The sequence below is a fragment of the Shewanella surugensis genome (assembly GCF_023284005.1).
Taxonomy (GTDB): Bacteria; Pseudomonadota; Gammaproteobacteria; order Enterobacterales; family Shewanellaceae; genus Shewanella; species Shewanella surugensis.
On sequence record NZ_JAKIKS010000030.1, the window covers coordinates 1 to 52,167 of the forward strand.

Annotated in this window: 48 protein-coding genes and 7 pseudogenes; 18 read left to right on the forward strand and 37 right to left on the reverse strand. The window is 41.0% G+C overall.

What is annotated here, in order from left to right; translation table 11 throughout:
* Positions 1–223 (forward strand): transposase (locus L2764_RS09600; RefSeq protein WP_248940005.1); only part of this gene is annotated, 223 nt, incomplete at its 5' end.
* 699 nt (positions 224–922) lie between these two features.
* On the opposite strand, the gene L2764_RS09605 is transcribed toward L2764_RS09600, so the two are convergent.
* The gene (locus L2764_RS09605; RefSeq protein ID WP_248940006.1) at positions 923–1,861 is read right to left on the reverse strand and encodes a carbon-nitrogen hydrolase family protein; all 939 of its coding nucleotides are present in this window, start codon (positions 1,859–1,861) and stop codon (positions 923–925) included.
* Between the two features lie 297 nt (positions 1,862–2,158).
* Here L2764_RS09605 and L2764_RS09610 point away from each other — a divergent pair.
* The 7 genes and pseudogenes from L2764_RS09610 to L2764_RS09640 all read left to right on the forward strand — a co-directional run.
* Positions 2,159–2,920: pseudogene (locus tag L2764_RS09610) on the forward strand (IS3 family transposase); the annotation flags it as partial.
* Entirely contained in the window at positions 2,917–3,165 is a 249-nt protein-coding gene (locus tag L2764_RS09615) for a hypothetical protein (protein WP_283106973.1), read from the forward strand. The pseudogene L2764_RS09610 and the gene L2764_RS09615, both read left to right, overlap by 4 nt.
* A 919-nt stretch (positions 3,166–4,084) precedes the next feature.
* Positions 4,085–5,011 (forward strand): porphobilinogen synthase, encoded by a 927-nt coding sequence (locus L2764_RS09620; protein ID WP_248940007.1) that lies wholly within the window; start codon positions 4,085–4,087, stop codon positions 5,009–5,011.
* Between the two features lie 8 nt (positions 5,012–5,019).
* Positions 5,020–6,150 carry an FAD-dependent oxidoreductase gene (locus L2764_RS09625; RefSeq protein ID WP_248940008.1) on the forward strand — a complete coding sequence of 377 codons (1,131 nt, stop codon included), beginning with the start codon at positions 5,020–5,022 and terminating at the stop codon, positions 6,148–6,150.
* A gap of 19 nt (positions 6,151–6,169) precedes the next feature.
* Complete coding sequence (locus tag L2764_RS09630) at positions 6,170–6,925, forward strand: maleate cis-trans isomerase family protein (RefSeq protein ID WP_248940009.1); 756 nt, start codon at positions 6,170–6,172, stop codon at positions 6,923–6,925.
* On the forward strand, positions 6,912–8,234 hold the full coding sequence (locus L2764_RS09635; protein ID WP_248940010.1) for an MmgE/PrpD family protein: 1,323 nt from the start codon (positions 6,912–6,914) through the stop codon (positions 8,232–8,234). Before L2764_RS09630 ends, L2764_RS09635 begins: the two co-directional genes overlap by 14 nt.
* A 154-nt stretch (positions 8,235–8,388) precedes the next feature.
* Positions 8,389–9,374 (forward strand): annotated as a pseudogene (locus tag L2764_RS09640) (IS4 family transposase); the annotation flags it as partial.
* A 112-nt stretch (positions 9,375–9,486) separates the two neighbouring features.
* Here L2764_RS09640 and L2764_RS09645 read toward each other — a convergent pair.
* The 8 genes and pseudogenes from L2764_RS09645 to L2764_RS09675 all read right to left on the reverse strand — a co-directional run bounded on the left by L2764_RS09645 (position 9,487) and on the right by L2764_RS09675 (position 14,197).
* A complete protein-coding gene (locus L2764_RS09645) occupies positions 9,487–10,128 on the reverse strand; it encodes a hypothetical protein (protein ID WP_248940011.1) in 642 nt (213 codons plus the stop codon).
* Positions 10,129–10,394: 266 nt separating this feature from the next.
* A pseudogene (locus L2764_RS09650) lies at positions 10,395–10,505 on the reverse strand (IS3 family transposase); the annotation flags it as partial.
* Between the two features lie 4 nt (positions 10,506–10,509).
* Entirely contained in the window at positions 10,510–10,707 is a 198-nt protein-coding gene (locus L2764_RS28200) for a hypothetical protein (protein ID WP_376708399.1), read from the reverse strand.
* 26 nt (positions 10,708–10,733) lie between these two features.
* Positions 10,734–11,088 (reverse strand): annotated as a pseudogene (locus L2764_RS28205) (ISAs1 family transposase).
* A 1,079-nt stretch (positions 11,089–12,167) separates the two neighbouring features.
* A complete protein-coding gene (locus L2764_RS09660) occupies positions 12,168–12,908 on the reverse strand; it encodes a DUF4937 domain-containing protein (RefSeq protein ID WP_248940012.1) in 741 nt (246 codons plus the stop codon).
* Between the two features lie 134 nt (positions 12,909–13,042).
* Complete coding sequence (locus L2764_RS09665; protein ID WP_248940013.1) at positions 13,043–13,165, reverse strand: DUF952 domain-containing protein; 123 nt, start codon at positions 13,163–13,165, stop codon at positions 13,043–13,045.
* Positions 13,166–13,218: 53 nt separating this feature from the next.
* A complete protein-coding gene (locus L2764_RS09670) occupies positions 13,219–13,671 on the reverse strand; it encodes a cupin domain-containing protein (RefSeq protein ID WP_248940014.1) in 453 nt (150 codons plus the stop codon).
* Between the two features lie 82 nt (positions 13,672–13,753).
* Positions 13,754–14,197: a GNAT family N-acetyltransferase gene (locus L2764_RS09675; protein ID WP_248940015.1), complete on the reverse strand. Its 444-nt coding sequence runs from the start codon at positions 14,195–14,197 to the stop codon at positions 13,754–13,756.
* Between the two features lie 409 nt (positions 14,198–14,606).
* Here L2764_RS09675 and L2764_RS09680 point away from each other — a divergent pair.
* Positions 14,607–16,157: pseudogene (locus L2764_RS09680) on the forward strand (alkaline phosphatase family protein).
* Between the two features lie 60 nt (positions 16,158–16,217).
* On the opposite strand, the gene L2764_RS09685 reads toward L2764_RS09680, so the two are convergent.
* From L2764_RS09685 to L2764_RS09740, 12 genes and pseudogenes are all read right to left on the reverse strand, one after another.
* Positions 16,218–16,832: a LysE family translocator gene (locus L2764_RS09685; protein WP_248940016.1), complete on the reverse strand. Its 615-nt coding sequence runs from the start codon at positions 16,830–16,832 to the stop codon at positions 16,218–16,220.
* 91 nt (positions 16,833–16,923) lie between these two features.
* On the reverse strand, positions 16,924–17,319 hold the full coding sequence (locus tag L2764_RS09690; protein ID WP_248940017.1) for a GNAT family N-acetyltransferase: 396 nt from the start codon (positions 17,317–17,319) through the stop codon (positions 16,924–16,926).
* 100 nt (positions 17,320–17,419) lie between these two features.
* Positions 17,420–18,289: a PhzF family protein gene (locus tag L2764_RS09695; RefSeq protein ID WP_248940018.1), complete on the reverse strand. Its 870-nt coding sequence runs from the start codon at positions 18,287–18,289 to the stop codon at positions 17,420–17,422.
* A 52-nt stretch (positions 18,290–18,341) separates the two neighbouring features.
* Positions 18,342–18,782, reverse strand: a complete 441-nt coding sequence (locus L2764_RS09700) for a PaaI family thioesterase (protein WP_248940019.1) — start codon at positions 18,780–18,782, stop codon at positions 18,342–18,344.
* A 175-nt stretch (positions 18,783–18,957) separates the two neighbouring features.
* Positions 18,958–20,238 carry a DEAD/DEAH box helicase gene (locus tag L2764_RS09705; protein ID WP_248940020.1) on the reverse strand — a complete coding sequence of 427 codons (1,281 nt, stop codon included), beginning with the start codon at positions 20,236–20,238 and terminating at the stop codon, positions 18,958–18,960.
* Between the two features lie 107 nt (positions 20,239–20,345).
* A complete protein-coding gene (locus tag L2764_RS09710) occupies positions 20,346–20,690 on the reverse strand; it encodes a GFA family protein (protein ID WP_248940021.1) in 345 nt (114 codons plus the stop codon).
* A 681-nt stretch (positions 20,691–21,371) separates the two neighbouring features.
* Positions 21,372–21,665 (reverse strand): annotated as a pseudogene (locus L2764_RS09720) (GFA family protein); the annotation flags it as partial.
* Positions 21,666–21,732: 67 nt separating this feature from the next.
* Positions 21,733–21,825, reverse strand: a pseudogene (locus tag L2764_RS09725) (VOC family protein); the annotation flags it as partial.
* A gap of 59 nt (positions 21,826–21,884) precedes the next feature.
* A complete protein-coding gene (locus L2764_RS09730) occupies positions 21,885–22,265 on the reverse strand; it encodes an RBBP9/YdeN family alpha/beta hydrolase (protein WP_312018349.1) in 381 nt (126 codons plus the stop codon).
* A complete protein-coding gene (locus L2764_RS27735; RefSeq protein WP_283106975.1) occupies positions 22,207–22,449 on the reverse strand; it encodes an alpha/beta hydrolase in 243 nt (80 codons plus the stop codon). The genes L2764_RS09730 and L2764_RS27735 overlap by 59 nt, the downstream gene beginning before the upstream one ends.
* A gap of 117 nt (positions 22,450–22,566) precedes the next feature.
* Entirely contained in the window at positions 22,567–22,971 is a 405-nt protein-coding gene (locus L2764_RS09735) for a hypothetical protein (protein WP_248940022.1), read from the reverse strand.
* A 510-nt stretch (positions 22,972–23,481) separates the two neighbouring features.
* The gene (locus tag L2764_RS09740; RefSeq protein WP_248940023.1) at positions 23,482–24,762 is read right to left on the reverse strand and encodes an amidase family protein; all 1,281 of its coding nucleotides are present in this window, start codon (positions 24,760–24,762) and stop codon (positions 23,482–23,484) included.
* Between the two features lie 291 nt (positions 24,763–25,053).
* Between L2764_RS09740 and L2764_RS09745 the strand changes: the two genes are divergently transcribed.
* Positions 25,054–27,609: a phosphoethanolamine transferase gene (locus L2764_RS09745; RefSeq protein WP_248940024.1), complete on the forward strand. Its 2,556-nt coding sequence runs from the start codon at positions 25,054–25,056 to the stop codon at positions 27,607–27,609.
* A 213-nt stretch (positions 27,610–27,822) separates the two neighbouring features.
* Here the strand turns inward: L2764_RS09745 and L2764_RS09750 are convergent, their stop codons facing one another.
* From L2764_RS09750 to L2764_RS09820, 15 genes are all read right to left on the reverse strand, one after another.
* Positions 27,823–28,368 (reverse strand): hypothetical protein, encoded by a 546-nt coding sequence (locus L2764_RS09750; RefSeq protein WP_248940025.1) that lies wholly within the window; start codon positions 28,366–28,368, stop codon positions 27,823–27,825.
* Positions 28,369–28,791: 423 nt separating this feature from the next.
* Positions 28,792–29,274 carry a GNAT family N-acetyltransferase gene (locus tag L2764_RS09755; protein WP_248940026.1) on the reverse strand — a complete coding sequence of 161 codons (483 nt, stop codon included), beginning with the start codon at positions 29,272–29,274 and terminating at the stop codon, positions 28,792–28,794.
* A 155-nt stretch (positions 29,275–29,429) separates the two neighbouring features.
* Positions 29,430–29,591, reverse strand: coding sequence for a hypothetical protein (locus tag L2764_RS09760; RefSeq protein WP_248940027.1), 162 nt, complete (start codon positions 29,589–29,591; stop codon positions 29,430–29,432).
* Between the two features lie 636 nt (positions 29,592–30,227).
* Entirely contained in the window at positions 30,228–31,448 is a 1,221-nt protein-coding gene (locus L2764_RS09765) for an aryl-sulfate sulfotransferase (protein WP_248940028.1), read from the reverse strand.
* A 199-nt stretch (positions 31,449–31,647) separates the two neighbouring features.
* Positions 31,648–32,778, reverse strand: coding sequence for a hypothetical protein (locus L2764_RS09770; RefSeq protein ID WP_248940029.1), 1,131 nt, complete (start codon positions 32,776–32,778; stop codon positions 31,648–31,650).
* 49 nt (positions 32,779–32,827) lie between these two features.
* A complete protein-coding gene (locus L2764_RS09775) occupies positions 32,828–33,505 on the reverse strand; it encodes an alpha/beta fold hydrolase (protein ID WP_248940030.1) in 678 nt (225 codons plus the stop codon).
* A gap of 503 nt (positions 33,506–34,008) precedes the next feature.
* The gene (locus tag L2764_RS09780; RefSeq protein ID WP_248940031.1) at positions 34,009–34,233 is read right to left on the reverse strand and encodes a hypothetical protein; all 225 of its coding nucleotides are present in this window, start codon (positions 34,231–34,233) and stop codon (positions 34,009–34,011) included.
* The gene (locus L2764_RS09785) at positions 34,230–34,532 is read right to left on the reverse strand and encodes a hypothetical protein (protein ID WP_248940032.1); all 303 of its coding nucleotides are present in this window, start codon (positions 34,530–34,532) and stop codon (positions 34,230–34,232) included. Before L2764_RS09785 ends, L2764_RS09780 begins: the two co-directional genes overlap by 4 nt.
* A gap of 32 nt (positions 34,533–34,564) precedes the next feature.
* Complete coding sequence (locus tag L2764_RS09790) at positions 34,565–34,876, reverse strand: hypothetical protein (protein WP_248940033.1); 312 nt, start codon at positions 34,874–34,876, stop codon at positions 34,565–34,567.
* A gap of 241 nt (positions 34,877–35,117) precedes the next feature.
* A complete protein-coding gene (gene ruvB / locus L2764_RS09795) occupies positions 35,118–36,122 on the reverse strand; it encodes a Holliday junction branch migration DNA helicase RuvB (RefSeq protein ID WP_248940046.1) in 1,005 nt (334 codons plus the stop codon).
* Positions 36,123–36,233: 111 nt separating this feature from the next.
* Positions 36,234–36,848, reverse strand: coding sequence for a Holliday junction branch migration protein RuvA (ruvA, locus tag L2764_RS09800; RefSeq protein ID WP_248940034.1), 615 nt, complete (start codon positions 36,846–36,848; stop codon positions 36,234–36,236).
* 115 nt (positions 36,849–36,963) lie between these two features.
* On the reverse strand, positions 36,964–37,485 hold the full coding sequence (gene ruvC, locus L2764_RS09805; RefSeq protein WP_248940047.1) for a crossover junction endodeoxyribonuclease RuvC: 522 nt from the start codon (positions 37,483–37,485) through the stop codon (positions 36,964–36,966).
* A gap of 158 nt (positions 37,486–37,643) precedes the next feature.
* Positions 37,644–38,390, reverse strand: coding sequence for a YebC/PmpR family DNA-binding transcriptional regulator (locus tag L2764_RS09810; RefSeq protein ID WP_248940035.1), 747 nt, complete (start codon positions 38,388–38,390; stop codon positions 37,644–37,646).
* Positions 38,391–38,489: 99 nt separating this feature from the next.
* Positions 38,490–40,271 carry an aspartate--tRNA ligase gene (gene aspS / locus L2764_RS09815; protein WP_248940036.1) on the reverse strand — a complete coding sequence of 594 codons (1,782 nt, stop codon included), beginning with the start codon at positions 40,269–40,271 and terminating at the stop codon, positions 38,490–38,492.
* A 193-nt stretch (positions 40,272–40,464) separates the two neighbouring features.
* On the reverse strand, positions 40,465–42,762 hold the full coding sequence (locus tag L2764_RS09820) for a transporter substrate-binding domain-containing protein (protein WP_248940037.1): 2,298 nt from the start codon (positions 42,760–42,762) through the stop codon (positions 40,465–40,467).
* 149 nt (positions 42,763–42,911) lie between these two features.
* On the opposite strand from L2764_RS09820, the gene cmoA reads away from it, so the two are divergent.
* The 7 genes from cmoA (at position 42,912) to L2764_RS09855 (ending at position 50,739) form a co-directional block, all read left to right on the forward strand.
* Positions 42,912–43,643 (forward strand): carboxy-S-adenosyl-L-methionine synthase CmoA, encoded by a 732-nt coding sequence (gene cmoA / locus L2764_RS09825; protein WP_248940048.1) that lies wholly within the window; start codon positions 42,912–42,914, stop codon positions 43,641–43,643.
* A gap of 99 nt (positions 43,644–43,742) precedes the next feature.
* Positions 43,743–44,738, forward strand: a complete 996-nt coding sequence (gene cmoB, locus L2764_RS09830; RefSeq protein ID WP_248940038.1) for a tRNA 5-methoxyuridine(34)/uridine 5-oxyacetic acid(34) synthase CmoB — start codon at positions 43,743–43,745, stop codon at positions 44,736–44,738.
* 19 nt (positions 44,739–44,757) lie between these two features.
* Positions 44,758–45,534 carry an ATP-dependent zinc protease family protein gene (locus L2764_RS09835; protein ID WP_248940039.1) on the forward strand — a complete coding sequence of 259 codons (777 nt, stop codon included), beginning with the start codon at positions 44,758–44,760 and terminating at the stop codon, positions 45,532–45,534.
* A gap of 12 nt (positions 45,535–45,546) precedes the next feature.
* Positions 45,547–47,055, forward strand: a complete 1,509-nt coding sequence (locus tag L2764_RS09840) for an inactive transglutaminase family protein (protein WP_248940040.1) — start codon at positions 45,547–45,549, stop codon at positions 47,053–47,055.
* 2 nt (positions 47,056–47,057) lie between these two features.
* Complete coding sequence (locus tag L2764_RS09845; protein ID WP_248940041.1) at positions 47,058–48,002, forward strand: alpha-L-glutamate ligase-like protein; 945 nt, start codon at positions 47,058–47,060, stop codon at positions 48,000–48,002.
* Positions 48,003–48,045: 43 nt separating this feature from the next.
* Complete coding sequence (locus tag L2764_RS09850; protein WP_248940042.1) at positions 48,046–49,785, forward strand: M3 family metallopeptidase; 1,740 nt, start codon at positions 48,046–48,048, stop codon at positions 49,783–49,785.
* A 66-nt stretch (positions 49,786–49,851) separates the two neighbouring features.
* Positions 49,852–50,739 (forward strand): LysR family transcriptional regulator, encoded by an 888-nt coding sequence (locus tag L2764_RS09855; protein ID WP_248940043.1) that lies wholly within the window; start codon positions 49,852–49,854, stop codon positions 50,737–50,739.
* 9 nt (positions 50,740–50,748) lie between these two features.
* Here L2764_RS09855 and L2764_RS09860 read toward each other — a convergent pair whose 3' ends face one another.
* Complete coding sequence (locus L2764_RS09860) at positions 50,749–51,171, reverse strand: GNAT family N-acetyltransferase (protein WP_248940044.1); 423 nt, start codon at positions 51,169–51,171, stop codon at positions 50,749–50,751.
* A gap of 189 nt (positions 51,172–51,360) precedes the next feature.
* Between L2764_RS09860 and L2764_RS09865 the strand changes: the two genes are divergently transcribed.
* A complete protein-coding gene (locus L2764_RS09865) occupies positions 51,361–51,987 on the forward strand; it encodes a queuosine precursor transporter (RefSeq protein WP_248940045.1) in 627 nt (208 codons plus the stop codon).
* The last annotated feature ends 180 nt before the right edge of the window (positions 51,988–52,167 follow it).

Sequence of the window (52,167 nt, forward strand, 5' to 3'; positions counted from 1 at the left end):
TAAGCGTTTTCAAGAAAAGTGTCATGAATGGCTGTTAAAAGGCTTAGTTGTGATGTACTTACCCGCTTACTCTCCTGAACTCAATATCATTGAAATACTGTGGAAAAAGATCAAATATGAATGGTTATCTTGCCATGATTTTATCACTTTTGATGCACTCAAAGAGAGTGTAAAAAACATTATGGACAACTATCCATCAAAATACACGATAACTTTTAGTTAAGTACTTACTTACTCACTCTCACAAGAAAAACGATGTTCTTGATCAGTGGGTTACCCAATTAAAAGCGCGAGTAGGTTTTAATAAAGCCTCTGTTGCTACGGCTCATAAGCTTGCTAGACTCATGTGGGTCTTACTGAAAAAACAAACACACTATGTGCCTCAAATCGAAAAGAATAGAGCACAATAACATGACAATATTATTCTCAACTATCAAGTTAAGCTCGGTCAAGACAAGGGTATATCTTAACCCGAGTGGGTGTAATGAGCGCTTGATAGTCACCTCTTAGATAAGTGATGAAATTGATGACAAAAGACTCAGTTCATCCTGCATAACCCCGTAAAAGACAAGAGTTACCAACTCGACTGGGTGCCATTAATTTTTTGGATGTGTAGGTACGGAATTCATCAGGGGCGAAAGCACAAGCTTGTTAAGCCCGTATATATGTCAGCACTATCGCTTAAAGCGAAAAGAGTCGCTCAATAAACATCGAACTAAGAGACAATAATATTAAAATGCCAAGACAAAAAAGTCTTAGCAGGGAGACTAATGGCTTGACTCAACGGAAGCGTCCATATATGTCTTGGTTCTGCTGATGAGTTCACTGCTCTGGAACGCCAGAATTATGAGGGGATCCGCCAACCGGCGCAGCTTTTCTGCGTCCGGTGCCGAAGGCGCGCAGTTGATAGACTTGTTAACTTTTATTTTTTAAAGCGCACTGGTGATTGTCGAGACCTATCGACTTGCAGCTTAAATACATCTGGCCTTGAATAGTGCCCAGCAACATCTAAAGCACGCTTTGAGCTTGAGGCTAGTTCAACATCAATATCCAATATAATATAACCCTTTTCTTTAGATAATGGCCCTGCCACGATTTCGCCTTTTGGTGATACAACAAGCGAGCTTCCTGGGTTAATCCATTCTTCATCAGCTGGGTAGAGTTCATCTATATTTGGAAAATCTTTAGGTAAATCTTTTCTTTCTAAAGCAACTCCACAAGACAAAACCCAACACTTACCTTCCCTAGCAATGTGCTGCATGGTGCCAATCCACTCTTCACCGCTATCGTAGGTTGGTGCAATATATATTTCTATCCCTTGCGAATAAAGAGCATACCTTGCCAGAGGCATATAATTTTCCCAGCATATTAGGCAACCAATTCTTCCAACAGGAGTATCAATAACGTTTAAACCATGCCCATCTCCAAAGCCCCATACCATTCGCTCTGGATTGGTGGGCATAAGTTTACGATGATGATTGACAATTTGACCTTTGGTATTAATTGTTATTGCTGAGTTATAAATTGTAGATTGGCTATTCGCATTATCTCGCTCGTTAATCCCACAGACTACGGTAACGCCATTTTCTTTGGCAGCTTCTAGCATTGGTTCGAGATCATCTGATGATAGATCAATTGAATTTCTAAGCAGCCGAACATGAAGCTCTTCACTGACTCCCCAGTCACCGCCAGGTCTTAGCCGCCATATCCAAGCAGGGTACCCCGGAATAAATGCTTCTGGAAAAACAATAAGTTCCGCTCCTTGCTCTGATACGGAATCAATAATCTCTACAGCTTTCTTTATGGTATTTTTTTTATCAAGAATATAAGGGGCTTCTTGAACAATTGCTATCTTCTTCATAGTTGGTTCCCTTGCGATGAAAAATAGAGAGTTAACGCCCCAATAAGAGGCTAAAAATTGTTGACTAAAATTAGCGAGGAACAAGCAAAAGCCAACTATTTTTTGTCCGTTTAAGCAACTTGTTATAAAGCTATTTCAGCCCTATTGATTGTAACCACATTGGTTAATTTTGGCATTTTAATATCAGGAACTTTTTCCAATATATTTATATCGGTATGTTCGCTAACACTGTTCTGATCTAATCCCATCGGACACTTAATTTTGAGACAGTATTGTTTAATAAATTAAGAAGTCTATATGAGTTTGAAAAAATCACACAAGAGTTATCCGCAGGCATTTAAAGATGAAGCTATCTTGATGATCTTAGAGCAAGGCTACAGTGTTGCAGATGCCGCAACTTCGCTTGGAGTGGGTACTAACCTGCTTTACAACTGGAATCCAAGCAGTAAGGATTCACTTTGGAAGAGTCTGAGCGTGATAAACTCAAACGATTGCGTAAAGAAAACAAAGCATTACGTATAGAAAAAGAAATAAAGTAAAATACCACTTCGTTAAAAAGCAATCTAACCCGTTCCCTATAGCGCTGTTATGCCGTGTTATGAGTGTCAGTAAATCTGGCTATCAAGTTGGCCGCTATTTAGTTCGTAAAATAATGCGACGTTTACGACTCAAGGTCACTCAACGGCAAGCCTATAAGGAGACAACAAAGCGAAAACACAGCAATGCCGTAGTAGATAACCTGCTAAACATGAACTTTAGTCCAACTTCTGCTAATCAAGTTTGGGCTAGTGACGTGACTTATTTGAAGACGGGTGAAGGCTGGATGTATTTAGCGTAGTGATGGATTTATATTCACGTCGGATAGTGGGATGGCACATAGAAAAACGCATGACGACAGACTTGATATCTAAGGCATTAATGAAAGCTTACAATCTTCGGCAACCGCCTAAAGACCTAGTATTTCACAGTGACAGAGGTTCACAGTATACCAGTAAGCAATTCGGTAAGCTGTTATCGAGTTATGGGATCCGTGCCAGCATGGGGGATGTGGGCGCGTGTTAACCATACCCAATCAGTCATCTATTGCCAAAGCCTATCAAGCCTTTAATGAAGACGGTAGCTTGAAAGACTCACCCTTTCGCGATCGCATTGTCGATGTCATGGAAGAGCTAATGCGCTTCACGCATTTGACCCGCGATCATAGCGATTTTTTAGTGGACCGTTACAGTGAACGTAAAAAAGCCGTACTCGATGAAGCAACGCGCAAAGCCGAGGAGCAGACCTTCACCCGCGCAGTGGGATAGCGTCACGAAAACCACCGCGCACTTCTCTGATATGCTTTGATTAAAAGAACCGTAAGAGAAGTGCGGGAATATAAACGGACACATCGATTTTAATAATGCTATTTCGGCAGGAACAAACCTCCATAATACATTAGGCCTTTTTGCCATCAATATATGACCACGCTTGCTTCAAGCCGAGTGCGTATGTCATACCCATTAATAAGCAAATTATTGAGCTAACAAGCCAAAACGTTAAACTATTACCGGGGAACAAAAACATAATGAGATAGTTATTTTTCGCGTCCATACGAGAACCTTTTTTAAAAAGACCTTAAAACATCAACACATATGCATTCCTAATGCACTGTATCTTATAATTTTTTAACTTTATCACCTTCTTGTTAAATATACCATTGCATTTCTAGTCATGAAAACACAATCCGTAAAAAATCACCGCGCCTCTATTACTTACTTAACTGCTTTGCTTTGCTTTGCTTTTTGAACAATATCGATAAAACAAGAATGTAGGTAGCTATTTAGGTGGTAAGCGGGAGAGACATTGCTCCACTCATTCTTGCTTGATAACTATCCTGACACAGGCGGGATTGACGCCACCAGCAAGAGATTGTCACTCTAGCTTACCACCAGAGTATTTTTAATAAACTATTTTTTCAATAAGTTACATAGTAGTAACTATGAGTGTTTTGGTTAATTTGTTAATCCCACCAAATCGCCACCAGAAAAAATTGCCATTTTATGGATCAATAAGTTATTACTAGATAATAATGGCTGCCTTGGTTGTTAGATATTTTTCACAGCGTTATCACTGACTGATGCACGACTAAGGTTGCATAGTTAAGTAGAGGAAGTATCTATCTTGTGATCTATTCTATAGTTAACTTAGAGTAAAAATCACGTTGAAATCCAGCAGGGTTTTCATATGAAACTTGACAAAGAAGGGATAAAGATGAAATACATTGAATGCCTATTCATTGGTGAAGGTAGCAGCATTTCAGAGATATCAGGAATAAAAGGCATTCAAGTCTTTTCTAATGAGAAGGCTTGCGAGTATGTTGATAAACAACTTCAAGCTGGTATTACCTATTTTTTAATATTTGCCGTTCCAATAGTGAAGAGTATCGAACATGCAATTGAGTCAACATTTTGTGTCAGCCAGTTTATTAGTAAAGTAAAAAATCTATATGGCGATCGTGTCACATTGATTGCTGATGTCGGTCTCTCCCCTTATCAGGATTCAGGACAAAGTGTTATATATCAAAATAACACCATAGACGAACTTGCCTCTTACGACGCAGCAAGTCAATTAAGCTTGGCATTTTCTGAGGCTGGAGTAGATTATGTCGCTCCATGTTTGTCATTGCCCAAACAAGTTGAAAAAATAAAATTAGCTTTAAATCAAAAAAATTATTCAACTCGTATTATGTCATACAGCTTGAAGTTTTCTTCTTCGTTATATGGTGCTTATCGCCAAACTATCGGTTCAAATATGGGAACAACCCGTAAAAACTATCAGAGTGATTATACCAATAGCGATTCAGCACTAACACACATGTGTGATGATCTACGTCAGGGGGCCGATATTGTCATTGTTAAACCTGCTGTACATTATTTAGACATTATATTTCAAGTCAAAAATATCAATCATAAGTGCTGTGTCGCGGCCTATCATGTCAGTGGTGAATTTATGATGGCTAAGCAGGCTGCAGAAACTGGGCTAATTGATGAAGATGATTATTTTGATGAAGTACATGCCTCCATTTATCGAGCGGGTGCAAATTTTATAATTGGCTATGCAGCAACAGAATTTATTCGTTGGAAAACAGCCATAAATGAAAAAAGTCAATAGGAGGCCTGATGATCCTTATCATTGGTGCGGGACCTGTAGGGCTCGCTACAGCCTTGCGCTTACATCAGAACAAGATCCCCTTCCTGATTGTAGAAAAAAGAGAAAATATCAATATAGCCTCTAAAGCCTCTACTTTTTTACCTGCAGTATTGCCCTATTTAGATGAAATGGGGGTCTTGGATGGAATCATCGACAAAGGGATAAAAATATCAAATATAAAATACATCAATCTTGATGATAACGCAGAGTTAACGCTTAATATTCATGAAATAAAAAATGAGTGCAGTCACCCATACCGGTTACATTTAGAGCAAAGCTATCTGTGTAAAGAGATAATAAAGAAACTAACGTTATCTTCAGCAGAATGTATTAAAACAGGTATCGAGTTTCTCTATTATATTAATAATAAAACAGGGATAACAGCAAGATGTAGAAATGATAAAAATGAAATAATACAAATCAATGCCGATTGGATAATAGGTACTGATGGGATTAACAGTCAAGTACGTAAGAGCATGAAGTTATCACTTAAAGGGTATGATTTCCCCAATCCTGTGCTACGGCTATTTTTTAAAGATCTTCCTGAAGACATAAAACATAAATTAGCTGGGGTAACCTATTTCATAAAAACGAAAGAAACATTAAGTATTCTTCAAATGAAAAACGAATGGCGAGTGATTATTCGCTTGGAAAACATACCTAAGGAACAACTTTGCAACACAGGTTTCCAACTTAATTATCTCAATGGTTTCTTTGACAACAATATTTGGCTCTCAGCACCAACTCAGTATGACTTATATTGGGTCGGTCAGAAACTGGTGCAAAATAACATCATTCAACGAGCAATGCTCATTGGTGATTCCGCCCACTCAACCAATACCAGAGGAGGCATGAATATGAACTTTGGCATTATCAGTGGAATATTAATCGCCGACTCTATTACTCATTTCTATCATGGTGACATAACAGAATCTGAGCTTATTAATAGTCAAAAAATGAGATTAATAGCCGCACGTGAACTATTATTGAAAACAACAGAAAGTTTACTCACCCCACAAACTATTATCGATGACAAAAGATTTTCTAACGAATGCTTTAGAACTGATTTTATAAAAAAATGTTCACTACTGAATAGTTAAAACTGAAGGTTAGATCATTATGTTTTTCAAAGATCCTGATGCATCACGCTCAATTGGTTTAATTGTTCCTCCTTCAAATACTGTTGCCGAATACGAAATTAGTCATTTGTTAGGCCGTAACATTTTTGTTCATACTGCTAGGTTACCTTATTGTCATGAGATCCATTTAGACAAGCGAAATAGCATATATCGCAATGCTTATGTTGAAACAGCATTAAGGTTTGGCAGTATTGAAATGAAAGGCATTATGATAGCCTGTACTGGTGCTCAATATAAATTAGGCCCTAACAGCGATTATAAATTATGCGATTCTGTATCGAAAAGTATCGGCATCCCTACGATAACAGCGAGTGTAGCACTGTTAAACTTCCTCAATAAACTAACGGTGAAAAAACTTCATCTTATTTCTCCTTATCCCGACTGGTTAGTTGAGCAAAGCATATCCTATTTTTCAATGTCTGGATTCAGTATTTCCAGTGTCAATCGGCTACGACAAATATTGCACCTTGATACTGCATACCAAGTAACATCGGAACAAATCGCTGCAATTTTAACCCCATATTCAAACATCAAGAATGCCGCCGTCATTATATCAGGAACAGGTATGATTTCTTTAGAAGTCATCACCCATATCATTCAGACGATGCAGGTACCAATTATCTCCTCCAATCTAGCAGGTGCCATGTGGATGGCCGATCAATGTTCTCCTCATTGTGGTAGTCAATTACTTCAATACCTTACTGACATCAACGAGAAATTCAATGTTAACACTTAAAGAGCAGTTAGAGGACATTATCACTTGGTTATATGACATAGAACTTGCCTCCATTGACAATGAGCTACAGCGAGCAAGATATCTTTTACTCGATACCCTTGGCTGCTTTATTGCAGCGCAATCACACATTGAAATCAAATCTCTTATAAAAGAATATACAATTCTTGATTCAGGAAACATTCAATTACCAGGCATTGCTGAAGGTTTATCATTATCATCAGCCAGTACTTTGTTAACGATAGGAAGTTGCTGGAATGAGGCTTGTGAAGGTCTATCCAGATCGCATGGACGCCCTGGCCTACACGCCATTCCACCTGCACTCACTATTGCGCTAGCTAATAACCTCACATTATCAAAATTACTCATGGCAATCATTAGTGGCTATGAAATAGGCGCGAGAATGGGGGAAGTACTACGGATCAGAGAGGGAATGCATGTAGACGGAGGTTGGAGCAGCCTTGCTGCTGCGATGTCAGCAGCAAGGGCTTTAAGTGCGGATCAAGTATGCAGCTTAAATGCTATTACTATCGCAGCCAGCCAACTACCATTCAGCCTGATCACTCCGTTAGCAACAGCGAATACAGCTCGTAATACTTACAGCGCACATAGCGTCCAATTAGGACTATTTTCAGCCATTTGCGCAAACTCTGGGATCACGGCTCCAGTAAAAGCAATTGAAGACTATTCTACGATAGCACTCAATCAAAATGAGACTAACATTACTATTACTAAACCAAATGAATTTATGATTAATCAAGGTTATATAAAATTTTTCCCCGCCGTTGTCCATTTACATTACGCCATAGAAGCTGCGCTTCAATACAAAAAAAAATACCCTTTGCATAGTCTTATCACAGCTTTGACCCTACTCACATATGAGGAAGCCATTCGTTACTGCTTTCATCGTCAACCGATAAATATGCAGCAGGCTCAATTCAGTTTATCTTATGCGGTGGCTCATACATTAGTGACAGGATCGTTTAATATGTCATCTTATACAACAGCATCATTAAAAAATAATGAAACAAAACGGCTAGAAAGATTAATAAAAATAGAGAAAAAAAGTAATACTCATCGATCAAATAAACGCGGAGCTCAATTAATTATTCATACTTCAGAACAAAGTCACTCCTGCACCATTAATCATATTCGTGGAGACGGCAACTCTCCACTCGATATAGAACAATTAAAAGATAAATTTCTCTCTAATTGTGCTCAAGCAATACCCGACAACAAACATAATAAATTAATGGAGGGCATTTTGTACTCTCCCTTAACAACATTGATCAATGATATATTCTCCTCATAATTAATCCCAAACAACGATATTCAAGTAACTTAAAGATACATATACAGAGAATAAAGTCTGTCACTGCTCTTAACCATCCCCTCATAATAACCAGAGGCAGCAAGGATTCCGGAGTATAACAAGCCAAATTACCCCATTATTTAAAATTTATAACATGATCAATAAAGCCTTTATTCACAATCACCTGAATGAACTTTTTGGGCACAATATGCACGCTAAAAGAGTTCATTCGCTTGCCAATGCACTCACGGGCTGATTGAAAAAGGCTCATTGGCGATCCATGCCATTGGAGCTGGTTTAGCCCAAGCTTGTAAACTCAAGCGTAAATCTGCTATTAAACAAATTGACAGATTATTGAGTAATAACAAGCTAAACGTATGGCAATTACTGGACTGCTGGGTTCCTTATATCGTCGGTGCACGAAAAGAGATTATCGTCTCACTTGACTGGACTGAATTCGATTCTGACGACCATTCAACTATTGCTCTGAGCATGCAAACGACCCATGGACGGAACACGCCGCTACTATGGAAAATACATCGAAAACATACTTTAAAAGGTAATAGAAACAACTATGAAGATGAGTTACTCGTTAAGCTCAGAGAGCTGGTTGCAAAAGATGTTAGAGTGACTATTGTTACCGACAGAGGCTTTGGTGACACGGCATTATTTAACTTCATTCAGCACGAGTTGAACTTTGATTTCATCATCCGTATCAAAGCGAATATTAAAGTCACCGATGCAGTAGGGGGAGCTGTTTCCAGTTAAAGACTGGCTATTACCCAGCGGAAGAATAAGCACCCTCAAAGATGTTCAAATAACAGGTAACCGGCAAGCGGTTGCACGAGTCATTTGCACTAAGAAAAAGGGCATAAAAACAGCCTGGTATCTTGCTTCGAATCGAAACGATATAACCAGTAGTAAGATATTGACTTTATATGGAGAACGCTGGGGAATCGACACCCATTTAGGGATATAAAAGACTATCGTTTTGGCATGGGAATGAGTGCAACTTACACTCGCTCTCCTGTTCGTCGAGATAGGTTATTTCTGCTAAGTGCACTGGCAATAGGCTTATTGATGCTTTTAGGTAAAGCGGGTGAGGATGCGGACTTAGAGAAAACGATAAAAGCGAATACCATGCAGCATTTGAACGCAGCTTAAGGTATAAAGTGTTGCGTTTCATGTGGCGAAGGGGGCCCTTCAACGTAAAATTCAAACAAAGTTCAACAGCCCCTAGTCATCAAGATTTTTATTCCTTGGTTGATGTTGGTTGAAGTCCATAAGCACGGATCCCTTTTGCATTGAAATTCATATTAACAGAACTCGCTTCAGCGGTTCTAACGGTACTAACCGGAGACGTTTTTTCTGCTAAACTAAACGTACCATCATACTTGTCAATTCCCACTGTGAAAATATTTAGAACATTTAACTTTCCTGAAAAATATTCTCTCGCTAATTCTGTCGCCTTAAATCCTGCTTCATTTTCATTCACCCCATTAGCAGAAAATATTCCCCCAATTTGCCTCTGGCCATCTGCTCCTCCAGCAGCAGTTACAGCAATAGCAGAAGGGGCTAAAGAATCATTAATATTTATAGTACGATACGTTCCATCACATATTCTATCCTCTATTTTTGTCTGTGTCACACCTAAATCCCTTGCGATACGAATACACCCATTATGAACATTAAGCTTTGCGGCACGCTCAGACATTGCAGCCGATTGCGAACAACTTACAACGAAATAACGATACATATTAAGTGCGTTAGGAGTGCTATTAGCAGTTAAGCAAGCAATATATTCTGCTTCTGCTTCTGCTTCTGCGCGAGCGATTCCAAGGACTAAAAGAATGGCGGTAGCAAAAATGGTTACTCTAACTATAATTTTACTCATCGTACTTCTCCGGCATCAATTAACTAAGCATGATTATAGCAATCACTTTGTTAATTTACCCCGAAAAAATGTTACTAAATATGTTACTGGGTATGAAGTCCAAGCCCCTCCGCCAGCCGCCTATGGAGATAATGTCATTAATTTCTCTCGTATAGAGAAAGCGTTAGCGGCATATCAATCCGTGCAGCTTTTCATTAATAATTATGAAAAGTGCGGGGTATCACCTTTATGGCAAGTGATACCCCGCACTAAAACTGGACACTCAATTAAGCGACTTTTTGCTGTTCATAATGCAGTGGGCTTTGATACCCAATTGCACTATGCCTTCTTGTTCGATTGTAATCAACTTCAATGTATTCGAAGACAGCATGACGCACACGGCTAGCGCATTTTAACCCCTGATTCTAGCAGGGTTGAACGATACTCATCGTCTAGTCCTGCCGTCTTCTTTTTGCGGGTCATACTCGCTGATTTACTTGTGTCTTTTTTAAATAGCGCTAGCGCTATTTTTCTCATGATATTAAAGGCCAATGCACCATTACCAGTCCTTATTCGAGACTCATCTTCTCTAAACATCATATCTAGCATCCACAACTTGCCAATGACTACGCACTGCTCGAGCTCCCTGTGCTGCATCCTTTTGTCACAAATGAACGACGCGCAGTTTTACCATCAATAGCAATAACATCACAACCTGTCTTTTCAATCAAAGATGATATCCACGATTGAAAAGTCGCTTCTATTTCATCGGCTTTCAAGCGACAAATAACACGGGCTATCGTATCGTGCCGAGGAATACCCACTTCAAAAGGCCTGTATTTACGCAGCCAATCAAGTTTCAGGTGTCCGAAGTCTTCAGTATCCCCAGCCTTCAGCGCCAGAAATAACCGCACTAATAGCCAACAAAATGATATCGAGTAGATTATGCTTTTTACAGCGTTCAATACGAGGGTCTTTAATTGAATCAAAGTGCTGTAAAAAAGTTGTTATGATTAATATCACTCAGAAACTAGTATATTGAGATCTGATCTCATATAACTAAAAAAGTTCAATTTATAATGATCTTGCCTTGACGCTTTGTAGCTTTTCCTCTTCGCTTTCCAATACCAGTGTGAATGCAAAAATAACCATCGATGGCAGGGTGAGGTTTCATTGTATGAAACTCTTCGAACGAGAGATAAGGATATCTAACTGGCACTTAAACATGGAAGTTCTTGTTTTCGTCTGAACCTATAGGGATATATTCACGGCGAGTTATTTTTACATTGACACAAAAGCCCACCGCAGGTGATAAATACAACTAAGGTTATGTCATCCAAGTACACTTACAGATAACAATATCCCCCATTGGAGCAGCGTCTAAAATTCGACAAAAAATATCGTGATTGAAACATGGCGGCTTCTTAACATCCATGTTATTACCGCATTTGTGAATCCATTCACATCAGAGTCGAAATAGCCTTAGGTGAACCAAGGTCGTTCATTGACGTCCCTGCTACTACGGCATTCATAAATCCGTTTATATCGATATCGAACTGGCTTTTGGATAAGGGTATTCTTAGGACAAACAATCCTCTTTGCCCCACTCTTTATTATAGAAAGGAGTCGGAACTCACAACCTTTCATCAAGAGAGTAACCCCACTGCTTGTGCTATTTCTCTTGATTTTAAAATCAGTGTAAATACGATTTAGAGCTTTCAAAACAAGGATGTTTTGGCAGAGTTCACAGGGAAGTGCTTGCGACGTCTCTATAACGTATTTGCACAAAAGCCTGCGGCAGCAATTCATTAAAATACGCATATACTATTCAAACCAGATACCTTTAAACAAATGAAGTTATTGATAACCCCCAGTGTGAATGGGGATCCATGACCTTAGCCTCACCGCAGGTGAAAAGAATATCCACTCACGATATTCCATTAAGCGAAGCTTAATATCCTAATCCCTCCGTGAGTAGGAATTCACGACGTTCTATTAAGCGCAGCTTAATATCATAAAATGTCTGCCTTCATTCTAAGACCCTATGCTCCCTTGTTTTCCTATGCGCCAGCTTCTATGTACCATTTGGATTCGATGACAATCTGATAACCTGCCAACTGCTCAATGTAAAGCTCAAGCGATACTCGGCTTTTCGCTGTTTGAAACGCCCCAGCCATATATTGACGATGACAAGCTTCATTTTGCCAAAAAGAAATCACTAAAAAGCGATTATGCTGTTTGATAAAGCGTGCCACTACCCCACCTAACATGCCCTCACACGCTTGCATGGCTGGATTCCAGACTCTTGTTTGATCGTTAAAAAACGTTTGCTCGGTGATTCCCGTCTCATCTGAAAAAAGCGTACAATCAGCGATGCGAATAAAACCAATATCACTGGGTATAAGTCCCTTTAAACCGCCTAAGTATTTAACAGTAGAAGGTATCGTGTTAAGCGCTAGCTCAGGCTTTGACTCAAATTGCGGCTCAAACTGTAACTCAAGTTGTAAATAGTGCACATGGCAAGATTGATAGGTTTGTGCTTGGTTGTTGTTATCGACAATTTCGTCGTGCTTGCCCGCCATGAAGGCGTTAATGGCATTAAAATCATCCCAGAAAGCCAATATCATCGCATGTTGGCTTTGGCTGTCTTTATCGCTATTTTCTTTTTTAGAGTCATGCCAACCGCCCAATTGACCTTTAAAGCCTTCACTCCCCGCCGTCGCTTCCCATGCTACTTGAGCGTTTGAAAAAGCCGCTGCTTTACCTTTGATTGGCAACACGTCTATCCATTTTATGATCATTTTACATCCCTATTTATTGAATAACGTAGTCACCGTGAAGATTGATCTTAAGCGGGCTTATCTTCACAATAGCTTCACTATTAAGGCCGCCATACAAATGCGGATAGCATTCAGACTTTAAGCTTTGACTGTTGTTATTGTGCTTCATAAGCTAAATGGATAAAACCATCAGTGAGTAATGAGTCAGGTTCATACACCTGACTCGTGTCGAGCACATTGAGGTCGGTTTGTATAATTAAGTGATAGAGTGATTTCATATTTTATTCTTTGGTTTTCATGGATGGTCTATAGTAGCTTGTCTACTGACTCTCTATGCATTAGGATGAGAAACACTGTGCTCTGTCGGCTGCGGCGTAATCGTCATGACTTTTAAGCCTTTAGGGGACTCAAATCGATGCCAAATACCTTGTGGCACCACCATCATTTGCCCGCTTAACAGTAAATGACGTTGCTCAATACCATCAAGTAGTAAAATTAAGCAGGTTTCCCCTTCTAGCACATGGACAAACTCATCCCCTTGTGGATGTCGCTCCCACTCGCTAAAGCCTGCATAGTGGGTCACATAAATGCCGCCATCTCGATACTCAGATAATAATGCCGATGCGCCTTGCATCGCTTCATCAGTGGTTTCAGGGGTTCTGCCGTTAAAACAGCGTACATTTAAAAAGGCATTGGCGAGAATGATGGGGGCTGGATTTGGTGTAATCCCTTGTTTAAGTGCTTGTTTAACCCCTTGTTTGAGCTCTGACACATGTTTAGACATTAAAGACGACTCCATTCGATTATTATTGATTGTTATACTTATCTTATAGTTAACTTTATAGCTAAGTTGATAGTTCTCGCGCTTACCCATTTACCTCATCATAACGCTTCATCATAAAGAATCGACCTGGGCTGTTTGAAAATGCGGGCACGGTACCGACAATCTCAAAACCCATTTTTTGATAAAAAGTAGGCGCTTGAAACGATAAAGTGTCTAATTGAGCAACCAAGCAATCTCGCTGTTTGGCCTCACTTTCTGCCTGCATCATTAACTGAGCACCCAGCCCTGTGCCGCGATGCACTTCATCGACCCACACCACAGAGATGAGAAAGTGTTGATAAATCGTGACACCCGACACGCCGCCAATCAGTTTACCAACGTGATCACGGGCAACCACCGAAAGTGGCTTGGTTTTTTCATCGCCCATGTGATCGATATTATATTGTCGAACACCACTGACAAGCTCATCCAGAACGGCCTGATTTTCTTCATGGATAATTTCAATTGCTACGCTATCGACGTCCATTTTTATTGCTTCCTTTTATTTGCCAATCTTTACTCTTGCGACTGTTGGCTCTTTTTGACAAGCCTGACAGATGTGCCAAGCTTGATTGTAATGCTTATGTTAACACCGTTTATAGTTAAAAAACGACTAACACTATGTTATTAAATGATAATGTTATATGAACATTGATACATCAGCAAAAAATGAACAGCCTGAGCAACATCACAATAGTTTCCAGCGATAGAAGTGAATCATCGATTGATACTATGAGTCCTCAGCCCTAGCCTTTCTAGACTCTGCGACTGTAGGCAACTATTCTTTGACAAGCATGTTCAGATTATATCAATGCATAGCACAAGGAAACTTAAACAATATGGACTCAAATAATCTATTCAATGGATTAGATACCTTTGATCATGTCGTTGTACTCATGCTCGAAAATCGCTCTTTCGATAACTTACTCGGTTATTTATATCAAGACGATGTACCTGAAGGAAAGCAGTTTGCAGGCTTACAATCCTCTACATTTTCAAATCCAATCCCTAAGCGGGCCATTGATTACCAAACTGGAAAAGTTATTTCCCCCCACCCAGCCATTGACTATCATCAACCTTATCCTGATCCTGGAGAAGAATATCAGCACGTAAATACACAATTATTTAATCATGTTGATGCCGACAATATAGGGGAGGACGTTCTCAAAATGAAACCCCCTTATAATTTACCTGATAATCCTGAAGCGAATATGCTGGGTTTTGTCAATGATTACATCAATACGTTGCAAGCACTCGACTGCACGTCATATGATAAGCCCAGCTTTGATGACTACAGTGTCATCATGCAATGTTTTAAACCAGAACAAGTCCCTGTACTGGCCACTCTCGCCAAAGAATTTGCCGTATTCGACCATTGGCATTGCTCTGTACCTAGCCAGACTTGGTGTAACCGCGCATTTTGGCATGCAGCCACTTCTGGTGGAAACGTCATTAACCCCATTGGTGAAGGATTTGGTCAAGATGCAGAAAGCACCAAAACCGATATCATCGACATGACGGATTGGGCTAAAACAGTATGGAGCCAAGATAACCTTTTTACACGTCTTCAAGCTCACGCTATTTCTTATCATGTCTATGCATCAGGGCTCCCTATACCATTGACAGCGTGTATTAATGGCCCCGCCCATCTCGAATCAAGTATCGAACAGGCATTAGCTGATTTTATAGAACAAAAACCCAGTCTCTATCGCTTTAAAAAAGATCTCACTGATGAAAATCTGCCTCAATACAGTTTTATTGAGCCCTAATTTTTTGGCCAACATAACGATCAGCATCCTTGTGCCGTCAATGATAAAACCCGAACAGGAACCGTTTTATTAGGCGAGCACCTTATCTGGGATATCTATAGCAGCATCATTAACAGTGACACCTATCGGGACAATACCTTGCTCATTATCACCCACGACGAACACGGTGGTTGCTTCGATCATATCTCTCCCCCAAGCGTTATCTCCCCCCATAATAAAGGATCTCAACAATATCATTTTGACTTCGACCGACTCGGGATTAGAGTTCCTATGGTGATGATCTCAGCCCATATTCAAAAAAACACAATAATGAATAACACCTTTGATCATACTTCTTTTATCAAAACACTCTGTGAAAAATGGGACATGCCCAATCTCACTCAACGAGATGAAAATGCGCCTTCTTTTACTGATGTTTTTTCAGACACTAAAAGAACCGGGTTCCCCCCGATCCCAGAGCCCAACATCACATTAGAAGAAGATATCAGCTATCAACATGAAGCCATGACAGACTTGCAGTCATCCATCGTTACTGCCATTTATCATGTCATTAAAGAACATGTCGAAGCGATTCCCCCATTAGCAGACATCAAAACCGTGGGTGATGGCATAGCCTTATTCAAACAAGGCATCACCTGCCTCAAAGAAGGGCGCTCAGATTTAAAAAAATGGCTGTGATCAGCGACTTAAAGAAGAGGTGACATTCTTGTTAGTGATGCACCTTCTTCTGCCGAGCTATTACGCCTTAACCGCCACTAAAACGCCTGTTGACACCATAATGCTACCCGCAGCTTTATTCATCACATTGGATGCGTTAGGCGATTTAAAAATGCCTTTGGCTTTAACAGCCATAAACGCATAGCCTAAGTTAACACTGCCAAACACAACCGTTGCCGCCAACATGATCAGCCCCGCATCATAAGCGGATACAGTTTCAATATTGACAAACGCAGGGAAAAAGCCCACATAAAATAAAATCGCCTTAGGATTACCTAAGGTCACTAATAGTCCCGCCATAAAACTCGATCCTAAGGATGATTGAGCATTCGCTTCAATATCCATTTTTATGGCCGATGATTTAAGCAATTTATACCCCAGCCAGATAAGATACATTGCGCTTAAGTATTTTATGACGATAAACGCTGTCCCCATGATTTCTGATAAAGCCGATAAACCAAATAGTGCCAACACAATAAAAAGATAATCGGCTAGGATCATCCCCATTGTCATATAAATGCCTCTTGAAAAACCTGAAGAGAAAGAGCGGGCTATAATCGCAAATACATCCGGTCCAGGTACAATCGCCAGTAGTAACATTGCGCTGATCAGCGCAATAAGATCCATCGTTGACATTCACTGTATTCCTTAACCTTGTTATTGATATTTAGAACGTAATCTTTTATTAAACAATATCTTATTAAGTCAGTCGACTTTATCTAAACATTCACTTAATCAGGTACATGCCTTCACTCTCAGGGCGACTTAATTGAAAACCAAATTTTTTATATAGCTCAGGCACATCAGCCATCAGTGTTATATAGGCTCTGGGCAAAGCTTCACGCTCAAGATAATCCATAATCGATTGCATGATCAGTCGGCCTAAACCTTTCCTTTGATGTTCTGGCTCCACTGCAATATCAACAATATCGAAATTTAAGGCACCATCGCCCACCACGCGGCCCATGCCTACAGTAAGATCGTTAATCACGATCTGCACGCCAAATAAACTATTAGGCAAACCTTTTTCAACCGCTTCATAAAGGCGCGGACTTAATCCTGATACATGCCTTAAACGAATAAAATCATCCACTGAAGCAATTTGTTCTACGACTTGATACATCCTACTCTCCTTTAAATGAGCCTTTTCCATTAATACCTGCCATTGACTCTCATTAATCTTTTCGTTAAAACAGCCCCGCCTTAAGTAACATATAAAACCTTTAAACCAAAAGCTTGCCCTTTATGCTTGTTACCGCTTGTCCCATCAAGCAAACTCTTTGTACAGGGCTTAGTTTTTGTTTCGCCAGCAGTTCCATGTCGACAAAGCCACCTCGTGAGGATGCTTGATAACCTCGCAACTTTGATTTGTTCAGCTTATCTTGCCAATAAACCGCCAGAGCACAATGCGCCGAGCCCGTAACGGGATCTTCATTGACACCCACCCAAGGGGCAAAATAACGGGAGCAAAAATCGTAGTCTTTGTTCGCTGCATGATGACCTATCACATCATCACTTTTAGCTGTCACCGCTGTGGTCACAGCCCTTGCCGTCACAACGATGCCTCGGCCCAGTAACTGCTTTAGCAGATCAAAATTCGGTTCCAGTGCCAATAATACCGACTCATTATCAATTTCAATCAGGCATTTGTTATCGAAGCCACAAAAACCAAGTACCTGTTCAGGATAAATGCCTAAACAGCTCAAGAGGCTGGGATCCATCTCTAATGAAAAATCAAGGATAGGTGCAGGAAACAGCATCGCGATGCAATCAGGCTTAACCATCACGGTTAAAGGGCCTGAAAGGGTATTAAAACGGATATCATCGCCCACAGTGATAACCCCCGTTTCCTGTAGAATATGCGCGACGGCTAAGGTACCATGGCCACATAAACTGACTTCCACTTGAGGGGTAAACCAACGAAGATTTAAAGCATCTAAAGCCAAAAAAGCCGTTTCAGATACCGCCATTTCTGCTGCTATTGCCAACATCAAGCTTTCATCCAGTCCTTTATCGGTAATGCACACGCCCGCAGGATTGCCTTTAAACGCTTCAGTGCTAAAGGAGTCTACTTGATAGATCTCTAATTCCATACTGAGTTCCCCCAACGCATTAAAGGAGAAGTTTTAAATAGCACTTTCACTCTCAATTACTTGGTTTAATGATCATGCAAGTCGCAGTAGCAGTGGCCAGTAACTTACCCGCTTGGGTTTTTAATGTTCCCTCAGAAATACCCAGCGATTTTGACAAGTTAATCACCTGACCTTCAGCAATGAGTGACTCATTTTTAGGAATAGGCCGGATCATTTTAATGTTCAAATCAATCGTGCCATAACCCACCCCCGCATCCAATAAACTGTGCACAGCGCAACCGGTCACAGTATCAAGTACCGTGGCCGCAAAGCCCCCATGGACACCACCCAGAGGATTCAAATGGTTATCATCGGCTTTGGCAGAAAATACCACTTTGCCCTCAGACACCGAGGTGATGGTCATTGGAATAGTTACGGCAATCGATGCGTAAGGAAGCTCACCTGATGCCATTGCTTGTAACAGCGCCAGCCCCGTCATTTCATGGACGTTCATTTAATTTACCTTTAATCAATAATATTAATAACAAATACAAAATAGCACATTAATAGCTTATGAGAAATGTTATTACATATTGAATTTTATTGAAAATATACCTTTTTATTTTATTCATCAAAAAAGCCATAAATGTATGCTTTCACGTTATACTCATCGCTTACAAGCGATTTCCTTAACGCTTGTTATTCCCCAAGGCTCTTTTTCTGGCGCGTTTTTTCTGAGCCGCTTTAGTATTTTTATAAGAAGTCGATTCACTTCTAGTGAGATCAGGCTCAAATCCCACTAACCATTGTTGAGGCAATCTTTTATCTAATAAAATTTCAATTTGCTCAAGCCTTAATGCATCATCTTCACTGTATAAAGTAATAGCTTTCCCCCTGTTTCCTGCGCGGCCCGTACGGCCAATACGGTGTACATAATCCTCTGCCATAAAGGGCAATTCATAGTTAATCACCACATTCAAGCAGTCCACATCCAAGCCACGCGCCGCCACATCCGTTGCCACCAGCACCTTAATATCAGCTTGCTTAAATTGAGCTAATACCTCTTCCCGTACTCCTTGGGATAAATCGCCATGAAAAGCTTGCGCTGGGATCCCTTGTTTCAGCAAATCCTGCACCAATTTGTCGACAGCTTGTTTTTTACGACAAAAAATGAGTACTTGTTGCCATTTTCCTTTGTTAACAAGGTGGCAGATCACGTCCGTTTTTCTCTCGCTGTCAATTTGATAGATAATTTGTTCAACGTTGTGAGCGGCAGTATTATGTGTATCCATTTCTATCAATATCGGCTCATTGAGCCACTTTTTACTCAGTGTAAAAACAGCCTGATTAAAGGTCGCTGAAAACAATAAGGTTTGCCTGATGTGTTGAGTCTCTGATTGCACCTTTGGTATGGCTTTTAAAATCTTATTGATTTCATCTTTAAAGCCCAAATCCAGCATACGATCGGCTTCATCCAACACCAGAAAAGCCAAGGCATTGAAATGCACGTTGCCTCTTGTGACATGATCCAGTAAACGCCCTGGAGTGGCCACGACGATATCGACCCCCGCTTGTAATACTGCAGCTTGCCTATCAATACTCACGCCGCCATAAACTAACACACTGGTTAACCCCCCAGCGCTCAGTGCTAACCCTTGAGCATAATCATCAACACTCTTTTGAACCTGTATCGCCAGCTCCCTAGTAGGCGTTAAGATCAGCGCCTTAACAGAATGACGCTTTACTTGGGATCCATTGCGACTGTGTTGAGTATTTGAGGCTAATTGCTGTAAAATCGGTAACGTAAAAGCAGCTGTTTTTCCTGTGCCCGTTTGCGCTCTGGCCAGCACATCTTGACCCGCTAATATGGCTGGAATAGCTTCACTCTGAATAGGCGTCGGGGACGCATAGCCGAGTGTTGATAAGTGGCTGACAAACTCAGGCAATAAGCCCAACGAAGAAAAAGACATAAAATACGACCAATAAAAAAAGCGCTAAAAATTAGCGCTTATTCTAACATTAACCGTTAATGTTATTCTAACACCTTCAAAGCTCGAACCTTTCAAAGCACATATCTTTAAAAGCTAGCACCATCGACTTTTCTAACCGGCAATGTTTGCACCAACTCATGGTCAAATAACCGGAAATTGACCCCTACTCTGTCCATTTCAGCTTTTGGGCGACACGTGTAATGGGTGGTGCAACCGCATTGGCCACAACGATGAAAATCAATATATTCATCCCCCCAACGATAAGTTTGTAAGGGTTCGGTCTTGATTGTTATCGATACTTGGGCTTGTGGATAATATCCCCACAATGCCGCTGTTCTGCGACAAATAGAGCAGTTACATTCAGTCACCGTATCGGGTAATGTGTCGACCTCAACTTCAACGTTACCACAATGGCAGGATGCATTTATCATTTAATGTCCTTATTAATATTCTACAAATATAATGTATCACTCAATAGCATAAATTTAGTCTCTGAAATCAGGCGTGAATAAAATAGACGCCATATGACAGTATTGAAGTGTCTGATTTCAGTACCAAACTGAAAGCACTGTATAAAGTAACAGTGCCTGAGTCAATAGCCATTCAATTGCTCGTTATTATACCCAAACAACGGGAATATGAATCAATCCGTTTTATCACAACCCATACTGATTTCAATTCAGCGATCGGCCGGATGATGAATGCCATCGACAATCTTGACTGCATCCAATAACAGAGGATCCACTCCTGCTAAGCAAGCAATATTATAACCATACTGTGATGGATTGGAGCGACGTTGGTGATGAGTATAAATGCCACAATGACGGCAAAAATAATGTTTGGCCGTGTTGGGGCTGTTGATCTCTGGTGATTGTTTCTGCAGCAGACTGTGGCTTCTTTATACAAGGCAGAGCTTGTGTGGTGTAGTTATTCTATATAAATAAGCGATAACGCAGTAAAAAGGAGCCACAGACGCTGTCCATAGGATCCAGCTAAACGTGTTTTACCCTTTGTTGTAAAGAAATTTGCTTAGAATGCTAGGCTACATCCTCTACGCCTCGATTAAAACACGTTTATTCTGGACATAATTCCATCACCAAAGATCAACAGCCCCTAGTATTAAATTGATAAATGTTTAAATATTCTTCGCCTTTAACGATACGTAAACCACTCAATGCAATCGAGCCGACAATGGCCCCTTTACGGCGGCAAAGTGAACAATTACAGCGTCTTGGCGATTCAATTACATTTGGTAAGGTTAATTCAAGCTCCACCGCCCCACAGTGACAGCTTGCACTGTGCTTATGCTTAATCAAGGTTTCAGCAATTTTTGTTATGTGGTCATGCGGCTGACTTGGCTGTTTATTTTTCTTAATATTTTCATGATCTTGGTTCAAAATGGGCATTCCTTTTTATTTTTATTTTAGTATTAGTTTATAACAGTATGATTATACATGCTTAAAAAGCATCTCTTTAGACTTGTGCCCATACTGCAAACTCATTACCACTGGGCTCCGTAAAATGAAAACGCCTGCCACCTGGGAATGAAAATATCGGTTTAATGATAATCACACTTCCCCTTGATGTTATTGAAGTAACGTCATGCCATATTATGGGGTAGCCAGTCATCCCTCAGCACCACTTTTTAAGCATCGCTTTTTAACAAACTCATCAAAAATATGCTGTCCTTCAGGCCAATCTCCAATATTTGACTCAGTATTGATATGACCCAATGCCCCAACAGAGATAAACTCACAGCCCCACTGCTGAGCAATAAGCCGAGAGCGTTCAAAAGAAGAATAAGGATCATTGGTACTTGCACACATCACACTTGAAAAAGGTAAGGGATCTAATGGCGGAGCGTCATAACCCGTGATAACATCCGGAAAGTCATCTCGAAGAACATCCGGCACAGCCACAAGAAAAGCGCCTTTTATCTTTACTGCCTTAACAGGATAACACCGATTCCACTCTGCGACCGTACAGCCCCCTAAGCTGTGAGTCACGAAAACTGTCAGCCCCGTTAAGAGAGTCAATTAATTGATCAAGCTTATCTATCCACTTGTCTTTATTGGGATGTTCCCAATCTTCTTGCTCAAGCCAATAACTATCAGAAAATTGTTGAAACCACAGTCGTTGCCAATGTAAACCTAAAGAATTGCCATAGCCTGGTATAAATACTGTATTCATAAATCCTTTTATTCATGCTAAAGAAGACAAAATCTAGTACCCTGCGTGATTATAGCCTATGACTAAATATTATTATTTATCGCCGAAAACGCTACCTAAACCCACTACTCAGGTGTACTAAAACAGGATAATCGTAAAATACTGTCCCCTCAAATCAGAAGCCGTCTTCACCTCTTCCACTGAGTAAACCCACTTTGACACGGCTTCTACAGCCGCAAAACCAAAGCGCGTTTCTGAAGCATTATAGATTTTGACATTACGGGGGATCAATAATTCGCCTTCGGAACCCGGTTTTATCACTAAAATAAACGTTACCGCTGCACACCCCGGCATTTGTGGAGGTGGGAGTTCCTTTTGAAAACGAGATGATTTAGGGCGCATCTCTGGATAAGATGCCGAGACTTTCACTTTGGGATTATCTGCTCGTACTGCATTAATACGATCAATGTTTCCACATACCGCTTCCTTGGCGACGCCTTCTAAACTAACCAGAAAAAGGAGAAAAACAACAAAATATTTCATCTAGATGTACCCATAACACTTTAATCTGTGGCCAAGTGAGCTTAAAAAACATGCTCTGCATCGATTGAGCCTTTCAAAGCAAGGTCAAACATACCTTATAGACGTCTTTATCCTCTCCATTGATAACTGCAGCACAACCCCTTAAATCGCATACTCAATACTCGTTGATACCGTCCCGTTTAAAAAAATCATATTTAACAAATTAAAACAGTCGGTTAATCATACCTATTCATTCGTAACATTAACCACCATCGCTTCTAAATTAATTCTCATTATCATACACTTCTTCAGTCAAGCTCAGCAATGAAACATGATATTTATAAAATTAATTTCATCTTAAAGAATCATTCTCTCCAGCAAATAGCCAACGTATTTGTGACTCACCGCCACATTAAGTATGGCGGGTAAATTCATCCTCGTTTTCTCTTTGTTCATTTAACGTTTGTCTCTCTTTCGATGCGACATGGTATTCAAGATATCGGCCGTTAGCTTCCGCAGGTATCATGATTTTTACTCATTGCTTAGAGAGGCGACTTGTTCAACCAATGCCAACAGAGCGAGATCATTATTCGGAGCCATTAACAATGAGAACCCCGAAGGTTTACGTACAATTTTATCATCTGGGTGAATGCCTGACTCAGCTTCAATTTCATCGACAGAAAAAAGCGGTAAATGACATTGTGGTGCGCCCCACAGACCGCCGATAGCCGTTAACCCGAGTAAGCGCTGCCGAACATTCATTTGCTCACTAATCGATAGATTACTGCTTTTTTTTAACGCCGTGCTAGCTGAAGTTGGCATGAGCAACACACTGGTCTCATCGGGTAACAAGATTTCCATTTGTCGACACCATTGTTGGCGTTTAGTCACTGCCCATAATACTTCATCATCACTAATGGACATCGCCATGGCTAACCTTGCCTCAACATCCGCCGAAAATACCGGGTTCACTTTCTCTATCCACTCCCCATGTTCATTCGCAATTGCACGACCTTGTAAAATCCGAAACACATCGGCTAGTTCAGACAATATTCGGACGTCAGACAAATACACCGTTTCACAAACATCAAACTCATTTTGCACTTGAGATACATAATGAGTCATGGCATCTTGAATGTGCTTATCCGCTAATTGATTGATCGCATCACAGATCACTAAACGTGTTATCTTTGGATGACTTCGGCTCTGTTTGGGTAACAGAACTTCCCCCACACCATTCAATAACGACGCTTTTTGGGTAAACCAGCCTACCGTATCAAAGCAAGGTGCTAATCCAATCACTCCCTTAACCGATACTAATGAGTGACTGGTTCGAATGCCAAATAAACCACAATAACTGGCAGGTACTCTAACAGAGCCACCCGTATCGGTGCCCAAGGCAATATCAGCCAATCCAGATGCCACCGCTGCCGCCGATCCCATGGATGAGCCACCACAACAATACCCCGGTACACGGGGGTTCTCTGCAGCGCCGTAATGTCTATTATTACCTTGCATACTATAAGCCAGCTCATCTAAATGTGTAAAACCGATGAATGTCGCCCCCACATTCAATAACCTTGATAGACTCTCAGCGGTTTTGTTCGCAGCAGGGTGAGTGTTAAACCAATCAGGGCTACCTGCGGTATTTTTCTCTCCTTTGAGCTGAAAGACATCTTTAACTGCCAAACGCTTCCCCGCTAACGGGCCCGAATCAGACACATTGAAATCACTAGGCCCATGTTCACAAAATATGGCTGGATCATTTCTTCTGTTCTGCCCGACAGATATTTTACCATGAATTTTATTCATAACAACAACCATAGTTATATAGATTCAGTAAGTTAGATAATTTTATACGCTAATCCCGCTAAAAAATAGCGGGATTCGTGCCTATTATAAAATTGACATCGCATTAAATATCATCGACCACAATGCAATACAAACTCGTGTCACTAATCATAGCTCAATACATGACGCCATAGATTGACACTGTTGCCAATAAAATATCCACAAGGTCATTCCGTTACTACACTAACATTATCTAGGACAGCTCTTCATTCACCATTCATCTGAGACTATGAATAAACCAAGGTAGTGCTTATGAATGAACAACAGAAAATAGACATGACATATAAAGATGTAGGACTTAGTGTATTCATTATTTTATCAACAATAATTACGTGGTCATTGGCTTATTTCTTTGTGGGAACTCTCGACATAGCGTCAATTGATGAAATTTGGATATTTCCTTTATTATGGTCATATATCTTAATTTATCTCTATCACCACCGATATTTTTATATTGCAATCAATAGCTATTTATTGTTTCTCTTAATGTTAATGGCTGACAAGCTCAACTTCACCATGATCAGCATTCGTACTCAATTGACTTATGTACTCTTCTCACTCTTAGCCGCCTTTGTTTTTATTACTATCTACCGCCTAAGTTTCATGTTTAAACGTCGCAGTCTGAGTATTATCAATATGGCAATATTGACCCTATTGCTCGTCATCCCTGCATTCTATATCCTATATGCCATCAATTTTAATTCCGATGTTTCAAAAGAAACGATTTACGCCATCATGCAAACCAATATGACCGAGTCAATCGATTTCATCATCGATGAAATATCACCAAAGTGGGTCTTGTACGTCAGTCTATTGGTCACAATATGTATCGCTCTTTTTATCAAGCAAGAAAAGAGCAATAACCCTCCTATTGAAAAGTCAGTGCTAATCTTTATGCTTATCCTCTTTTCAATACTGTCTTATACCGATAGAAAAGATAATCGGCTCTATGCTTTTATCATCAATACTGCCAAAGAGTATTGGCATGAAATGGCGCTCTTTAAACAAACACAGGCTCTAGTCAAGAACCACGGCATAGCATTCACAGCCAGTAAAGACGCTGAGGGAGAAACCTATATAGTCATCATTGGTGAATCTCTCAACAAACAGCATATGGCACTTTATGGTTATATGAGAAATACCACACCATTATTAGAGCAAATGGCCAAAAAAAATCAATTGTTAATCTACGATAATGCTTTTTCAGCCCACACTCATACCATGCCAGTGTTGTCTCAAGCACTCACAGAGGCCACCCAAGCTAATCAGAAAGATTATTACCATTCACTCTCTATTCTTAACATCTTAAATAAAGCCAATATAGAGACTTACTGGATCACCAATCAGCTCCTCTATGGTGCTTGGGATAATCTCGTTTCCATTATTGCACAACAAGCCGATCATCTTATCCCACTGAACCATTCGATGGGAAAAAACACCACAACACAAACCTATGACTGTGCCATTATTCAAAAACTCAAACCTATTCTCAAACTAAAATCAAAACGAAACAAAGTGATATTCATTCACTTAATGGGCAGTCATGGCGATTACTGTGAAAGATACCCTCGCCAATATCAGGCTTTTTCTGGTGACTTACCCCGTTCTGAATTTGGCCGGTTAGCAATCACCCATCCAAAATTAGCTCATACTCTTAATTGCTATGATAACAGTGTGCTATATAACGATAAAGTGGTCAGTTCAATCATTCAAACACTTGCAACTAACGATGACATTAATGGGCTGCTCTATTTTTCTGATCACGCGGATGATGTTGTCAATCAATTAGGGCATAATAAAGATAATTTTACCTATAGCATGACACAAATCCCGCTATTCATATGGTTATCTAAACGATATAAATCCCAATACAAACAGCAATACACGATGTTACTGCAACATCGTCACAGCCTTTTTGGTAATGATACTATTTATGACACCTTAATTGGGCTCATCAATGTCAAAACAGATAAATATCATACGACAAATGACTTAACGTCTCCCCAATATCAATTAAAAGATGAAGATGCCTACACGCTTAATGGAAAAAAAGAGTATGCAAGTCCAAACAATAGCCTTTACCAACAGAAGCACAATGGCCTATTCATTCAAGACCACCATTTAGTGTCACGAATACTGCCCCATAGAGTGAATACCATCGGTAAACTAAACAATATTTGGTCAGACGGTTTTAGAGCATTTGAAGTTGATGTGCTGTTTGATGATAAATCGAACCAATTCTTGGTTGGACACAATCTAGGGGCCATGAGTGGAATGTCTCTAGAACAATTTATGGCCTCTATACCCACCACTGAAATAAAGAAAATCTGGTTAGATGTTAAAAATCTTAATACCAAAAATAATAAAGCAGCACTCGTCAGATTAAATAACTTAGCCACTAAGTTTCCGATTAAACATCAATTCATTATCGAATCGGCTACAAAACAAGCCTTCTTCACACAATTTCGAGCGGCTGGCTGGCATACCTCCTACTATTTACCGACACAACAAATTATCGATGATTTAAATGGTAATAAAAAACAACAAATGAAAATATTAGCAAAAAAAATAGCCCAACAATCCGTCACGCAGCAACTTACAGGCGTGTCATTTGATCATAGAGCCTATCCTTTTATTAAAAATTACCTAGAACCCTTATTAGCAAAGCAAATCAATTATCATATTTGGGATTTATCTATCACTTTATATAACGCTGATCTCCCCTCTGAGCTAGATAAAAAGAGCTATCATCATGATAAACGTGTCACAACTATTTTGTTACCTTACCAATCCCCTTTCGACTTATAACTTCACATTGGTACTGGAGTCTGCTTAATGAAATTTCCGACGACATTGTTAACATCTATTCTGTTCATCAACTCATTCTGGGGACATGCTAATTCGATTGATAATGCACCTAAAAATCTTTTTTCTGATCAAGTGGGCATTTAGAATATAGGTATCAATGTTAAAATGACTTGAATAGCAGCTATATCAAGGCCTGTTTAACCGTTATCTCAATCATTTTAATTGGGAGTCATAAAACATCGGTTGATCATTAATAAACGACACTTTTTCAGCGAAATGGCAGGCCATACACGCACTGCGTGCTTTAAAAAATCCCTTCCAAGCTTTCGTGTTGTTTTTACTGTTAAAAGCACTATTCACATCCGGCCAAGTTGTCGATAAAAAAATGGCTTCGGCATTCATTTTTCTTGCTGGCCTTTTCATCAAGCCATTCTCTATGGTGACTTTTATCTTTGCCCAGTGATAAAGCGCAAGATCAAAATTATCATCCTTTAGCGCTTGATATAATTTTTCATAACGCTCGCCCACTTCCCACATAGTCTGATCAAACCCACGTAAATAGCGCTCTATTCGTTCAAACCGCTCAGTATTGGTTTCCATTTCGGTGATCCAATGCTTTGACGCTATTGCTTCCTCTTTCGCTTCAAGCGGAATCATCATTAAACAAAAGACAAGTACAACTGAAAAACCAATAGCCAATGAAATATGATCGGTATTTTTTTCAACTCGCTTAAAAATAATCTGTATGCAATCATCCATTAAACATCCTCAACATGAACTATTCCTTACCAAACAATATTCGGCACCTATTCTAGGCTTAAGCATAGCCACCAGCAGGAGGTTTAACGAGAAGATTAAAGTATTCATTGCCACGTTTAAAAGACATGCCGCAATCTAGGGGCTGTTGAACTTTGGTGGTTAAATTATGTCCGAACTCAACGTGTTTTAATCGAGGCGTAGTGAGTGCAGCCTAGTTTTAAACCAATTCTCTACAACAAAGGGTAAAATACGTTTAGACGGATCCTATGGACAGCGTTTGTGGTGTCTTTTTACAGCGTTATCGCTTATTTATGTAGAATAACTACACAGAATAAGCTTAGCCTTGTCTAAAGACGCCACAAACTGCTGCAGAAATAATCACCAAAGATCAACACCCCCTAGGCAAATCATCAAACCAAAAGGTTACATTACTTTCGACATAGTGACACAGCTCAGCTCAATACCAGAAGGATGCCTCCAAGCACTCAGTCCACCCACGCTAAAACCAAGGCTTTTATAAAAAGGGACTGCATTTAACGAAGCGGACAAAGATAACGCCTTTAGCCCTTTCTCAATGGAAAGCCGCTGCAACTCACGGGCAATAACGGTTCCAATACCCCTGCCATTATAATCTGGATCAACAAACACCGACTCTATTGATTGAGCCTCGCTATCGATAAAACCAAAACCGAGTACCTTAGCCTTATCGTGATAAACAATCGCCCCTAATGTAAGCAGGATATGGTCAAACCCTTCAGGCATGACGGAATCGGCCCAAGCGACTATTTTATCTTGGGCGTAAAACCCCGCACAGCGATTAAGAATAGCTTGTGTTCTAATCGTCCAAATTCTATCGACATCAGCAGCTTTAGCCGGACGAATAAAAGCCATATGCTTATCTTCCATGACAGTCCTTTCATATTATTGAATAATGGTTGTTTGACTTTTTAAGTACGTCTTTAATTTATCTTTTAAGTACCTGCATGACAAACAATACTCCAGCACGATCAATCCATTCATCGATGTGACAACTCGGACGTTTAAACGCCAATCATGTCAGTTTATTTATCCTCATCGAGTAGATTATCAAACTGCACTTTTAATTGATCAAACCATGCTTGCATCGCTTCAGGATTTTGCATCAAAGTTTGCACTTCTTTCATGGCCTGAAGGTGAGCTGGCTCCTGTTTTTGGAACATCTCCATACCATGTTGCTTACTCATCTCGACCATTTCTTCAAAGGTATTGGCGTGAAAGGTTTTCTCACATGCCCCGCCTAATTGTTTTCATTCGTTGTCCTTAGCTATTTATCTCCAAAATGGATTAAAAAGATAAAGGCAATACCCTTTTACATCGCAGTATTGCCCTTCACATCATTTAACGTCATTATGAATGACACTATCCTAGGTCAATGCTCACTCATTAACTGTCTCCAGTATAGAAGATCACTTACACAAAACCGCCATCAGTCGACTCATTAGTATTGTAAGAGCCATCTCCACATCAATCTGATACACTGTCACTGTCTGAAGTAAGAAAACCTCGACCAAAGCCTCCCCCCCACCTGAAGAATAAGCGCCACCAGCACCTCCATTTCCAGCATTGACACTGTATTGCACTATTCCTGTACTGCCGTTACCTATAAACGTATCATCATAATTTGCTGAAAAATTATTATTACTATACCTATGATCAATGAAGGTGCTTGATTTCTTTACCGATGAGGATCACCATACCTCTCATGAAAAACATCAAATTGACCATCGAGCAAAAAATAGGTCTTGAAGCCCTTCACTATGTGAGTCGAGGTGTTCGTGATAGAAACCCGGTACAATCACTTAATCATGCGTAAACCGACACTATAATACCAACTGACTTAATCCTGAATAATCACCATAATAGCGGTAAGCTCTAAATACCGAACCATCATAATTAAACTCCCACACGATTTCATGCTCTATATTATATTCAAAAAAATGGCCATCACGCCCTTCACAAACAAGCGTATTTCCATTTGGTAATCGCTGTGCCCCCGAAATATGACTCGAATAAAACTCACCATTAACCCCTTCACTATACTGAGATAATAATGATCCGGAACGACAATTAGCTTCATAGCAGAGCTCATCCACCGTTGAAAACTCTCCTACAGGTCTATTAAAACCATTATTAAAGAGTAAGATATTACCCTCTCCAGGTAATCCCGGTTCAATCCACTGCACATCATGTTGACCAAATAGAGTTTGACGTCCACTTTGATCATAGGCAAGTGGATTACCAGAACGATAGACAATACCTGCAGAGGCATCACTATGATCAATAATCCAGTACTCATTAAAATTGTGCACACTAATAACAATCACATCTTTTTCAGGATGATAATCAACTGAATTAGCGTGGGTCCAATCAGCCGAACCATCACCACTGAAGTAATTAAGATTAACCTTATCAGGATGATCAGCAACATTATTCACATAATTACTGCTAATACTCGTATCAACATCCTGCACAGCATGATCCCAAGTACTCCAGCGCCACACGATTTCACCATCAAGACAAGCATTAGCCTCACTTTCACGACAGATCTCATAAACCGCATCAGCCCATAAAGTATCACCTGCAACCTGAGTCCGACCCAGTGCCATCGCTTCCTCTGCCGTTTTCGCCTCCCAAGCTAATACTAAGATATTGCCATTAGGTAATACTTCAGCATCATGGTGACTAAAATAGTTATCAGAAGCGATAGCGGCCTCCCACACCACATTACTTTCCCAATCAAGAATTTCAACCATACCTCCTGCATTTCCACTAAACGTTGCAGGTGCATCTAATACACTCCCCGTTCGTAATAATTCACCCGACGGCAGTAAATACACGGAAAGAGCAACACGATGATCGCTCACCCAAGAATGTACAGTATTGCCATCCTTATCAATTAAATAGGTGTCAGTGGATCCATTTGGGGCAAATAGCGTATATTCATCCAGATCAGCAGCAAGCACAGATTCACTTGCCAACCCACAGGTCATCCCTAAGAAAAGAACAGATCGAAAAATGGTTTTTGTCGCAGATTTGAACATTGCCATACTCCCTTGACTCATCGTCATACAAATAATGAACACGTTCGGTGGCCATAAGATAGTGTATTCATGACTATCGAACGCTCAGGCAACAAACCTTAACACAACAAGTTGAAAACGAAAATACAACAAAATGAAAGCATAAGTAAACAAATGTAAAGCAGAAAATAAACTAAAAACAAAGATCAATATTGATCCGTTAAATAATTGTTTTCCGTGTTCTGAACAGAAGATTCTTATCTTTACTGTGTTCCTCTTTGACGTTAATTAACGCTTCATAACTCTCTGAGAAGTAAGATTGTGTTTTCACTGAGGCATCTTTAAAACTAATAAATGCCCCCCCTGTATGAGGAATAACATAATGTCGACATGCTTCGATCCAATCTTCAGTACGATTGATGTATTTCCTATTATCAATTGCGTCAACCAACGCATCAGCAGAATGTAAAACCATCTTCCCTTCCACGTTTAGAAATTCATCCCACCAAGCCTGATATTGAAGTGTAAACAAACACTTTTTATAAGGAAACGCACTGTCTATTGCGTCAGGGAATTCTTTATATTTTGCGTAATACTCGCCCGAAATAGCGCCTATGGTAATGTAGGGATGAATACCATACTCATCATCGCATTTACCTTTCTCAGGAGCGAGCAACGACGACTGTAAAGAACAAACCAATGCCTTCCTGCTTGTTTCATCCCAATTTTTATAAGCGAGACGTGAGGTGATTTTATGAGGAGCAGGTCCATCAGAATCCAATTTAAGATCATGATGCTGTCTATCCCATGACTCAAAGCGCCAGTTTTTGGGATCCATATCGATATTTAATTCGTTGGTTTTTTCTTTTATCCAAGATCGGGCCCAATCAACTTTCTTTGCAGCCTTCACTAACCTCACTAAATCAACGTTGCTTTTATCTTCACCTATAATGTCCCTCAAAGTAGCAATACAATCCGAAATAGTTTTCACAAACATTTTAGGATCACCCGCCAAATAACCATTAATTAAACAAGACAACTTGGCCTTAGGATCAGGCTCTGCATTCTCTGCAATTCTCATCGCGTTAATTTTTAAATTCGTCCCAATTAATAACGGTGTATTCTCTGGTTTAATAATGTTCTCCCATAATTCAAGTACATGTAATGTGCTAATACTTGGACAATATTGCTGTAAAAAATCAAGGCTCAAACTAAAACTATAGGTAATTTTTGGGAGCTCAAAAGCCTTAAAACGCAGCGCTGTCACGATTCCATAGCTCAATCCGCCCCCACCTCGTAATGCCCATAACAATCTCCCTGCTGCAGATTCTTTTTTATCATCAATACTCACTTCCTGAATATCACCATTACCCTGTACTAGAGTTGCACCAACAAGGTGCTCACAAGCCATGCCATATTTTCGCGTCATAAGTAGGCAACGTGAGTTGATACAGACGCTCAAAGGTATTATGCCCTTTACGCGCATGGATTTGCCGTTGACTATTTATTTTATAATCTGGATTTTCTCCCGCATATTGCATGGACTCTTTATAATAATCATATTGTTGATGATATAATACTGGCTCATGCTGCTGCCATAATGGATCTTGCGCGCGTAGATCACACTTCTCTATCCAAAAAGCCACACGTTTATCGAGAGACATAGCCGACAGATCATGCTGATGAAAAGGATATGAAGCGCCGCCTTTGCCACCAGAGCTTGTTGCCGCTAACGCTAACTTAATAAAATATTTTGAGTGATCAAGGACAACCTGTTGAGCCACCATGCCTCCAAACGATTCACCTAAACAATTACACCGTTGCCAACCTAATGCATCGAGCAGCCATTTAACATCATCACTATAGGTTTTCATGGTGACTTCTTCATCAGGTGAATTTGATTGACCGATCCCCCGAGGATCAAAACTCAGTATCTCAAAGTGCTCAACCAACGGCGTTGAAAAAATACTTTCACTGCCACGTAAATCACTCATCGTGCCTGGAATAAACAACAGTTTTTCACCAGAGCCTGCAATACGATAATGTAAGGTTAATTCACCACGTTGTAAAAAAGGCATCACTTTTCTCCTTTCACTATTCCTCCAATTATAGTCACTTCGCCATGTAGTATCGATACACCATACCTAAGCAAGGATATGACTCAATATAAATAATAGACATGTTTAATATGCGATTAATCACCGAAGATGAAGCCAGTTTAAAACTGGTCCACTTTTTTAGATCTCATGAAAATCATTGTTATTATTTACACCCAATATTTAACTCAATAATAAATAAAGAATATATATAAATTTAGGAAGTCTTTTTCATCATACGATGTCAGATTCAATATCTTTTCCATTACATGTACCGCTATTCCATTAATGATAAATAATAGGTATAAAGCTGGACAATCAATATTACAGCTTATTACGTGGAGGTTCTTATAATAAAAACATATCCATATTTAATAATGAAGTATGAGTAAGTCACAAAACTATCAGACTCAATCTTAAGCCTAATGTTTGAAAAGTTAATCATGAGAGGTTAATTCTGACTGATTGGGTAAGTTTATCAGTTTTTATTTCATTATACGACTAACAATTTCATCATAAAGATCAGTATAATCATTATTCTCTGTATAAAGTTCCGCCACGTACAACTGAGCAGTACCGTGCCTATCGGCAACCATAAAGAGTCGTGTTAACCAATGATCACTTAAAGTACTTTCAATAACGACGGTATCATCGGTCAACTCAGGAAACTGATCTGCTGTAATATCAATATACAGATCATTGACCTTCACCCAAGAAACGTTTTAATCGAGTAAAATATCTCGACTCCTAGCGATGCAGAAACCACCTTTGCATCAAAACCAAGTTGAGATAAATAATAGGCGAGTAGATTTGATACTACACCGCAAGACCCTATAGGAAAATCAGTTAATGCTTCAGCTGCTTCAAATTGTAAAAGGCAATCAACATCCTCTTCTGATAACACCTCTATCGCAAGCCTAAATTGACTCACCAGCTCATACCATTCTAATATGCTTCCTATCACAACATCCAGATTAAAAACAATGGCAACCGTATACACAACTGCCATTTGAAAAAATTGAGATTTTTAACTACCTTCTTTTATTCATCAAGCAAATGTAAATATTGCCCCATACAAGAATCATCATCAGACAAATAAAACTTCACTTTTCTACCACTCATTTGCGCAGCAAGTAAAGTTGAATATACCACCTTATTATTCTCTGTATCTGTTTTTGACCATCTTAGCTGAGTGCCAGCTGGACAAGTAGCATTACCAGAATCCATATGGAACGCAATGCTAAGTGGCATATAACTAGGCTCCAGTACTGTGATTTTTCCCACAAACGATTCCACGCCCATCACGTTGCTACTTAATAGCAAAGTGATGCACATTAAAAATACTTTCTTCATTTAATTTACCCCTATTTAAATAAATATCATTCCATTAAAAACTTCACATAGAACTTAATATAAGATCATCAATAGCCAAATTTTAAAATCAATATACTTGATAATGCCAAATATAGCTCCTACTATCATCTTTACTAATATAAATAATTAGATAAGCAAGAGTGGTAATGCTCATAATTAAACTTAACTACATATAACCGATTAATTAAAACATACGCAGCTAGCATATTCTGGCATGCTCTTACTCAGGCTTTGCCAAATAAAAATGCTGATAGGCCCTTTGAGTGGCTATTCGCCCTCTTGGGGTCCGCTGAATAAAACCTTGTTGAATAAGGAACGGTTCCAACACATCTTCAATCGTTTCACGTTCTTCACCGATGGCGGCAGCAAGATTATCAAGGCCGACGGGGCCACCCATGAATTTATCGATAATGGCAAACAGCAGTTTTCTGTCCATATAATCGAAGCCTTCGTTATCCACATCCAAGACATCAAGCGCTTTTTGCGCTATATCTTGAGTGACAGCGCCATCAAATTTCACTTCGGCAAAATCTCGCACTCGGCGTAATAAACGATTGGCAATCCGCGGTGTGCCACGAGAACGGCGCGCGATTTCCCCCGCACCGAGGACATCAATCTCCAGTCCCATCACATGAGCCGAGCGAGTGACAATGGTACTTAAGTCTTTGACATTGTAAAACTCAAGCCTTAATGGGATCCCAAAGCGCGCGCGCAGCGGCGAGGTTAACGCCCCAGCTCTTGTCGTCGCACCAATTAAGGTAAACGGCGGTAAATCCAGCTTAATCGAACGCGCCGCAGGCCCTTCTCCTATCATTATATCCAACTGATAATCTTCCATCGCCGGATAGAGTATTTCTTCAACCACTGGGCTTAAGCGATGAATTTCATCAATAAACAATACATCGTGGGGCTCGAGGTTGGTCAACATTGCTGCTAAATCGCCCGCTTTTTCAAGCACTGGCCCTGAGGTGGATTTAATACTCACCCCCATCTCCCCCGCGACAATTAAGGCTAACGTGGTTTTACCCAATCCCGGCGGGCCGTAGATCAAGATGTGATCGAGCGCCTCTTCACGTTTTTGCGCCGCTTCAATGAAAATTTTCAACTGCGCACGGGTGTCATCTTGTCCCGTATATTCATCGAGCAGTTTGGGGCGCATCGCCCGATCAACCACTTCATCTTGTATGATGGCTTGTGGCTGAATAAGCCTATCTGCCTCTATCATCATTTATCCTTTACGCTATTCACAACAGGTTAACCTTGAAATAGGTCAATAGCCCGATTATAGGTTCATTACCAATTATTAATTCATTAACAGTGTTCATGAAGAGAGGCTTTACATGCCCTTCAGCGCCTGTTTAATTAATCCACCAGAGTCGATCCCCTCAACAAAAGCGGCTGACACGGCTTTAGTTGCCTGCGCCGGTTTATAGCCCAAGGATAACAGTGCACTAATGGCATCTTCTTCGGCGGTACTCGCTACTGGCGCCGGAGCATAGTTTGTTTGCAGCATAAACTCACGCTCTGAACCTGCCGAAGCCTCCAGCAACGCTTTGAGTTTGTCACGCATTTCAACCAATAAACGCTCGGCGGTCTTTTTTCCTACTCCCGGTAACTTCACTAACGTCACGACATCATCGCGCTCAACGCAAGTGACAAACTCGCTGGCACTCATGCCTGATAAAATGGTTAACGCCAATTTTGGCCCTACTCCATTGGTTTTTATCAGTAACCGGAATAAGGCGCGCTCTTGCTTAGTGATAAAGCCATAAAGCAGCTGCGCATCTTCACGCACCACAAAATGGGTATAAAGGATCGCCTCGGTGCCCTTCTCGGGTAATTCACAAAAGCAACTTAAGGGCAATTGCAGCTCATAGCCGACACCGCCCACCTCTAATAATACTTCTGGTGCCTGTTTTTCAATAAGGCTGCCACGTAATCGACCTATCATATTGCTGTCTCGTTCATTTTTATACACCTAAAATGGGCTTATTGATCACGATCATGATTGATATCGATCACTGTCTGTAACCACCACAATTGATAAGCTTTATTGATGACGGCCGCTATTTATAACGGCCATGACTACGACTATTCGCCCGTCCTGCCAGAGCCACTAGGCTTTGACTGGTGTGAAAGTGACAAACGGCCACTCCCAGTGCATCGGCCGCATCCGCTTGAGGCGCCGCGGGTAAATTAAACAGCTGCTGGATCATGTGTTGCACTTGTGATTTTTGTGCGCGTCCAGACCCCACCACCGCACTTTTAATTTGCGTGGCACTGTATTCTGCGACGGGTAAATCCACAACGGTTGCCGCCACAATGGCCGCGCCGCGGGCTTGGCCTAACTTAAGCGCAGAGTCGGCATTTTTGGCCATAAACACCCGCTCAATGGCAAATTCTGTGGGTTGATATTGACGAATGATCTCAGAAAGACCGTTAAAAATTTGTTTGAGTCTGATAGGCAATTCATCGCTCGAGGTACGAATACAACCGCTACCGAGGTACTGCTGGTGCCTGCCTTGACATTGGATCACTCCGTATCCGGTGATCCGTGAGCCGGGATCGACACCTAAAATAATGGCCATAATATCCTGTTTTGATAAGGTCGGCGTTGACATATGCAACTCACATTCGCGGTGCTAACATTGACAATGCAATATTGCTGAGCTTAATTCCGCCGCCAAGTACGCATACAGAAACATCACTTGGCGCCGATTAAGCAAAATGTATTGACGCGGTACTTTTACTCTAAGCTTGCCATGATCTCATCAGTAATGTCAGCATTATGATAGACTTCCTGCACATCATCATGATCTTCTAAATTATCGATTAAACGAATAAATTTAGGTGCGGTATCAGCATCCAAATCCGCTTTGGTCGATGGGATCATAGTCACCTCGGCGTTAACCGCTTCAAGACCCGCCGCATCCAACGCACCTTTGACACTGCCAAAGTCTTCAGGGGTGGTGAACACATCAATAGAGCCATCTTCATGGCTGACCACATCATCGGCCCCCGCTTCTAACGCTGCATCCATCACTGTGTCTTCATCAATGCCTTCAGCGTAAGAGATGATGCCTTTTTTCTCAAACAGGTAAGAGACTGAACCATCGGTGCCTAAATTGCCACCCAATTTACTAAACGCGTTGCGCACACCCGAAACAGTACGGTTGCGATTATCGGTCATGGTTTCAACCATAACCGCGGTGCCACCAGGACCATAACCTTCGTACATGATGGTTTCAAGCGCTTGCCCATCAAGCTCCCCTGCACCACGTTTCACTGCACGCTCAACCGTGTCTCGGGTCATGTTATTTGACAGCGCTTTATCGATAGCCGCTCGAAGACGAGGATTCGCATCCGGATCGGACCCACCTTCTCGTGCTGAAACCGTCAGCTCTCGAATAAATTTAGTGAATAATTTGCCTCGTTTTGCATCTTGGGCCGCTTTACGGTGTTTAATATTAGCCCACTTACTATGACCTGCCATTGATAACTCCTCAAAGAGGTTAAAATCAAAAGAAGTGAGCTTTTCTGCCCACTTCCTTGTGCTGTCTATGTTATATTACACAATCCCTAAACGAGAAACTTATTCAGTCTCTGTTTTTGACGTCTCTAGCACGCCAATACCTAACTCAAGAAGCTGAGCGGGATCCGCTTCACCCGGTGCATTCGTTAATGGACACGCTGCAGTGCTGGTTTTAGGGAACGCCATCACATCTCGAATAGAGCTCGCGCCCGTCATTAGCATCACAATGCGATCGAGCCCAAACGCCAACCCCGCATGAGGAGGCGTACCATAGCGTAATGCTTCCAGTAAGAAACCAAATTTCTCATTGGCCTCTTCTTCTTCAATGCCCAAAACACGGAAAACGGCTGCTTGCATATCGGCATTATGAATACGCACCGAGCCACCACCGAGTTCACAACCGTTGAGCACCATATCATACGCATCTGAAATCGCGGCAGTAGGATTAGCTTCAAGCGCCTCTGGCGTCATGTCACTTGGTGCGGTGAAAGGATGATGCATGGCATGTAAGCCGCCATCAGATGTTCTTTCAAACATAGGGAAGTCAACCACCCAAAGTGGACGCCAATCCCCTTCAAGCAAATCAAAATCTTCACCCGCTTTCAAGCGCAATGCGCCCATGGCTTCTGCCACAACATTGGCTTTATCTGCACCAAATAAGATGATGTCGCCTGTTTGCGCGCCAGTGCGATTCAGTATGCCTTTAACCACTGCTTCGGTTAAGAACTTAAGCACGGGCGATTGAATGCCTTCCATGCCTTTATCTAAATCGTTGACCTTCATCCAAGCAAGGCCTTTAGCATCATAAATAGTGACGTATTTTGCATATTCATCGAGCTGCTTACGTGAAAGCTTAGCGCCACCTGGAATACGCAATACGGCCACGCGGCCATCAGCATCATTGGCTGGGCCTTTAAACACGGCAAACTCAACGTCGTTCACTAAATCGGCAATATCCACGAGCTCAAGCGGGTTACGCAGATCCGGCTTATCAGAGCCAAAACGACGCATCGCTTCGGCGAAGGTCATTTTAGGGAACTCACCTAAATCCACATTCAATAATTCTTTAAACAGTCCGCGAGTCATGGCCTCTGTTTGCGCCATGACTTGATCTGAGCTCATGAATGAGGTTTCGATATCTATTTGGGTAAATTCAGGCTGACGATCGGCACGTAAATCCTCATCACGGAAACACTTCACAATCTGATAATAACGATCAAAACCTGACATCATCAGTAATTGTTTAAATAACTGTGGTGATTGAGGCAAGGCAAAAAATTGCCCTTTATAGGTCCGGCTTGGGACCAAATAATCACGCGCACCTTCTGGTGTTGCCTTGGTTAAAATCGGGGTTTCAATGTCTAAAAAACCATTACCATCAAGAAAGCGACGCACGGCGCTGGTTACTTTTGAGCGGAAAATAATACGTTCAGCCATTTCAGGACGACGTAAATCTAAATAACGGTACTTAAGACGTTGCTCTTCGGTATTGTGCTGGTTTTTGTCCATATTGATGGGCAATGCAGGTGCGCTATTGAGTATGGTTAACCCTTTACCTAAGATTTCTATTTCACCCGTACGCATGTCTTTATTAATTTGGCTATCAGGGCGAGCACGCACAAGGCCTGCCACTTGCACACAAAATTCACTGCGCAGTGAACTGGCCTTATCAAATACCTCTGGTAAATCAGGATCATAAACAACCTGCACGATGCCTTCTCTGTCGCGTAAATCAAGAAACACCACGCCACCGAGATCACGGCTTCGATTGACCCAACCGACTAAGGTGACTTCTTGCCCAACATGAGACGCATTGACGTCCCCACAATATTGACTGCGCATTTCATTCTTTCCTTTAAATCCGCAAACTTGTGCTTGAGGAATATTCAAAATAAGACAAAAGCGGCATTATAATGAAATATTGCCCACTTCGAAACCATTCACCTATCAGTCGGTGAACTATCAACCAACTTTACCTTTTTATTATCATAAAATGAGCCTTTTCTTCAAAAAACACCGAACAGTTCACTCTTTGTTAGAGTCTACTACGTCCTTTTTTCTGCATGCTGTTTCGAATAAGCCAAATTAATCCCCATACACTCAATAAAAACAACACCGACACAACCACAATATCCACCCAGATTTTTTTATGGACCCCTTTACTCGGCAGCGTGTGTTTGACCCACTTCTGTTGAATCGCTTGTTGGGTCGGCGCATCTAAAGTGACTAGCACCTTATCAATTAATGGCGGTAATAATGCATGTTGCGGATGAATACCAATATGACTACGCTGTTCTGAGAAATCAACCAAAATTGACATCTTCAAGATGTTGGATCGAGTGTGTTTTAAGGTCATGCCTAAGTTGACTAACTTATCAATAAATACGTCGGCTTTTCCTCGTGTTACGGCATTAAGACCCGCTTGAATATCGGGCACGAGCACCAGCTGTAAACTGGGCTGTTCTCGCATCAATTTAGGCACCAAATGGTAGCCTTCGACAACCGCAAGCCTTAATCCCGCAAGATCATCAAGGTGAAAAAAATTCACTTCACTAAGTCGCGTGACAAGTCCCCAAGACGAAGGCCAATAAGATTGGCTAAAGAGTAATTCATTCTGACGCTCACGAATATTGGCAATACTGCCCGCCATGTCCACTTCACCTTGGTAAAGGGCGGTGAGTAATTCATTCCAATGATGAAAAGCCACAGGCTCTATGGATATGCCTAATGCTGCCGCTATTCGATTAAAAATATCACTGTTTATGCCAGAAAAAACGCCCGTCTCTCCGGTGAATTCCATCGGCTTCCAGTCCGCTAAATACCCCACTTTCAAGACACCTAATTGTGCGAGATAAGCTTGCTCTTTTTCGGTAAAAATCAACTGTTTTTGCGTTTGACTCACCGTATGATCTTGCGGATCCAAAATCCATTTTCGTTCGATATTGATGAGTTCTTCTGTGGAAAGTAACTCAAAACCTTGCCGTAAATTAACATCGAGCTCATTATATTGCTGATCCGCTAAGGTGATCAGTTCAATATTAGCATTGAACGCCAGCGACGAATGCTGGTAAAACGTCTGCCACTTTTGCGCTAATAATAAATAATGCTGAGTTAACGCACTCGGCGCAATAAACCCTGCCACTTGATGACTTTCACTGGCTTCAATCATGGCATTGATATCATCCATGTACACCAGATCCATCTTCGGAAGATACTTACGAATAATATCAAGGGATAAAAATTCCGTACTGATCGCTACTCGCTTGCCGGCTAATACCGTCAAATCAACAATAGGTTCTTGATAACTAAAAAACCGCATCTTCATCTGATATAAACCCTGTTGACGTTTAAAACGCGTATCAGCTATTTCTGTACTTGGATAGCCTAAAATAGCCTCCAAGCTACCTGCTTTTAATGCCTTGATATTGGCGCCATAATGATCAAAAACAAAATCCACTGTCACACCCGATTCATGTGACCAAGCCTGCCAAATATCAATCAATAAACCATGAGCCAGACCATCAACACCAATACTGGCATAAGGAGCAAAATGATGAGGGATCCCTAAGGTCAAGCTGGACGCCCCTTGTCCTTTCCCTAGCCATTTTTGGGTCAATTTCGCTATGTTAGCGGTATTGACATTCAATTGGCTTAGCCGCGTAATCAGTGCTACATTGCTTTTTAACACTAAGGGATGAAATACTGACTGATGTAAAAACAATCGGTTATAGTGTAGAAACCCTTTTTTAACCTGTCGCTCTACCTGATGACTGCGTAAAAAACCTTCTGCTGCAGCAATCACATAGACTTCTGTATTCGCTGCCGCTTCAACTAAGGCATGTCGATCAGGATAATAGCGTAAATTCAATGTGGGAAAACCTGTCGCCAGTAATTTTGCGGTAAGGCTACCTTTAATAACACCAATCTTAAACATAGAAAGTTCATTGATTTTTTCAGGTACCGATAAGGCTTGATGCAAATACAAATAGTGATTCACACTAGAAAGGGCAGCCGAAAAAGCAATATTATCAACATTCAAATCCCTTGATGCCCCAATATGCAAATCAATGTGTTGAGTCATCAACTGCTGCTCAAGCTCATCATCAGCCACAGCCTTGAAACGAATAGGAATGTTAGCCTCATAAGCCCATTGAGTCCAAATATCGACTAATAAGCCTTCTGGCTGTCCATGGTTATTGATAAATTGCACTGGATAGGCGTGAGCATCCATGCCTAGAATCAACCCCTCATGCGCAAAAGCATTCTCACCATGAGCGGATATAATGACGCTATTGAAAGCCAATACAATCATAAAATAAGCGATAATTTTCAATGATAATCCTAGTCTTGATAAAATAATGTAGCCGTAGTGTTTACAAAATGATATTAGACAGGGTTTTTCTACAGATTTCCAGTGCTAGTCAAGTCAGTAATTGGTATCATTGCACAAATGACTTGCTGGCTCTTCGTACTTTAAACCAAATGAACTCTTCTCAAGATACACTTTTTGCTACACCTTTTACCCAAGTGAGCGACTTTCAATTCGATAATAAAGTCGTGGGCGTATTCAATGACATGATCCGTCGATCGGTACCCGGATATGGGCAAATCATTAATTCTATAGGTGATTTAGCTGATAAATTTGTGACAAAGAACAGTCATGTCTATGATTTAGGCTGCTCTTTAGGCGCGGCAACATTAAGCGTTCGTCGGCGTCTCCAAGACCGAGAATGTCATATTATTGCCGTTGATAATAGTCAGGCGATGATCGCGCGTTGCCAAGAAAATCTCACATCCTATGTCAGTGATACCCCAGTGGATCTTATCTGCGGTGATATCAGGGATATTCAAATTCATAATGCTTCTTTGGTGATCTTGAATTTTACCATGCAATTTTTAGCACCCGATGATAGAGATAACCTCATCAAAAAAATCTATGACGGCCTCAATCCAGGTGGATTATTAATCTTATCTGAAAAACTCTATTTTGAGCATACCGCGATACAAAGTGCCCTCGATGAATTACATTTGGATTTTAAAAGAGCCAATGGGTACAGTGAACTAGAAATTAGTCAAAAACGCAGCTCACTTGAAAATGTGATGAAACCTGATACGCTTCCACAACATGAATACCGGCTTAAAAAACAAGGTTTTGAAAATTTCAACACCTGGTTTCAATGTTTTAACTTTGCCTCTATGATCGCAATAAAGTAAGAGATATCCCTTAAATTATTCGATTAACCATTATACATTCAATAATTGACCCTTCCATGTCGCTCTTGAGACATGGATCAACAGCATGGTGGCCTTTAAGTGATTAGCTTTAGCTCATTTTACAAACAAATTGCCGACTCCAATCTACAACATTGGTTAGAAACCTTACCCACTATTTTAGGACGTTGGCAGCGAGAGCATAAACATGGCAACTTACCCAAATGGGAAAAAGTGCTGAATAAATTACATTATCCCACTCCAGATTTCGTTGACTTCAGTACCAGCGTAACCATTGGTTCAGGTAAGCAATTAACACCTGGCGAACAAGAAAAACTCAAAAACTTATTGGGCATTTTCAAACCTTGGCGTAAAGGACCTTATTCGGTACAAGGAATTGACATTGATACCGAGTGGCGATCAGACTGGAAGTGGGAACGGTTGCAAGCGCATATTTCACCGTTGAAAAACCGCACCGTACTCGATGTCGGCTGTGGCAGTGGTTACCATATGTGGAGAATGTTAGGTGAAGGGGCTAAATATGTTATTGGAATTGATCCTTCACCGTTGTTTTTATGTCAATTTGAAGCCATTAAAAGCATCGCAGGCCAACAACATCCTATTCATTTGTTACCCTTAGGCATTGAAGAACTGCCTCCATTAGATGCATTTGATACGGTCTTTTCAATGGGCGTCCTTTATCACAGGCGATCGCCTATCGATCACTTAATACAACTCAGAGATCAATTGCGCACTGGCGGCGAGCTAGTATTAGAAACCTTAGTGATTGATGGTGATGAAAATACCGTCTTGGTTCCTGACGATCGATATGGAAAAATGAACAATGTGTGGTTTCTCCCCTCCGTTGCCGCTTTAATGCTTTGGCTAAGAAAAAGTGACTTTATTGACATAAAATGCGTTAATATCGATGTCACTTCTTTAGCTGAGCAGCGCAGCACGGAGTGGATGCCTAACGAATCACTAGTTGATTACTTAGATCCTAATGATATTAATCTTACCGTTGAAGGCTACCCAGCCCCTAAACGAGCGACGATAGTTGCTACAAAAAATCAACCAAATAAAGATCTTGTCGAGTAAACGTGCAATGAGAAATTCTATGTTGAAGCGAATGACCTGTATAATCGCACTCTCTAGCCTAACCGCAGCGTGTGTCACCAAAGAAGCTGTCACCCCAGCCCCAACACCTGTGGACGCTGCTGCGCTTCAAGCCAGTTTAGCCAAACAGAAAGAGAGTATTCTAAGCAGCATCAACTCGGGGACCGCTTCCCAGCAAGCCAGCTTGAATGAACTCAATTCACAGCTAGCGCTATTACAAGGCCAAGTTGAAGCGCTCAAAGTCGCTGCAACAGCTCAATCCAAAAAACCGGTTGCTCAAGTCAGTCAGCCAAAAGACTTAAAAAAAATCGACGCCTCCCCTCTAGGGGATAAATTCATTCTTGGCGCGGTTGAGCGCGTCTACGTGGATGAAGTCAAAGCCAGCTTTAATACCCGTATCGATACTGGCGCGGAGTCTTCATCACTCGATTCACGTAATATTGTTTTATTTGAACGCGACGGGAATTCTTGGGTTCGTTTTGATGTCTTTGTTGATGGACCCAACAAGCCCGCAAAAACCTTTGAAGCGAAAGTCGCCCGTTTTGTTCGGATCAAACAAGATGCTGATGATGGCAGCGATCGTCGCCCAGTCATCCTCGCCCATTTAAAAATTGGTCAATATGAAGCGCAAACTGAATTGAACTTAGTCAATCGGAGCCACCTCGATTACCCGTTATTATTGGGAAGAAAGTTTATGCAAGATATTGCTGTTGTCGATGTAGGTAGAACCTTTATTCATGGAAAAAAGGGCCCTAACACTATGAATTATAATAAATAGGGATCAATCTCGATGCACTCTAAGAAACCCTTTTATATTTTAGTTGCCTTATTATTTATCTTAGGTGTTTCAACCTGTCTTTATCGCAGCGTTGAACATCACGTGCCTTTCCTTCCCGGACAACAGGTACAAAGTTGGGCTGTCGATGCAAAAGTCAGTTTCCAAGGATCAGGAAAACCCGTTGAAGCCTCTTTTTCATTACCCCAAGATCCTGCCTATGAAGTCTTGGTCGAAAATACTACCTCTCCTGGTTACGGCTTCAGTATTAGTAATGCCGATAATCAAGATAAACGTGCCATTTGGTCTAAACGTGCCGCATCCGGTCGACAAGATCTCTATTATAAAGTCACGTTGATCCCCACAGGACAAACAAAAATTGCCGCCTCAGAAGAGCCTGACGCGCCAACACCCTATATTTGGCCAGCAACAGAAAAAGCGGCTGCAGAACAAGTAACACAAGAAGTATGGGATCACAGTGCCACTAATTTATCTTTTGCCCAACAACTGAATAAAGAGTTCAATGCCACTGAACGTAGCCAAAATGTTGAACTGCTTTTATCCGGTAACTCAGCAACCAAGCTCTTTATCAATATCTTACATAATAAAGCCATTCCAGCACGTGAAGTCAGTGGCTTATATTTAGAAGATCAACGTCGCCGACAAGAACTGGTTAACTTTGTCGAAATCTATAATGAAGGCCAATGGTATTTATTTAACCCCAATGATGGTACCCAAGGCCGCCCTGAAAACTTACTCTTATGGGGACAATCTGGAAAGTCAGTATTGGATGTCATTGGTGGAACCAATTCTCAAGTTAGCTTCTCCATGCTACAAGACACGCGTTCAGCCCTTGCGACCTCTATCGATATTTTACGTAATAATGATGCATTAAGCTTTTCTTTGTATCAGTTACCTCTGGAAGAGCAAAGCTTATTTAAAGGCATTTTGCTCATCCCCATTGGGGTGCTCATGGTGGTTTTCTTGCGAGTACTGATTGGCATTAAGACCTCGGGTACTTTTATGCCTGTATTAATCGCCTTAGCCTTTATTCAAACAACGCTCTTTACTGGATTGGTGGGGTTCTTACTCATTGTGGCCTGTGGATTAATGATCCGCGCCTACTTATCCCAATTGAATCTGTTACTCATATCCCGAATATCGGCCGTCATTATTGTGGTTATTGGGATTATTGGGGTCTTTACCCTGTTATCTTACAAACTCGGCCTAAGTGAAGGCTTAACCATTACCTTCTTTCCGATGATTATTTTGGCTTGGACCATTGAACGTATGTCCATTTTATGGGAAGAAGAAGGCCCCAAAGAAGTAGTTATTCAAGGAGGAGGAAGCTTATTAGTCGCCACGCTTGCTTACCTTGCAATGAGCGCGAGCTGGGTACAGCATTGGGTGTTTAACTTCTTGGGGATCCATTTGATAATCCTCGCGTTGGTACTGGTGATGGGCCAATATACAGGTTACCGTCTGCTTGAATTAAGACGCTTCAAACCTTTGGCAGGAGAATAACCATGATCCTCGCCCGACCTCGCGCACTACGCAAAAATGGTGTACTGAGTATGAATAAGCGTAACATTGATTATATTGGTCGATATAACCAACGTAAATTTTATAAACGTGTGGATGATAAACTCAGTACTAAACGTTTAGCCGTCGCGAATGGCATTGCTGTGCCCGATCTTATTGGAACCATTTTTGTTCAGCACGCCATTAATGATATTCCAAAGATGGTCAGAGGACTGCCTGGGTTTGTCATTAAGCCGGCTAAAGGCTCGGGCGGAAAAGGGATTTTAGTGATCACGAAAATGGAAGGCGATCGTTATTTTAAACCTAACGGTGATGAAGTCTTGCACGATGAATTATATCGCCATGTCTCCAATGTACTCAGTGGCCTATTCTCTTTGGGCGGTAATCCTGATGTCGCGATTGTCGAAGGCCTGATTCAATTTGATCCGGTCTTTGAGGGGTACTCTTATGAAGGCGTACCCGATATTCGTTTAATTGTCTTTAAAGGCTTTCCCGTCATGGGAATGTTACGTCTATCCACAGCCGCTTCTGACGGTAAAGCCAATTTACACCAAGGCGCTGTTGGTGTCGGCATCGATATTGGTACGGGGAAAGGCTTGCACGCAGTCCAATTTGATAATCCATTGGACTTTCATCCTGATACTCAGAAGAAGTTAACGGCCATTGCCGTTCCAGAATGGGATACCTTATTGCATACGGCATCTAGAGCCTATGAAATGTCAGGAATGGGCTATTTAGGCACTGACATGGTGCTGGATAAAAATCGAGGTCCATTATTGCTGGAATTAAATGCAAGGCCAGGATTAGCGATTCAAATAGCCAATAATCGCGGTCTACTCGGTCCCTTACAGCATATTGAACGTTTAGGTGATGAGCCTATGTCTGTCGAAGATCGCGTCACTTATTCAAAAGAGCACTTTTGTTTTTAAGGTAACGTTGTTTTCAAGGTGATATTTTTTTCAAGGTTAAATAATGACTCTTGTCGGTTTTAGGCCGATACTTTTACTCCTAAGTATCGGCTTCTCTAATATGGCTTTTTCAGCCGTCACGCCCTTATCTCTACTCGTGAAACAATGTTTACAACTTCCCCCATTGTCCACCGGATTAGACCCAAAAACGAGTAAAAAATCGGCCGCGTTAGCAGAACGCATGGCCCAGCTCGAGCACCAATTACTCGGTTTTTATAATATTAAAGACAGAGTCAATTATTACAAACAATTTTCCATTCACAACGATGATAAAGAAAGTTTACTCAATTGCCAGTTTTATCTGAGTGATAATCTACAGCGTTTTTTATTATCCGATCAATTGACTCAATTGCTGCCCCAGTTATTAAACTCGCCAGATAACGAACTGTCTCAATTAGGCAATCGATTATATCGTTTGCTCTATAACCAGCAAGCAATGGAGACAAAATCAAAATTACATACTGCGCAAGCCGCTTTTAAACAGGGATTGGCATCGCAAGCACTGACCTTGAGTTTTAATGGTGATGATTGCCAATTACCGCCTAGAAACATAGCACGACTATCAGATCAAAATGAAGAAAAAACACCTTTTAATCAGTCTATCGCCAGCTACCTGTTAAACCAAAGTCAGTCACAATGCCGTAAAAAGGTTTGGCTGGCTTACCAAGCGCGCACCCTCAAACGCAATACCCCGATACTTAACACTATTTTAGATTTGCAACAAGCCCAAGCAAAGAAAAAAGGCTTTATTGATTACGCCAGCTTACAAACATCAGCACAAATATTATATTCGCCTATACTCGTTAAAGCATTTTTGAACAGCCAAACACACGCCATCAGGATCACACCTTGGGATCTGGGGTTCGCACTCAAACATGCCAATAAATCGCCCTTTACTGTCATCAATTCAAGCCGTTTTCTCACCAAAATATACCAAGCTCTAAACCGTTACGGGATCAGTATTGACATTATCTCGCCTCAAGTTCACCGTGTGTGGCTCAATGGGCGGTTACTGGGCGAACTCTTTATTTCAGCCTCAAAGCACTTTAGTTATCAACCCATACGTCATTTAGTCGTTGGGCAACAATTCGGACAAATAGAGATCCGCTCAAAAGAGCTAATCTCCAGCTATCACGATGCAAAAAAAATGATCAGCACCCTGACTATGGCCATTGCCGATCTGGGTAACGGCAGTCATTTTTATTTTAATAATACCTTAGGTGAAACTCACGATAGCGCCAATATTGGCCGTTATTGGTTACAATATTCACTCACCCAAACCCTCATCGGTGAGCCACAGGCGCACAGCCGAGAAGCCCTCATCCAAGCCTACAGTAAACAACTTCATGTCTTTAGAGCTAAAGTTGCACTGAATGCATATCAAGATAAAAATCATCTTGCCTTTAATGATTTAAGGCAAGAGTTTAATGATTCTTTTGGCGAGACTTGGCCTCAAGTTGATAATTATCCCGTCAGTTTCAGCGCTATTGTCGATGAAGGCCCGTTATATTACACGTCACTTTGGCAGCAAAGCCTAGCCCTATATCTATACCAATCGACAATGGTCTGCCAAAATCAGAAAGCTATTTTTGATACGTTAATTGTCAATGAAAGTGCGCAAAGCATCAATCAGCGTCTATCTGGGTTATTAAATACGCTAATGACACCTGTCATACTCATCAAGGATATGAACAAAATGAGCGATGACAAACACACTCCATGTTCCATGACAGAAGTTCAATGACGGAATAAACAGGCTTAGCCAGAAACTGGGCTAAATAGAATTGCAAACAAGTGAGGATACACCGCTATGGACAGAGCCAAATCAACCTTAGAGCAATGGAGAATACTGCAAGCGGTTGTCGACTTTGGCGGCTATGCTCAAGCCGCTGAACAGCTGAATAAAAGCCAATCTTCCCTAAATCATGCCGTGGCAAAACTGCAGCAACAATTAGGGGTGTCACTGCTCGAAGTCCATGGACGTAAGGCGCAGTTAACAGCCAGTGGTGAAGTCTTATTACGCCACTCGCGACATGTTACTCAGTCGGTGAATCACTTAGAAAGCTTAGCCAGTAACTTACACAAAGGCTGGGAGCCCACGCTGACGCTGGCCAGAGAAATCATCTATCCAATGGATGACTTGATTAATGCTTTAGATGCTTTTTTACCCCAAAGTAGAGGAACGCGCATCACCATCCTCGACTCTGTCATAACTGGGACTCAAGAACTCATCAAAGAGCAAACTGTCGATTTAGTCATTTGTGGCGGCGTCCCGCCTAAAGGTTATCTCGCGGAGCCTTTATGTGATGTCTTTTTCTTACTCGTGTGTCACCCAAGCCACCCTTTAGCCGAGACTCCTCACATTGAAGATGACAAAATATTGGCCGAGCACCTTCAAGTTGTCATCAAAGATACTGCCCGCAATGAAACATCCGATCTAGGTTGGCTCAAAGCAGAACAGCGCTGGACGGTATCGAATTTTCACGAAGCCATAAAAATTTTGAAAAAAGGCATCGGTTTTTGCTGGATCCCTTCTCATCTCATTGACACTGAGCTGGCCCAAGATGAACTCACTCAACTCACGTTACAAGGCAGTAGTCAGCGAAAAGCCATGCTCAGCTTAGTCATTCCTGATCGAGATAAACAAGGCCCAGCATCTAAGTTACTCGAGTCATTGATTTTAGAGCAGCACCAATAAACAATAGGATCAAAGTGACTTCACAAAACAAATTCGCTCTAGCTCTGGATGAGCATACTCATCAACGCGTTCAATATCATAGCCATTTCGAATGAGCATGCACAACATGCCTGAAAAACGATTCATTGATTTCACGCGAACACGGGCATAATCTTGCTTTTTCAACCACTGTTCTTGCACCTCTAGCATCTTTTGCGCAGCGCCACTCTTACGCTGCTCTGGTACCACGCCCCCTAACCAACTATAGAATTCATTTTCATTTAGGGGGTAGCCCATTTTAAAGCCAACCAGTTCATTATCATTTTCTGTGATTAAAATAAGCGAACCCGCGATCAGTTTCGCTTTCATTTCGTCTTCACTTAAGAAGCGCTCAAACTCGGGAATGTTATCAAATACACTTATTGCTTCTTCAAACGAGCCTTCTCTTATCATCACTACATCCAATCACGTCTACTTTAAACAACATAATTAACAATACCATTTATAACAACAAGATACTAATATAGATCCCATCATAAAATGGAGGTAAAAAAGAGAGAATAAGTTGAAAAGACTTTAACTGCACAATGACTCATTTTTAGCTATGCTTCAATACAAGAAATCAGTATGGAGGAGATCAATATGGAAACAAGCCAATTTCATTACCGTCTACTCATCGCTATTGCCATGTTTTATATGCTCGCGGTGATATCAAGCGATTTACTCACCTATAAAATATTTCAATTAGGCGGTATTAATGGCTCAGCATCACTGATTATTTTTCCTATCATTTACCTTATTAGTGACATAATAAATGAAGTCTATGGCCGAAAATTAGCGACCTATTTACTCTTTTGCTCTCTAGCAATGGAGTTCATTTTTGATGTTATATTAAGTCAAATTATCTATTTACCTTCACCTATATCCTTTAAAATGCAATCCGCTTATGAAGCGATACTTGGCCCTTTACCTCATATTTATTGGGGGCTTATTATCGCCTTAACTATCAGTTCATTAATCAATATCACCATAATGGCTTGGTGGAAAAAGAAATTGAATAATCGTTACTACTTGATGCGCAGTTTTTGCTCTACTATTATTGGGGTCTTTTTCTTTACGATCATCGGTTACAGCATTTGGTTTTATAACATTAAACCTTTCCCAGACATTGTTGAACTCATTGGTGTGTCATTCTTTTCAAAAATCGTCATTACTGCCATTATGGTTTGGCCTTCAGCACAAATTGTCAAACACGTCCGCGATAAATAATGACTGTATTTTCCATCCATACTTTATGACGAAGCCTCAACAATAAATAAACGGCGGCTTAGTCACTACCTAGTACTTAAACACAGTGAAAATGATCGATTGGATTCACTTCAAAACGGGTAACTGTTCGCTCGGAAATAACAATGAAAGACTTCTAGCTTTACGGGGTTTCTTACTAAT

Bases quoted from the DNA above. Each gene is read 5' to 3' on its own strand.
- L2764_RS09605 (WP_248940006.1), bottom strand. From the start codon at position 1,861: ATGAAGAAGATAGCAATTGTTCAAGAAGCCCCTTATATTCTTGATAAA.
- L2764_RS09620 (WP_248940007.1), top strand. From the start codon at position 4,085: ATGAAACTTGACAAAGAAGGGATAAAGATGAAATACATTGAATGCCTA.
- L2764_RS09625 (WP_248940008.1), top strand. From the start codon at position 5,020: ATGATCCTTATCATTGGTGCGGGACCTGTAGGGCTCGCTACAGCCTTG.
- L2764_RS09630 (WP_248940009.1), top strand. From the start codon at position 6,170: ATGTTTTTCAAAGATCCTGATGCATCACGCTCAATTGGTTTAATTGTT.
- L2764_RS09635 (WP_248940010.1), top strand. From the start codon at position 6,912: ATGTTAACACTTAAAGAGCAGTTAGAGGACATTATCACTTGGTTATAT.
- L2764_RS09645 (WP_248940011.1), bottom strand. From the start codon at position 10,128: ATGAGTAAAATTATAGTTAGAGTAACCATTTTTGCTACCGCCATTCTT.
- L2764_RS28200 (WP_376708399.1), bottom strand. From the start codon at position 10,707: ATGATGTTTAGAGAAGATGAGTCTCGAATAAGGACTGGTAATGGTGCA.
- L2764_RS09660 (WP_248940012.1), bottom strand. From the start codon at position 12,908: ATGATCATAAAATGGATAGACGTGTTGCCAATCAAAGGTAAAGCAGCG.
- L2764_RS09665 (WP_248940013.1), bottom strand. From the start codon at position 13,165: ATGAAATCACTCTATCACTTAATTATACAAACCGACCTCAATGTGCTC.
- L2764_RS09670 (WP_248940014.1), bottom strand. From the start codon at position 13,671: ATGTCTAAACATGTGTCAGAGCTCAAACAAGGGGTTAAACAAGCACTT.
- L2764_RS09675 (WP_248940015.1), bottom strand. From the start codon at position 14,197: ATGGACGTCGATAGCGTAGCAATTGAAATTATCCATGAAGAAAATCAG.
- L2764_RS09685 (WP_248940016.1), bottom strand. From the start codon at position 16,832: ATGTCAACGATGGATCTTATTGCGCTGATCAGCGCAATGTTACTACTG.
- L2764_RS09690 (WP_248940017.1), bottom strand. From the start codon at position 17,319: ATGTATCAAGTCGTAGAACAAATTGCTTCAGTGGATGATTTTATTCGT.
- L2764_RS09695 (WP_248940018.1), bottom strand. From the start codon at position 18,289: ATGGAATTAGAGATCTATCAAGTAGACTCCTTTAGCACTGAAGCGTTT.
- L2764_RS09700 (WP_248940019.1), bottom strand. From the start codon at position 18,782: ATGAACGTCCATGAAATGACGGGGCTGGCGCTGTTACAAGCAATGGCA.
- L2764_RS09705 (WP_248940020.1), bottom strand. From the start codon at position 20,238: ATGTCTTTTTCTTCGTTGGGCTTATTGCCTGAGTTTGTCAGCCACTTA.
- L2764_RS09710 (WP_248940021.1), bottom strand. From the start codon at position 20,690: ATGATAAATGCATCCTGCCATTGTGGTAACGTTGAAGTTGAGGTCGAC.
- L2764_RS27735 (WP_283106975.1), bottom strand. From the start codon at position 22,449: ATGAATACAGTATTTATACCAGGCTATGGCAATTCTTTAGGTTTACAT.
- L2764_RS09735 (WP_248940022.1), bottom strand. From the start codon at position 22,971: ATGAAATATTTTGTTGTTTTTCTCCTTTTTCTGGTTAGTTTAGAAGGC.
- L2764_RS09740 (WP_248940023.1), bottom strand. From the start codon at position 24,762: ATGAATAAAATTCATGGTAAAATATCTGTCGGGCAGAACAGAAGAAAT.
- L2764_RS09745 (WP_248940024.1), top strand. From the start codon at position 25,054: ATGAATGAACAACAGAAAATAGACATGACATATAAAGATGTAGGACTT.
- L2764_RS09750 (WP_248940025.1), bottom strand. From the start codon at position 28,368: ATGGATGATTGCATACAGATTATTTTTAAGCGAGTTGAAAAAAATACC.
- L2764_RS09755 (WP_248940026.1), bottom strand. From the start codon at position 29,274: ATGGAAGATAAGCATATGGCTTTTATTCGTCCGGCTAAAGCTGCTGAT.
- L2764_RS09760 (WP_248940027.1), bottom strand. From the start codon at position 29,591: ATGAGTAAGCAACATGGTATGGAGATGTTCCAAAAACAGGAGCCAGCT.
- L2764_RS09765 (WP_248940028.1), bottom strand. From the start codon at position 31,448: ATGTTCAAATCTGCGACAAAAACCATTTTTCGATCTGTTCTTTTCTTA.
- L2764_RS09775 (WP_248940030.1), bottom strand. From the start codon at position 33,505: ATGCCTTTTTTACAACGTGGTGAATTAACCTTACATTATCGTATTGCA.
- L2764_RS09785 (WP_248940032.1), bottom strand. From the start codon at position 34,532: ATGGCAGTTGTGTATACGGTTGCCATTGTTTTTAATCTGGATGTTGTG.
- L2764_RS09790 (WP_248940033.1), bottom strand. From the start codon at position 34,876: ATGAAGAAAGTATTTTTAATGTGCATCACTTTGCTATTAAGTAGCAAC.
- ruvB (WP_248940046.1), bottom strand. From the start codon at position 36,122: ATGATAGAGGCAGATAGGCTTATTCAGCCACAAGCCATCATACAAGAT.
- ruvA (WP_248940034.1), bottom strand. From the start codon at position 36,848: ATGATAGGTCGATTACGTGGCAGCCTTATTGAAAAACAGGCACCAGAA.
- ruvC (WP_248940047.1), bottom strand. From the start codon at position 37,485: ATGGCCATTATTTTAGGTGTCGATCCCGGCTCACGGATCACCGGATAC.
- L2764_RS09810 (WP_248940035.1), bottom strand. From the start codon at position 38,390: ATGGCAGGTCATAGTAAGTGGGCTAATATTAAACACCGTAAAGCGGCC.
- aspS (WP_248940036.1), bottom strand. From the start codon at position 40,271: ATGCGCAGTCAATATTGTGGGGACGTCAATGCGTCTCATGTTGGGCAA.
- cmoA (WP_248940048.1), top strand. From the start codon at position 42,912: ATGAACTCTTCTCAAGATACACTTTTTGCTACACCTTTTACCCAAGTG.
- L2764_RS09835 (WP_248940039.1), top strand. From the start codon at position 44,758: ATGTTGAAGCGAATGACCTGTATAATCGCACTCTCTAGCCTAACCGCA.
- L2764_RS09840 (WP_248940040.1), top strand. From the start codon at position 45,547: ATGCACTCTAAGAAACCCTTTTATATTTTAGTTGCCTTATTATTTATC.
- L2764_RS09845 (WP_248940041.1), top strand. From the start codon at position 47,058: ATGATCCTCGCCCGACCTCGCGCACTACGCAAAAATGGTGTACTGAGT.
- L2764_RS09850 (WP_248940042.1), top strand. From the start codon at position 48,046: ATGACTCTTGTCGGTTTTAGGCCGATACTTTTACTCCTAAGTATCGGC.
- L2764_RS09855 (WP_248940043.1), top strand. From the start codon at position 49,852: ATGGACAGAGCCAAATCAACCTTAGAGCAATGGAGAATACTGCAAGCG.
- L2764_RS09860 (WP_248940044.1), bottom strand. From the start codon at position 51,171: ATGATAAGAGAAGGCTCGTTTGAAGAAGCAATAAGTGTATTTGATAAC.
- L2764_RS09865 (WP_248940045.1), top strand. From the start codon at position 51,361: ATGGAAACAAGCCAATTTCATTACCGTCTACTCATCGCTATTGCCATG.